This window comes from Parabacteroides distasonis, from assembly GCF_004793765.1.
GTDB classification, from domain to species: domain Bacteria; phylum Bacteroidota; class Bacteroidia; order Bacteroidales; family Tannerellaceae; genus Parabacteroides; species Parabacteroides distasonis_A.
In genome coordinates, this window is sequence record NZ_SRYM01000028.1 from 1 (window position 1) to 50,343 (window position 50,343).

A 50,343-nucleotide genomic window follows, 5' to 3' on the forward strand; every position below is an offset into this window, starting at 1 on the left:
CACGACTGAATATTAACTTTAGCCATTATGCTGCTTAATTTTGATTAGTTACTTACTAAATTAATTTTATTTATTTCGTTTGCTTGATAAAACAACCAAGAGGGGGAATCCCCCCCTTCTCGGACATAAAATAATCTTACAGGAATAAAGGGCGGGTAAAAGCGGGCCTAGTTGTTATATAATAAATTGATTTGATCATAAAATAGAATACTTTTGTTACATTTGCCTCAATCTTTTATCTAAAGTGGTATGTGTGAGCAATTGTATCTAACGGATGATCGTCTTCTTTTCGATAAGATCAGAGGGGGCAACGCAAAGGCGTTCGAATACGCTTTTCGCAAGTTCTCTCCCCGTTTAGAGGCATTTGCCCAGAAATACACCAACGATACAAACGAGGCGGAGGATATCGTACAGGATGTATTCTTGAAATTATGGGAAAGAAGGGAGTTGCTGGATAACATCTCGCTGACCTCTTTTCTTTTCATGATGGTAAGGAATAGTTGTCTAAACTATTTAAAACACCGTCAGATAGCCGATACGGTACAGCAACGGATACCGGATACCGAGACTGCCGAGCGATTATACGCGGCGGATTTCGTACCCGACCCTTCCTCCTTGCTGATCCAAAAGGAACTGTCCGACTCGATCGATCAGATTATGGAGGAACTGCCGCCCAAATGCAAGGAAGCGTTCGTTCTCAGCCGTCTGAACGGCTTGAAAAACCGGGAGATAGCGGAGCATATGGCTATTACGGAGAAAGTGGTGGAGAAACACATTACCCGTGCCTTGAAACGATTCCGGGATGGATTAAGGCGTTATGCCTTATTACTGGGAACGCTCCTTAGTCTTTGGAAATGGTAATACAGATTTAGTAAAACAGGAAAATGGAGAATAAACGATTCGAACATATAATTACACGGTATCTGAAAGGCAAGGCGACACCGGAGGAAGAAGCGGAGTTGCTTCAAGCCATCCATGCCTCCAAGGAATGGGAGGCCGCTTTCCGGAAGCGAACCGCCGAATGGAATCCTTTGGAAGAGACTGAAGCCGATCCGGAAACGGACCGGAAATGGAATCGGATCGCTTCTGTCATCACGCCCTCGGAATCTCAATGGCAAACCGAAGAGGCACCGGTTATTTCTTTGGTCTCAACTTCTTCCCGAAGAATATGGTTCTCGATAGCAGCGGTGGTCTTACTATTGCTTGTATCCGGAGTTACCGTCTATTTCTTGAATCAAGGCGGAAAAGCGGGAACAGGAAATGCCGAATGGCAAACGATTATAGCTGCACAAGAGGATCGTTCGATCCTTTTACCCGATGGTAGTTCCGTTTATTTGAGAGAGAATTCCGAGCTAAGCTATCCGGAGCTCTTCGCCTCTTCCGTACGAGAGGTCAAAATCAAAGGAGAAGCCTTTTTTGAGGTCACTCCCAATAGCGAGCAGCCTTTTATAGTTGATGCTTCCGGCTTATCGGTCAAGGTACTGGGAACCTCTTTCAGCGTACAGACCTCCGATCAAGGAAACGAGATCTCCGTGATCTTGGTAGAAGGAAAGGTGAGCCTGAATAACGCGCATGAGAAAGAATTGGTACAGTTGCATCCGAACCAAAAAGCCGATTATTTCGTGAATGACGAACATTATACGGTAACGGAAGTTGATAGTGAACGGCTTACCTCGTGGAGAAAAGGGATCATCTTTTATGATAACGCTTCCCTAGATGAAATCGTACGCTTGATCGAACAAACCTATAAGGTCTCACTCATGTACACACGTCCAGAAAACGATGATCAACGTTTCTCCGGCGCTTTTCTAAAGACACAAAAATTAGAAACCGTATTACAACAAACCAATAAACTCACGGGTACGAACTTGATTCTTATTCAATGAAGAGATACGCGCCACTGCTGTTAACCTTTCTTTTTCTCCCGCTGCTCTTCTCCTGCTTCGATCTGGAAGAAGACCTATACGACCAGCTGGAGAAAGAGGATTATTATACGGATTATGAATCCTTAATGGCCTCCGTACTCCGTCCTTATGAGCATGCGAAATGGGCGGAAACTAATTTCTCTTTCTGGCTGCAAGAGTTATCGGCGGATCAACTCGTGATCACCCAAAAACGAGAGCATTGGGAAGACGGGGGCGTATGGCGTATGATCCACCAGCATACATGGGATACGTACGAGAAAAACAGCGAGCAAATGTGGAACGCTTGCTACGGTGGTATCGGATATTGTAATAATACATTGGCGGATATCCAAGAGTTATCATATGATAACTTCGGACTCTGCGAGTCCGACAAGCGGCAGCATATCGCCGAGCTTACCGCTTTACGGGCTTATTTCCAACTTTTACTTCTGGATGCGTTCCGCATCCCCGCGATCTCCCTCACGACAGAGGAAGAGGTCGGTTCGGCTACCCCACAAGAAAATTTCCACTTTATAGAAGAGAGCTTATTAAACGCCATCCCCGATTTACCCAAGGCACCCTCTAAGAATTACGAGGGACGTATCACCCAAGGAGCGGCGGCCGTATTATTGATGAGGCTCTATTTTAACGCGTCTTGGTACATCAATATACCGATGTGGGAACAGACCGGAGCGTTTTGCGAACGGATTATCAACGGAGAGTTCGGCACTTACTCTCTCACCTCGGAATGGACCGATTTATGGAACGCAGGCAATCAAGATTGTCCGGAATTAATCTGGTCTTATACCCAGTCCCGGCAAGTAGGATATGACGGCTTTTACTATCAGTTTTTCATGCACTACCAAGCAGCCGAACGATTCGGTTGCGGCAAGGATTTGTCTATGCCAAACAATGGTTGCCACCTCAGTCCCTCTTACGATCCATCCGGCAAGCCCTACCCTTATACGTTAGGACGCACGTTTTCCAAATTTCCTGATACGGATCTCCGGAAGAAGAACTTCAAGGTACTCTCACAAGGCATTTACGAGGGATTATTCCTCTTCGGAGCCCAACAGATATACAATAGCGACCAGCTTCAGTATGGTGCCGAGGAATGGGGAAACTACCCCCTCATTTTCATAGATCAAGTAGCACGTTATTCCGACCATCTATCCGATACGGAAAAGAAAGCGCTCACAGATAAACAATTATCTTCCGATACGCCGTGGATCATACAAGATAAACGATTCACCTCCCTCGCATCCAATATCAAGACCGGCGAGGAGAATACAGGTATCCGTATCGTGAAATATCCGCTTTATCCATCCGGAGACGTGGGGCTGATGGCGAATAATCTGGTAGTGTTACGGCTGACAGAGGTTTATTATACGCTGGCGGAAGTTTCCTTCCGTCTGGGTAATCCAGCCAAGGCCGAGGCGATCTTGAACCAGATACGCAAACGGTACTATGCGCCGGAAGACTGGGAACAAGTACGCTATCCGGAAGATGGCTCCGTCCTTACCGCACAGGAATTATTGGACGAATGGGGACGTGAATTTCTAGCGGAGAAACGGAGACGTACCGATTTAAACCGGTTCGGCCTATTCACGACCGGTATCTGGTGGGATAAGCAACCCTCCGATAGTTATCGCCGGTTCTATCCGATACCTGCCCGGGCGATATCGGCCAACCCCTTATTGAAACGTTCGGAAGGATATATCTATTAACCGTTTAATTCACCCTATGCAAATCAAGATATACATATCATTCTTAATAACGGCTCTGTTTCTTTGCGTCCCGTATACACAGGCTCAAGAGATCGAGATTCCCATCACCTTGAATGAGCATGGAACTCAATTAAGGGATGTATTGCGGAAAATAGAGCAACAATCCCCTTATCTTTTCCTATACAACGAGAATCAGTTGGATATGAACCAGAAAATCAATGAGAAAATAACCTCATCGGATATCCGTAAAATACTAGACCGGTTATGCAGACCGATCGGGATACGCTATGAGATCATGGATGTACAGATCTTGTTGTTGCCTAAGATCGATACGGGGAAGCCCAAGCCCTATCCAGTCCCGGTTACGGGTTATGTCACGGATGAGAAAGGATCTCCCATGGAATTTGTCTCAGTAATCGATCTTCTTTCCGGGAAAGGAGGACTGACGAATGAGGAAGGTTATTTCCGCTTCTTTACGGATAAGGATTCGTGCCGGCTACAAATCTCCCATCTGGCCTATAAGCCGGAGCTAATGGAGGTAGGGCCCGATAACCGTCATTTACAGATCCAATTGGTACCGGCTGTCTTTAATTTGGACGAGGTAGTAGCGATCGGCTATGGAACCCTGGCACGCAAGGAGCTGACATCAGCCGTGGACTATGTATCCTCGGAACGATTTTTATCCGGAAAGGTTAATAATCCCATCCAAGGTATCAAAGGATTGATCGCCGGAATGAGCATATCGGGATCTTCCTTGTCCGATATAAACTCGATACCGGATATACAGATACGGGGCGCAGGTTCTATTTTGGCCGGAAACAATCCATTGGCCGTGGTAGACGGGGTACCCGGAGTATCCTTGAATAGTTTATCGCTAGCCGAAATCGCCTCCATATCGGTATTAAAAGACGGGTCTTCCGCCGCCATTTACGGTTCGAACGGGGCCAACGGAGTGATCTTGATAACAACCAAAAGAGGTAAAAGCTCGGATAAGTTGCAGGCTAATTATCAAACCTACCTAGCGGCCGCCCACGAATATAATAAACCTCGTATCCTTTCGCCCGAAGCCTTTGTAGCGACCGGGAGAGACACTAATCTAGGGTACCATACCATACGGATTGGCAAGCCGCTTTGATACGCTCCTGCCCCTTGGAACAAAATCATGATTTATCCGTTCAAAACGGATGGAAAAGCGGAGCGTTCCGTATCTCCATGAATTACAGGGACGGACAAGGGCTAGATATCGTATCCTCCCGCCGGGAGTACGCCTTACGTACCCATATCAGCCAAAACCTCCTCTCCGGCTATCTGGAGCTAACCGTATCGCTCGCTTACAAAAAACAACAGTTGCGCCTAGGTAACCATACGGCTTTCCAGCAGGCGATGCTAGCCAATCCTACCGCCCCGATCTATACCGATGAGGAAGAGACGGAGTATCTTTATCCATCCGGTTTCGAACGAGATAATCCCGTAGCCTCACTAAAAGAGGAAAACCGCCAACAAGAGAACCAGTTTATGACCGGCTCGCTAACCGCACGGATCAACTGGAGCAAAGCCTTTTATTCCACCATCATGCTTGCCGAAAACCGGGAAGAGATCGAGGAAAATGTTTATTGGACCTCAAGGGCCAAAGAATCCGTAGACAATAATCGGAAAGGGCGAGCGGATCGCACCTCTTCCAAATATGTAAACCGGACGCTAGACTGGACGAATCATTACGATAATACGTGGGACCAGCACACGGTCAAAGCGATGATAGGCTATTCATTCCAACGTTGGGATCATTCGGGAATGAACGCCGGAAACGCCGACTTCCCTACCGACTTCTTCACATGGAACAACATAGGCACCGGTTCTTACCTTACCGATGGAAAAGCAACCTTAAGCTCGTTCAAGAATTCCAGCAAGTTGATCAGTGTCTTTGCCCGGTTTAATTATTCTTATCGGGACTTATTGATGCTTTCCGCCTCGTTTCGCAGGGAAGGTTCCAGTAAATTCGGGGCGAATCATAAATGGGGCAACTTCCCTGCCCTTTCGGGCGGTATACGCTTGAGCGAGTTACCCGCCTTCCAAGCGGAATGGTTGGACGATCTTAAATTCAGGGTTGGTTACGGGGTATCGGGCCGCCATAATTTCTCCCCTTACCAATCGCTAGAGACATACGCCGGAGCGGGTAAAGTCATGGTAAACGGTAAATGGATTCAAGTATTCGGGCCTAGCAATAACCCCAACCCGGATTTACGCTGGGAAAAAAGCCTGCATACCAACATAGGCGCCGAGGCGATCTTACTTAACTCCCGCCTCATGCTCTCCTTGAATCTATTCAAACGCACGACTAAAGATCTCCTGTTTGTCTACAATGCGATCAAGCCTCCCATGATCCATGATAATATCACGACAAACGTAGGCACCATCGACTCCAAGGGGTTGGAATGGGAAATGAACTGGCTACCCGTGCGTACCAAAAACTTTCAATATTCGACAAGCCTCACGGGTAGCCTATTGAGCAGTACGCTGAAAAGTCTTTCCAACAATCAGTTCAAACTAGGCTATACCTATCTGTATGATCTTCCCACCCCCGGATTACCTGGCCCGGCTATCCGCTTGGAGGAAGGAAAGCCGATCGGTTCCTTTTTCGGTTGGCGCTATGCCGGAACCGACGCCGAGGGTAATATCTTGGTATGGAGCAAAGACGGGAGAAAGATCCCGACTACGGAACGAACCGAGGAAGACAAGGCTTTTATCGGAAATGGCGTACCGAGAGTACAACTCTCTTTCAACCATACGTTTACTTGGAAGAATTTCGATTTACGATTGTTTTTCACCTCTTGGCTGGGATACGATCTGTTGAATCTGAAGCAAATGTACTACGGACTACAAAACGTACCGGTTATCAATCTTTTAGAAGACGCTTATACCCGTAACGATGCCATTAAAGGAGACAAGATCTATTGCGATTACTTTCTGGAGAACGGTAATTTCTTGAAATTAGAGGAATTGACCTTGGGATATAAAATCCCTCTCCCAGACAATAAATGGATTCAATCGCTACGTTCTTATTTCTCGGTAAACAATGTATTTACGCTTACCGGATACACCGGAGGCGATCCCGCCAATATCAACGTGAATGGCGTAGAACCCAGCATCGAGACCACTTCCATCTATCCTGTAGTCCGTACCTTCACGCTGGGATTATCCGTCCAATTCTAAAGACATCCACTGCAAGCCGGGTTGCAGTACTACCGCAATGCGGATGCAGTAAGACTGCAACGCCCATGCAGCGGCACTGCAATGCGGGTTGCAGTAACACAACCCGCAAGGCTGTATCCGGGAAACCTGTAGTCAATACTTATTTTTGTACGAAAAGCAAGCGCGAAAGGAACAACCAAATCAGTTAATCCCTAACTTTGTGAGCCTAAACAGTAAATAATATGGTACAGAGATTCGATTATTTAGTGATAGGCTCGGGAATCGCCGGTATGAGTTTCGCGCTGAAAGTAGCCAATGAAGGCAAGAGCGTAGCACTTATCTGTAAAGCCGGACAAGAAGAAGCCAACACATATTTCGCACAAGGAGGTATCGCTTCCGTAACCAACTTGAAAGTAGATAATTTCGAGAAGCACATAGAAGACACGATGATCGCCGGCGACTGGATCAGTGACCGGGCAGCCGTGGAGAAAGTCGTGCGTGAGGCTCCCGCCCAGATCGAGGCGCTTATCCGATGGGGAGTTAATTTCGATAAAAAAGAAAGCGGAGAATTCGACCTGCATAAAGAAGGAGGACACTCCGAGTTTCGTATCCTGCACCATGCCGACAATACGGGAGCCGAGATACAGACGAGCCTGATAGAAACGGTAAACAACCATCCCAACATCGCCGTATTCACGAATCATTATGCGGTAGAGATTATCACCCAGCATCATATGGGTATTATCGTCACCCGCCATACCCCCGGCATCAAATGTTTCGGTGCCTATGTATTAAACGAGGAAACGGGAGAGGTACATACTTTCTTGTCGAAGATAACCGTTATGGCAACCGGAGGCTGTGAGGCTGTCTACCGGAATACGACAAACCCGCTGGTAGCTACCGGAGACGGTATCGCCATGGTCTACCGTGCGAAAGGCTCCGTAAAAGATATGGAGTTCATACAATTCCACCCAACCGCCTTGTTCCATCCAGGCGATCGTCCCTCCTTCCTTATCACGGAAGCGATGAGAGGGTATGGGGCCGTCTTGAGGAACCAGAGTGGCGAGGAATTCATGCAGAAATACGATCCCCGCCTTTCGCTGGCTCCTCGTGATATCGTAGCCCGTGCGATCGATAACGAGATGAAGCAACGGGGTGAAGACCATGTCTATTTGGACGTGACGCACAAAGATCCGGAAGAGACAAAGAAACATTTCCCCAATATCTATAAAAAATGCCTCAGCTTAGGGATCGATATCACGAAAGATTACATCCCGGTAGCCCCTGCCGCCCATTATTTATGCGGAGGTATCAAGGTAGACTTAAACGGGCAATCCAGCATCCGCCGGCTATACGCGATCGGAGAATGTTCTTGCACCGGCTTGCACGGTGGTAACCGATTGGCATCAAACTCATTGATCGAGGCAGTTGTATATGCCGACGCCGCGGCGAAACACTCATTAAGCGTCATGGATCGCTATGAGTTCAACCAGGATGTACCGGAATGGAACGATGAGGGAACGATCACCAATGAAGAGCGTGTATTGATCACCCAAAGCATGAAAGAGGTAAACCAAATCATGGAGGCGTATGTAGGTATCGTTCGTAGTAACACACGTTTGATCCGTGCATGGAACCGTCTGGATATTTTATATGAGGAGACAGAGAGCCTGTTCAAGCGTTGCAAGGCATCCCGGGAATTATGCGAGTTGCGTAATATGATCAATGTAGGTTATTTGATCACTCGTCAAGCGATGGAGCGGAAAGAGAGCCGGGGATTACATTATACGATTGATTATCCACCGGTTAAATAATGAGAATTGAGAATTGAGAATTACTAGCTATGTTAATTCCCAATTCTCAACTTTTAATTATCAATAGTTCTGTTTCATCGGTTCAAAGTAAGCTTGCGGATGAGCGCATGCCGGACAAGTAACCGGAGCCTTCTTACCCTCGAATACGAAACCACAGTTACGGCATTGCCAGAAGATAGCCTCATCTTTCTCGAATACTTTACCTTCCTCTACGTTAGCCAACAATTTACGATAACGCTTCTCGTGTTCAGCCTCTACCTTCGCGATCATCTTAAAAGCTACAGCGATAGCGGGAAAACCTTCTTCCTCTGCGATCTTAGCGAACTCAGGATACAATTCAACCCACTCCTCATTCTCACCAGCTGCTGCTGCGGCCAAGTTCTCAGCGGTTGTTCCGATTACGCCTGCGGGATAAGAAGCGGTAATCTCAACCATTCCACCTTCCAAGAACTTGAAGAAACGTTTAGCGTGTTCCTTCTCTTGCTCGGCTGTTTCCATGAAAACCCCAGCGATTTGCTCGTAACCTTCTTTTTTAGCTACGCTAGCGAAAAATGTGTAACGACTTCTTGCCTGAGATTCTCCGGCAAATGATTTCAACAAATTCTGCTCGGTACGTGTACCTTTAATACTTTTTTCCATACTGCTAATTTTATGTAGTAAATTAATGAGTCTGTTTTATATATCGTTTTTCTTATGACTGATCAAAAGTAAGAATTTGTTTCTAGACATCGATTACGCAAACATTAAATAATATCTATCTCTCAATAGACATCACTTATTTATCAAGGAACAACTTCTTCACTTTTTTATCATGAAACAACAAATCCTCCTAAATTGTTTACCCAAAACCGGAATGGGTCTTTATATTTTTTGCATATTCTTTATTTTATTAACTTTGCATCCTCAAATCAACAGGCAAAAGAAAAATGAAGAACAAATTTGATTTTCAGCCCAAACTCTTTACGGCGCTGAAAAATTATTCCAAAGAGAGGTTCATGACGGATCTCATGGCGGGTATAATTGTCGGCATAGTTGCCTTGCCACTCGCCATCGCTTTTGGTATCGCTTCCGGGGTAAGTCCGGAGAAAGGACTGATTACAGCCATTATCGGGGGATTCATCGTTTCCCTGCTGGGAGGTTGTAACGTACAAATCGGCGGACCTACGGGAGCGTTTATCGTAATCGTCTACGGCATTATCCAGAATTTCGGTATCGAGGGACTGGCAATCGCTACGGTCATAGCGGGAATCATTCTCGTATTGATGGGAGCTTTGAAACTGGGGACGGTCATTAAGTTCATCCCCTATCCGATCGTAGTAGGTTTTACGAGCGGTATCGCTGTCACGATCTTCACGACACAGATGAAAGACTTATTCGGATTGACAATGGATAAGGTTCCGGCAGATTTCATATCGAAATGGATCGCTTATTTCGGAGCGTTCGACACGGTGAACCCTTGGGCATTCGTCATCGGTATCATTAGTATCCTGATCATTACGTTAAGCCCGAGACTAACGAAAAAAATTCCGGGTTCCTTGATCGCTATCGTCATCATGACGATCGTTGTTTACATCATGCGTAATCATTTGGGTATTATAGGCATCGAGACAATTGGAGACCGATTCACGATTAACGCTTCTTTACCAGCCCCAGCTCCGATCACGTTCAATATGGAAACTATCAACTTATTGCTTCCCTCCGCCTTTACGATTGCTATCCTTGGGGCTATCGAGTCTTTATTATCCGCTACGGTAGCGGATGGTGTGACAGGCGACAAGCATAATTCGAATACGGAACTAATCGCCCAAGGCGCAGCGAATATCATCGTTCCTATTTTTGGTGGTATTCCCGTGACCGGCGCCATCGCCCGCACAATGACCAATATAAATAATGGTGGACGAACCCCGGTTGCCGGTATTATTCACGCCATCGTATTATTATTGATCTTGCTTTTCCTCGGGCCGCTTACCAAGCACATTCCAATGGCTTGTCTGGCTGGCGTATTGATCATCGTATCTTATAATATGAGTGAGTGGCGTACGTTCCGTTCCTTGATGAAAAACCCGAAAAGCGATGTATCCGTTTTATTGGTGACTTTCTTCCTGACGGTTATCTTTGATCTTACGATCGCTATCGAGATCGGCCTTCTGATCGCCATGTTATTCTTTATGCGCCGTGTAGCCGAGACCACGCATGTATCTGTTACCACGGATGAAATCGATCTTTCCGACGAGGGCGAGATTCATCATGACGAGGAAGTCCTCTCCCTGCCTAAAGGCGTAGAGGTGTACGAGATCGACGGCCCGTTCTTTTTCGGCGTGGCGAATAAATTCGATGGTATCATGAAAAGTATGGGAGATAAACCGAAAGTCCGCATCATCCGTATGCGTAAGGTTTCGTTCATAGATTCCACCGGTCTGCATAACTTGGAAAGTCTTTTCCGTCTTTCCGAGGCAGAGCATATCCATATGATCCTTTCGGGTGTCAATGAACATGTACACCGTGTATTGACAAAATCCGGATTCGACAAGAAGATCGGCGCGGAAAATATTTGCAGTAATATCAATGAGGCGGTAGAGAAAGCGAAAGCTGCCGTACAAGTCTAAGATACCATCAGATTTGTAGAGACGGGGCACGCCCCGTCTCTACAAATAGGTATTTATTCTGGCAAATAGAGCATATCATCCGGTAAAACGGATTCTTTGATTGTCCGGCTGGAAACTCCAACCTCCAAGGCCTCGCCCATATAATCCTCGAAATACAAAACACGTAATTCGTGGAAACCAGCGTCTAACGCTACCTTTCCTTTCGCTATACGAGCGTTATGAGAGCCATCATTATCAACAATAGCTTTACCGTCTATAAACAGTTTGGAACCATCATCCGAATACGTATAAAAGCGATATACACCTTTTTCAGGGATATTTATCAACGTACGGAACTCATAAGCGAAATGATCCTTGCCCGGAGCCTCCTGAATGGAGATATTTTTCATCGTACCCTCTTTCACTTTTGTCCCGGAAGCGATCTGATCCGTATGTTTAAATTTACCTTCATAATAGGTATAAGCTACCCCGTGCTTTTTAGGTTTTACCGTTTTGGCGGGTAAGAATTCCATCGTTTCCTCATCCTTAGAGGTCAGGCCAGACGGATAATAATACGTATATTCCTTTCCGGACGGGGTACGGATCCATGAATCAAACTCAAACTTGCCCTCACGCAACTCAATGATACGGCCACCCCGCTCGAAATCTCCATAAGCGTCCCATCCGGATACACGCCCGAAAGCTAGCCCCACGTTATATAACATTCCTATATAATCGTTATCATGATCGTGCCCGGCAAAAGTAGCCATCACATCCTTCATTTCCACCAAGGAAGCGAAGAAGCCCGTGTTGATCTTGGGAGAGGCGATTCCCTCTTCTTTCTGTCCTAATGTAGTCTCCGCCCCAACGATCTCATTATATTCCAGCAGAGGAATATGAAAAAAGGCCAAGGCTGGCAACGGTTTGCCGTCATTTTCCTTGGTATAGCGCGTACTTTGCTCACGATACCAATGGATCTGGTCGAAATGAATCCAATCATACGTGCCGTAATCTTTTAGCGTAGGATAATCGTTGGAGTCGATACAATACAATAAGGCCACCGGTTTCTTTCCGTCCGAACTGTAGACCGGTACCACATAGTTTCCGGCTCCATGGATATCACCCGGTCCCTTCTCGCCCATAAAATAAGGTGATTTACTAAGCATGGCATAAATCTCGTCCTTGGGGACGATCTCCGCGTCGTGATTTCCCATCATGACCGTAAACGGTATCTTGGCCTCCTCAAAGATCCCGATCACTGACTTCCATCCTTCCAAACCGGGGCTTGCTGTCACCACGTCGCCCGTCAGCATTGCCACATCCGGATTCTCCGCCTTTAATACGGATTGTATCGTAGCGACTGTCTTAGCGCATTTAGATGATTTCTGATCCCAATGAATGTCTGTAAATTGGACGATCTTGAATTTCCCATCCTTGAAAGCAAGCTGTTTTTGTGCGAATAAGCTCATCGGGGCGCAAAAGCACAACAAGGCTATCGCTAATAAAAAAGTCTTTTTCATGTTCTTCGATTTTGTAATTGGGGGCTAAGTTATAAAAAAAAGAGAGCGATGTATAAAAACAGGCTCTCTTCCTTATGTTAAATGCCACAATGAAACCCTTGCTGTCAAACAAAAGCTATATACATATCCGCAAGCCGGGTTTTCCTGTCAAAATGCGGGATCTCTTTTACTATTTTCTCACAATCCTCAAGGCTCATTCCTCCTTTAGGTTCCCCCCAGTACCAAAGTTTAGGGGTATTCTGTTTTTTACTTGTTGACTCCATAATTCTCGTTGTTTTTATCGTAAGACAGGAAACGCTCAAATACCCCTATCCTCAAAATATATAAAAGATTAAAATAATGTGAATTTATATCCAACCGACAACCCCAATTTCAAATCCCGGTCATTGACACAATTCTGGAAATAGTTCACTCCCACATAAAATTTTTTTACCTCTATACCGGCCGCCGCCGTAGCTCCCAGATTCCAATATTCACCACTACCGGTGTAAGCACCCGCATTTAATCGGAGATTCACTTTATCGCTCAACGGAATATGAAAAGAAGCATACACGGGTACAAAAAAATCAATATTCCAATCATCTCCATATGAAAACGAATTCCCTGCGGTATGCAGCAACAATCCCGTTTGTATAGAAAACAACCGTGATTGTGGAAAGTTTATATACGCCCCCGTCTGAAGCCCCCATCCATCTCCTCCTAGTATTCCGGTACGAGCTTCTATATCAGCGGCCTGCGATCGACCAAAAGATAAAAGCAATATTAACAGAACAAACAACTTCTTCATTACTTACAAGGTATTAATATTAATATTTAGATTGAATAAAAGTTCGACATATCATGATATAGAACTCCCATTCAATCTAAATATTGCTTCTATATCATTATTCGGCTCCAAGTTAGTGTATTCCGAATATAGCATCTTTTATGACGATCGAATCTTCCGAATTCTCTATATTATATAGGATGCCTTCCATCTTCCCTTCAATATAAGGGGTACCACTTCCCTCATGAAAACGAATACTATCCACTTGTATCCGAAATGAAGATTTCAGTGGATGATACACTATTTTAGCGTCATCTTTCGTGATCCTAACAGTAGATTCTATCTCTTCATTCAATAATTTACCCTTATCGATCAGATATTCTCCTTCTCTCAATGGAATCAATGAGATCCTCAGCATAGGATAAGGATAGTCAGAGATATGCACTCCTAATGGTATCTCCCAATAGAAACCGCTTAAATCGGTATTTACCTCCTGCCAAAAATTTCCATGATCAATGAAAGAATGAGAGTTCGACTGATTAGCTATAGAAATATCTTGACTATTCACCTTTCCTTCAAAGTACCCCAAATAGTAAGGAGTTTCTTCAAAAGAAGTATCCTCATCCTTGTCACAAGAAACGAATGAGAATAGTAAAAGAATGAATAAAGAAAAGATGAAACCTGCCATCATTCCTTTTTTAGCTTCATCCCAGTAAAGCATAGAGATATTCCGTTTTTCAGTTGTTGATTCCATAATGACTATTGTTTTCTTATAAGACAGGAAACCATCAAATACCCCTATCCTCAAAATATATAAAAGATTAAAATAATGTGAATTTATATCCAACCGACAAACCTAATTTCAAATCCCGGTCATTGACGCAATTCTGGAAATAGTTCACTCCCACATAAAATCTTTTTACCTCTATACCGGCCTCCGCCGTAGCTCCCAGATTCCAATATTCACCGGTACCGGTGTAAACACCCGCATTTAATCGGAGATTCACTTTATCGCTCAACGGAATATGAAAAGAAGCATACACGGGTACAAAAAAATCAATATTCCAATCATCTCCATATGAAAACGAATTCCCCGCGGTATGCAGCAACAATCCTGTTTGTATAGAAAGCAACTGTGATTGTGGAAAGTTTATATATGCCCCGGTTTGAAGTCCCCATCCATCTCCTCCTAATATACCAGTACGAGCCTCTATATCAGTTGCCTGCGATCGGCCAAAAGATAAAAGCAATATCAACAGAACAAACAACTTCTTCATTACTTACAAGGTATTAAAATTAATATTTAGATTGAATAAAAGTTCGACATATCATGATATAGAACTCCCATTCAATCTAAATATTAATTTAATCCTAATTTTCAGAATACTATCTTATCTCACAAGATATAGAAAACCTTCATATTCTGGAATAGAAATTAGTTTACCATTAAACGTACCTTCAAAAGGATCAAACAGATAAAAGGGAGTCTTAACCAACACCAAAGTATCTATCTTACTTTTTGCCTCGATATATAAGGAATCAACGCCACTATAAAGAGCAGATATGCTACTTACGAAATAAACACCCTCTCGTTCATCCACTGACACATCATAAAATTGGCGCATCATACCGTTATCTCTATATTTAATAACGACCTTATCTTCTTTTGATGTCAAGACAGAAGAACTATCGCTATTCATCAAAACAAAACTAAAAACCGTCGGAGGAGGCCAATCCTCACGCTTTGTACAAGATAGAAATAAGTGTACAAAAACCAATAACCAAAGTAAATTTCTTTTTTTCATCATTTTGGATAAATACTTATAATCATTCTATGAAAAAAATTAGTAGTATAATCAAATATAAGTTTTCCATCTTCAATATAAGACCAATTATCCAGTTGATAATAGCCATTATACTTCTCGCTATTTCCAAAATTCATATGTAGCATTGAATAAGAATACATAGTGCTATTATATATTTGTATGCCATCACATACCCAAGCATGTCCACTTCCACTAACTTGATTAACTCCACTCAGAATTACAGGTCTTCCCGAGAATATTTCACTTTTTACTTTGGCATAGTTATATTTTTCTCTAGAGGCATTATAACCATATCCTCTTAGCACATTATCCAAAACCGTATTTCTTGCAGATGATCCATTCGGAGTATAATCCATATTCAAATGATCTTTATTTCCTAATTCTGCTAAAAAACGAGCAGTAACACCTGTAGCATTATTAAAGCTCATCGCCGCCCAATTATAGCTCTTTGGATATTCCCAGAATCTCATTATTTGACCTATGGCAACAGCAGTACATCCCACAGGACAATTTGTTGGGCAATATTTGTTATAATTATTTCTTTGATTCCATGAAGTTTTTAAATACGGCCCTTTTACAATTTGCGAGGTATGATCTGGATCGTCACAATTGACCATTTTTAGTGGTTTTTCTGGACACTCAGCTGAATTCCACATACTTGTAATCATAGGATCGGGTTGAAAATTTTGATTTCTACATCGAGTAATATGTTCAGACACCCATTCTAACCAAAGAGTTACCACTTCCGGAGCATTATCCAGAGAAAACTCCCCTTCATCAGAAAAACCAAGGATAGGATAAACTCTCTTGTCTGCAGATATAATACTAAAACCTTTACTTTCGTAGTTCACAATATACAACGTAGGTAAACTACGTTCCTTTCCATAAGAAACAATATTTTTAATTTCTTTTTCTTGATGAATAGATTTTGTTGATATAAGTGTATATCTATTTAATCTTTGAGCTATTCCTACAACAAGGTTTGAATCCACACTAAAAAATTTTTCCGGCAAATTATCTGACTGGATATTTTTTATAGTTTCATTTTCAATATTTGATTGACAACCCAAAAAGAAAAGGATGATAAAAAAAGTAATTAGTAGATTTATTTTCATTTTGTTTTTATTTAATTATTAACAAATTCTCCATATATGTTATTATATCCATCTGTAATTTGTACCATACCCATACCTTGATAGTCTAAAGGTACAATCAAAAAAGTAATATCTCTCGTTTGTACCTTTTCATTATAGATCACTTCTCCCGTAGAACTAGTGACAATAACACATACATCACCAAGATCCTCGTGAAAGTTTACTATCAGTTCTCTATTAGCCTCCTCAATCGATGCATCCATTGGCAAACCTATTGGAATGGATTTTTTCTTATGTTCCCATTTACCATGTAGATCTATAGGCTTACCCCAGCATGGCATAGCCCATAATAAAGCTATTGCCGCTAATAACAATTTAAGCTGTCTCATTTCGTTTTTATTTTTTCAACGTAAAGATCAAGCCTATAGAAGAAACAAGCAAATATAACGCTAAATAATAAGCGACAAACGAAATTCATAATCAACTAATATTTAATTGATTATAAATCAACTAGCAGGACAAAGGGTAAAGCCAATATTAATAGAAGCTATTGTTTATCAATCTATTGTACACTATTAATAAGATAAGCACATAAATCAAGCTCTTTCGCTATGATTCCCAGCCTTTGGCGTACACGCTGCCGACGCTTGTTTACCGAATCCGGCTGGATATGTAACAGGATAGATTCACCTATCGAATCCAAACCCAACAAGCTCAAATAACAATAACGCAATTCGGCGGCAGATAAATTAAACGCAGCGAGTCGATCCGCTAAAAAAGGATAAACCTCATTCACTTGCGTAATAATATTTTGCCAGTCTTTTTCTGATAGTGGAGATTTGGTAGCTCCCGGTACTACTTTTTGGGATAGCTTGATTACTTTCTTGGCTATAGCGGATGATAAGAATAGATCCTTACGCCGTTCCGCTATCCGAAGGACGAGGGTTTCCTCTTCTTTTTTTATTTGTTCATATTCTTTCTCCAGTTTCTCTCTTGAATCAAGTTCATTCAGTTTTTCATTTTTTTCAGACAATTGAATAGATAAAGCCTCTAATCTATCTTGTTTGTTACGTAAATTATCCCGTAGTCTGAATAATTCATTACTCTTATTCGACAAATCGATTTCCTGCTTAAGAAGTCTTTTATTTTTTCTATCAATTCGTATTTGAAAGACCCATAATAATATTAAAAGAATAGATACAGATATTACCCAATAGATAAAATACTTTTGTTTATCCGATTTTAATCGCATATTTTCCAATGATATTTTTAAATGCTCATATTCCTTTTCTATTTTTATTATGTTTTCCCTATTTCGTATTGTCAAGATCGAATCTGAGGCACTGTTATATTCATCCAAGTAAAACCAAGCCTTTTCCCAATTACCCTCCGCTTTCTCTAACAAAGAATAACCATAAAGTACCGAAAAACGGGTCATATCATTAAAACTAGGTACACTTGCTTTCTCCAAACAAATACGGGCATTCTTAAAATCGCCTTCTTCTATATATATACCAGCCAATGTCCTGTAACTTGGTGCGTCATCAAAATCTGACATATTGATATCTTTCCACAAATACAATTTAGCTAACTCTTTATTATCTAACATATTATAAATATTCCCTATTCCATTATATATAGTCCCTATATCGGAAGAGTCACCGACTTCAACTATAATAGTATTCGCTTTCAACAAAAAAGTTAACGCTATATCTAATGAATCTGAAAATGCGTACATTCTTCCTATATCCTGCAAGGCGAAAGCTGAGCTTCTCATATTCCCCGCTTTCCGGAAATAAGATTCCGCTTCCTTATATTTGTCCTTTCCTAACAGATAATCACCCTTAAAATCATACAGATCCCCCATATAGCTACAAATATATCCGGCTTGATTATAGTCTTCACTGCGTAAAGCGATATCCAAAGCCTGCAAATAAACTTTCATAGCCTTCTCATTCTCCTTATCCTCCACATACGAACGCCCTAGGTACAAACCTATTTTCGCTTGCTCTTGCTTCGTCCCATGATCCTCATAATAGGCTTGCGCACGCCGCAATTGCTGTACGTAGGGCAGATCCGTATATAACGTGTCCGCCACTTTACCGGATAGCATACACCAACGAGCCAATAATTTATCACTCAAATTATCAGGCACGGCTATGCTATCCAATAGGATAAGGGAACTATCCGGATCGGATTTCAACAAGGATTCCGCACGATCGATTAGGTATGTGGCATCGCTCTCATCTTTACAACCGATAAAAGAGAACGTAGATAATAATGATATCAGAATAAGTAAATGCCTCATCAGTTTTTGCATTTAGATTTTATGCGCAAGATACGCACATTTTTTATCAAGTCATAAAATTGATCCATGATAAGCCGTTTTCCTGAGACCGACAAGTTGTTTTTCAGAGAAGATATACTTACTTGGCAAAGTAATATATACTGCGTTGGCAAAGTAAATATATCTTCTCCGGAAAAGTAAGTAGTATTGCTTTTTCAAATTACATATCTTCCAATGACAAACAGACAGGATTTATCTGATATTTCGATAATAACTTATTCTTCAAACGCTCTACTTTCGCGGCGAATTGCTCCGGCTTGAAATTTTTCTTCTGTCGTTTCACCTCCGCTACTAACGCCACTTTTTTCTCTAATTCCAAAGCTACGATATCAATCTCATCCTGCCCGTTCCTCGTGTCCCACCATGAGCCGATGGCACGATAGCGAAAGCTCTCGGCCAATCGCTGCTTGAAGTATTTCTCTAATAACTTACCCGAATAAGTAGGATAGTCGGCCTCTATGATAGACCGCAAGCCTACAAAATTTTTGATCTCTATCAAAGAGCGATAACGGTCAAAATAGTTGAACCAAAAACGAATAAAGTTATCTGTTATCTCGTATCGGACGGTTTGGGAACCTTCTTTCGCCAAGATAGGACGTTGCCTTACAATAATATCGTAATCCTCGATCAGTCTTTTTATTTGCCCTCCTATACTCTTGTTGCCTAGAGCGGCCTCTATCTCCGGCTGTGTATTGATTCCTCCCGAGATCGCACTTAATATGGAAAAATAGGTGGCGTAATTCTTACCGAACTCCTCTATCAACAGGTTTTTTCCCTCATCGGTAAACGGGGAGTTATCCCTAACCATGAAATCGATCATCTCATTCACGCTCAACGCATCGTTGTCACAAAAAAGCTCCACGTATTTAGGAATTCCACCGGAAAACGCATAGAGCGCCAACAGATCGTCGTTCGTATACGTGGGTCTGTGATCTCGCATAATCTCTTTGAGTGTCGATAAATCGAAAGCCGACAACTTGATTATATTATCCGACCTGCCAAACAAGGGTTCTTTCGAGTGCTGGAATATCTTCAACATCAACGAATAAATAGATCCGGAAACGACCAGGTTCATCCGGGACTTACCCCGGTATTGATCCCATATATTTTGCATGTCGCTATATACCGACTCGTTTATATTGTAAAACTCCTGAAACTCGTCTATGACCAAATTGAATGATTGTCGCATGGCTAATTCCATCAAATAACGAAATAGCGAACGAAACGTATTTATCTCGTTAGGTACATAGGTATTCAAAGATTGAGATATGATCGGAATGTATTCGGCGCAAAGAGTCGCCTCATTCTTGCGCCCGACAAATAGATAAACGGTAGGCATTCCTTCTACAGCCTTCATTACGAGACTTGTCTTACCGATACGCCGTCTTCCGGTCACGACAGTCAGCCGAGAATGGTCTTTGAAGGCCAAGTTCCCGATACGTCTCAATTCCGCTAATTCACTTTCTCGATCATAGAATCTCATTGTCTTCTTTATTTTGTTACAGCGGTAACAATTACAGCGGTAACAAAATTAGCGAAATAAATCAGATACACAAATTATTCACCAAACATCTATTTCCATTATCTTTGGATTTTCATTGGAAACTTTTTAATCTATTATCGATATGGCACAACAATCCGGAAGATTATTATCCCTCGACGTGATGAGGGGAATTACGATCGCAGGGATGATTTTAGTAAACAACCCCGGATCGTGGAAGTATGTATATACGCCTTTAAGGCACGCACATTGGGATGGCCTCACGCCTACCGATTTGGTATTTCCCTTCTTTATGTTCATCATGGGAGTCTCCATGTTCTTCTCGCTTCGGAAATATAACTTCAAGCTGTCCAAAGAAAGCGTGACAAAAGTATTGAGACGCACGGTATTGATATTCCTCGTGGGATTAGGGCTGAATCTGTTCGGGCATGTTTGCTACAATGGATTTACCGATTTCCATAATTTACGTATCCTTGGGGTGATGCAAAGGTTGGCGCTGGCCTACGGTTTCGGCTCCTTGATAGGATTAGCGATCAATCATAAGTATATTTTGCAGGTCGCCACAGGTATATTGATATTTTACTGGGCATTGCTAGGTTTCACGCATAGTATGGAAATGTCGGAGGATAGCATTATAGCAGTCGTAGACAGAGCTTTATTCGGTACGTCGCATATGTATCACGATGATACGGCGGATGGTACACGGATCGCCTTCGATCCGGAAGGGCTTTTGAGCTGCGTCGGTAGCATAGCGCATGTATTACTCGGATTCTACGTGGGAAAGGTGATACTGGATTGCAAAAAGAATAATGAGTTGATCATCCGCAATATATTCATTTTCGGTACGATTATTCTTCTCGTCGGTTTCTTATTGAGTTACGGCTGTCCGATCAATAAGAAGATATGGAGCAGTACGTTCGTATTGGTAACTTGCGGATTCGCCTCCTTATTCCTCGCCTTATTGATCTGGATCATCGACATAAACGGGAAGAAGAAATGGACGTTATTCTTTGAGTCGTTCGGTATCAACCTGCTGTATCTGTATGTACAAGGGGATCTGTTCGCCGTATTGCTGGGGATGAGCGGTATCTCCGCCTTTATGTATATGGATCTGTTCAGGCCGCTATTCGGCGATTTCGGGGGATCGCTTGCCTGGGCTATCTTCTTCGTGGTGTTAAACTGGATACCGGGGTATTTCCTGTATAAGAAGAAAATTTATATCAAGCTGTAAAAAGGAGAGTGCCCCAATTTAGGGCAGAGCAGGGAGGAGTAGGAGTAATATAATATACTTACGTTATTTGAGAGAGATCTTGAAGGTTTCCTCGGCACCGGCTGAGGTATAGAGCTTGAAGACGTACATTCCGGCGGGCGCTTCGCTGAAGTCCAGCGTGCCGCCGCTTTCCGGCAAGTAGCCCGTAGCCTTGAAGCTTCCGGAAGTCAGATCGGCCAAGACGTATCGCATGGTGGCATTTGCCGTGCTCTTACGGTTTGCCAAGGCAACTGCCACCTCGTCATCTTGCGGGATGGGAGTTACGGTCACGATACGCGAGCCAGGTTCTATGGCCAGCGAGAAGGTACCCCGGTCGGAGAAGCTGATCTGCGTGGTATAATAGCCTCCCGTGCCACAACCGTTGGTACCTCTAACGGAGACGGTGTAGGTTCCGGTACTGTAAGGCGAGCTGATGAATTTGGAAGGGGAAGTGAAAATATTGGATCCGATCGTCCATTCCGTGCGGCTGATGCCTGCGTCCCCGCCAAAAGTCTCCGCCGTCAGTGTGGATCCGTTGTAGGTGATACCGGAGATAATGGGGACACCTACCCATAATGCTTTCCTTACTAAATAACTATTTCCGGCCTTGATATTGATGTAAGCCCGACCGCTACTGTTGGCCTTGATGGCATAATTCTTCCCGGATTGGGATACGATGGATAAGTTCGGGCTTAGCTCCAGCGTTCCGCCTGAGGCGGAAATGTTGAAGCTAGCCGTTGCCCCACCGCATATCAAGTCTGGGCCAGAAATGGAGTAGAGGTCAACGTAAGAGGTAATCCAGCTGCGGTAGGTACCAATGTTGGTGTAATAGGATGGCCTTTGTGTAGGATAATTCCCATCTCCGCGAGAGACTAAACCTATCAATTCTGTTTCTGATGAAGAAATGGTCAGAGGAGAACCGCTGTCGCCATAATAAATGGTAGAGGTAGATGCTTTTGCCTCTATCTCTTCTTACTTACAAGATGCGATAGTGACATTTGCTTTACGTAATTGAGATATTCCTGTATTATGATATTGGTCTATTTGCCCCCATCCACTGACAATAGCTGTCGTTCCTAAAGAATATGTATTTTTATTAGATATATTGATAGGTTGTTTTGATGAGTCAAAACTGATAGGTGTAGACAATTTTAGTAATGCTATATCATTTTTCTTTGCAACACTATCATACTGAAAATGAACTATTTTTTGACTGATAGATTTTCGTTATGTGTCATTATTTAGATTGGTATAACCTAGACTAATAGACATTTGAGAGACTGAATACTTTTCGGCTATATGTGCAACTGTTAAAATCCATTGATTGTTAATTATGACACCGCCTCCTGTATATTTCCCATCTATAAAAATAGCTACTTGAAAAGGCCTTTGTGTGATATCAATAGCTGATCCTCCAATAATTCTTTGTTGTGCGAATAGTGTTATACTTGTGAAAAATAACGCTAAGATTATAAAGTATTTTGTTTTCATGATTAATATGTATTTAAAATGTTATTCCCGTATTCTAATATCTTTCAAATAGGCTTTATTGTACATAAGTTCTTCATATGAAAATCCCCACTCCCAATCGCATCCATCTCTATAGTCTGAGTAAGACTTTATCACGTTGGTGACAGAGGCTGATAGGTACACTTTGGAGTTAAATAGAATTTTATAAGTTTTGAGATCTTTGAGAGTAACCCCAATTCGTTTATCCACGATATCGCCCAAATTTTGGGTAACGAGTCTGTCATCCTTGAAATACTCATCCGCATAGGAAGAATAATAAATGGAGACATATCCATCTTGCTCGCATCGTACAACCGCCGGTACATACTCCAGATAAAAAACAGTTTCTTGTTCATAGGCTAATAAATTTATAGTGTTAGACAATGCCCTAAAGATAAGAATCTTATTTGGAATTAACAACGCATTCTAATATCTTTCAGATAGGGATAATGTATAGCAATACGAGGCAGGCTCTATTGTCTATATAGCATAAAAAAGCCTTCTACCTTATCTTTATGCTTCTAAATAGAAGCTAATAGTGACAATGCTTTTCTTTGAATTAGACAAACTAGAAGCCGAGAAGAGCGATAAAATACCCTTTGGGGTGGAAATATCCCCGTTTTCGGGTGCGAAAGGCGGCGAAAGCCTACACGTATAGTCGCATTTGGCTATGCCAATACTGCCGTTGGGCATTATAAACAGTCACGAATAGGGTTGTCAGTAGTCGTGAATGGGCATCGTAACCCGGTTAGAACCCAGTCGTAACCCTATCGGATAGTCCAAAGAAATCAATGGATATGAATTAAGATGAATTATTTCCGCTAGAATGAAAGGCCGTTTTTCGGTATCGCATTATCAATGAAAGGATTGCCGATTTTTTCTTGCGAATTTGGCGACGAGCCGCACTTGAGCCCAGAAAAATCGATTCTCCGGAGGTTCCGTTTACAAATTGTCAAAATGTCAAACATGAACATGTCCCGGGATATTGTACCAAGTTGTAAAGGAAGCGATAGCGGAAATAATCGTTATTGCTCCGTATATAGAGCAAAAAAGTATTATCTTTGCTCTATATATGAAGCAACGATATGGAAAAAAGGATCATAAAGGCTATTATCGCTGAACGCCAAAAGGAAATCAGCGAAATACAACTAGTAGAAAGACCTATTTCTTTCGAAGAAAGCGGGAATTACGTATTAGTAGGTATCCGTCGTGCGGGTAAATCCTATCAGATGTATCAAGATATACAGGATCGTATAAAATCGGGAAAGACAACTATCGAAGATTGTCTCTATATCAATTTTGAGGACGAACGTATATCTTCAATCAAGGCCTCCGAATTAGGCATTCTATTGGAATGTTATGCCGAGATGTATGATAACCGTAAACCACTTGTATATCTTGATGAGATACAAAACATAGATGGATGGGAAAAATTCGCCCGCCGTCTGGCCGACTCCAAATACAGGGTATTTATCACTGGAAGCAACGCCAAAATGCTCAGTAAGGAAATTGCCACTACTTTGGGGGGACGGTACATCATACGTGAGGTATTTCCTTTCTCTTTCGCTGAATGTTTAATGTATCATTCCATCGAATTAAAGAAGAATTGGGAATTTGATCCTGATTTACGACTGAAAGTCGTTAAATTGTTCGATAGCTATTTCCATTTCGGAGGATTCGCGGAGACCTTTTCTTTAAGCGATAAACGGGAATGGATCAATTCGCTCTATCAAAAGATCCTTTTAGGAGATATTATAGCTCGCAACGAGATCCGTAATAGCAATGCCATCCGACTGCTCGCGAAAAAAATAGCGGAAAGTGTCATGCAGCCTACCACCCAAACCCGATTATTAAATATCATAAAGTCTTCGGGAAGTAGCGTAGGACGTAACACCTTAGCCGATTATTTAAGCTATATGAATGAAGTCTATCTGACATTCAATATCCCTAATTTCACGGACTCCTTGACTGAGCGAACGAATAGCTGCAAACGATATTATTACGACAATGGATTGCTCAATAACTTCCTGTTAGACGCAGAAACCAAGCTACTGGAGAATATCGTAGCGATAAACCTTATCAGACAATATAGAACAGGAGAAGAAGATGGGGTATTTTTTTACAATAAAGGGATTGAGGTAGATTTCTACATTCCTGATATAAAGACGGCCATACAAGTATCTTATAGCATTGACGATCCGGTTACCCGTGAACGTGAGGTCAAGGCTTTGCGTAAAATATCGGAAGCGTTTCCTGTTGAGAAAGCCTTTATCATCACTCGCGATGAGGAAAAGACCCTATCGGAAGAAGGATTGACAATCGAAGTGATTCCTATCTGGAAATGGTTGTTAAAGTACAATTAAATAACCCATCATCATTCCGAAAATAAGAAAGCGGCCTGCCAAATCCACGTACAGATATTGGCAAGGCCGCTTTTCATATCAGGTATCAGCCCCTAGCTGACTAGTTCACGTTATAACCGGAGATAACCACCTTCGGGGTCTCGCCTCTTGTATCGACATCTTTCCAATGAATGTTGATCTCTTTCTTCTCGCCCGGAAGCAAGGAGAAATAGTTGTCGCTATAGAACATCGGGAGGAATTGCTCGCCATCCTTCTCGCCCACTACATTCACACGGATCATCAGAGCCGGGGTGGATGAAGTGTTCTCCAAGGTAGCAGTAGCGGTCCAAGTACCGTCATTACCCTTATTGGTTGCCACGTTGGATCGTAAAGTAACCTTTGGCAGCTCACGCAAAGCTTGGTAGTTGCCTTCCTCTACGCCACGCAGATAGAAGTTATCCGATACGATCTTGCCGTTCTCGGTCAATGTAAGCTTCACGAAATGAGTATTAGACACACTAGCGGGAAAATCTAATTTCATACATCTATTTGTCGTATCCTCCTTGCTGTCCACGGATACCTCGTTTTCCCACGAGATAGAACCGTCCATATTGATGATTTGAGCCTTCGCCGTCAAGCCATCACGTACGCCGGCGCTATAGTTCACTACCTCGATCTCGTCCGTCACCGGATTCCATTGGATATGCAAAGGCTCGGAAGCTTTCTTACAGCCAAAATAAGCGGCGGTAGGCTCGAAATAATAGTCATAGGTCTGCCATACCATAGAAGGCCATGCCGGATGCGTCATCCACAGCAATAATCCCTTACGGTTCAAGCTTCTCGATTCGAACATACCCCGGTAACCATCATAGTTTACCCACTGAGCCAGATCAGCGAATTCCTTGGCGTTGTTCGGCTTGCCGAAGCCCTTTTCGATGATAGCGTTGAAAGAAGCGCAAGACTGGGCGCCTTCCATCGTATAATCGTGCTGTCCCCATTGAGCGTTTTGCGGCCAAAAGGCATCCGGAGAGAAGGTACGAACCAAGCTCTCGTAATTCATCACGTTAGGCATACCCCGCTCGCTATGGAACTTATCGCTACCACTCTTCAAGCTAAAGTATTCCTTAACCGGAAGCGCACGGTACGGGCCATGGCCACTTACCACCTCATCCGCCGAGCTGGAGATATAATGTAAGCCCGGATGATCCTCTTTCACGATACGGCGTAAAGCCTTGTCGATCTGCTCCGGCGGGAAGCCCTCGTTGCGCCCGCAATAAATACCGATAGAGGCATGGTTGCGAAAACGTTTCACGTAATCCTCCGCGTTGGCGATAAACATCTCCGGGTCATAAGGATCAGGTCCGTCGGAAGGATTCGCCAACCAGAAATCTTGCCAGATCATGATACCATGACGGTCGCAAGCCTCATACAACTCCTTGTCGCCGATCTGCCCTACCCAGTTACGCATAATCGTAAAGTTCATATCGGCATGGTAAGCCACGGCGATGTCGTACTCACGACCCCGGTAATTCAGATTAGACTCACCGAATCCCCAGTTACCGCCACGTCCGATAAAACGACGGCCGTTGATAAAGAGACTCAAGATGCTATTATTCTCGTTGAAAGTCATTTGTCGGATACCTACCTTGAAATCCTCAGAGTCGGATACCTTATCGCCTACCTTAAAGGTGAAATTAGCGTCGTATAAATAAGGAGAACCGTATCCTTTAGGCCACCACAGACGCGGGTTCTGGACCTTCAATTGACTGAAGCTATTTGGGTTGAAAGTAACTGTCTTCTCCTCGCCTGCGGCCAATTCTACCGGTTGCTCGAAAGTGATATCGCCGATCTTTCCTGTCAATACACCCTTTACAGGAGCGGCATCATGGTTCTTCACGATCACTTCCGGAGTCAAGGTAGCGGAAGTCGTATCCGGCAACGGCAATACAACCTGTACGAACGGGTCTTGAATCGTTACCTTGCCTGTAGAAGTCAAGTACACGTCATTCCAGATACCGATATTACGACCACGGATCGTCGAGATCCAGTCCCAACCGATCGTAGCATGGAAGGTCGGGTTATCAGCGCCTAAGATACCACCGTTGAAATCCGTATTCTTCTCACATTTCTCCTTGATAGCGCCGATATGCTCATTCTTGATGATCTCCACCGCAACAACATTCTTACCCGGTACGACCACATCTGTCACGTCGAATACACCCCGGATAAACGCTCCCTTGATACGGCCGATCTTTTTACCGTTCACAAATACATTGGCCTTCCAGTTGATGCCATCGAAATTCAAGAACAAACGGTCTTGCTTGAATCCTTCGGGTACCTCAAACTCATCCCTATACCAGAAATTAGAGTTGAAGAATGACTCGGATATCTGCATCAGGTTATCCGCATAATTCGGATTCGGGATAGCTCCGATATTCTTATAACTGCTCAATACCGTTCCCGGCACGGTCGCCACGATCCAATTTTCCGGAGAGAAAGAAGGTTTCGATATTTCCTCGCCGGAAGCGGTTACTTCGGAAGCTCGTTGTACTTTCCAGTTTCCGCCCGATAAACGGATCTCGTCTTTTGTAGCAGCCGGAGCAGCGGCTGGTTGGGCAAGCAAGCCACCTTTACCCATCACCTCTATCTCGCTTAAGATATAGCGTACGTCATTAGCCGGTTGCTCCATCCATACCCGTACGTAGCGGCCTTTTCCTTTTAGCTTGATCTCATCCAAATTGGCTTCCCCGCCCGGAAGATTAGCTATATCAACCCACTGTTTCGCATCATCGGAAACTTGAATCTTACCCTTGATCGCTTTATTGATCCAATGTAATTTTACTTTGTCGAATTCGGATTGGCTACCCAAGTCCACATAGACCCACTCCTCTCCTGTCGTGGCGCTCATCCAAGCGCTATTAAAGAATTTGGAAGGAAGCAAATCTATCAATTTATCTTGGTTATAGAAATTCATCTCGAAGAATGCCCAATAAGCGGCACCTTCCATTTTCAATCGCATCCGATAATAAGCGTACTCACCCGGTTGATCGAACGTCAATGTCTCATTCAACATCCGAGTGGGCAACGTACCCGGATCCCAGCTATTCTTGTTCGGGTCCGAATGGGCTTTATATTTGCTGGCCTTACCCGGCATACCTTTACCCTTTAAGGCTGCCAATTCCGTCCAAGTATTCCCATCATTCGATCCCTCGCAAATAATCTCATACCCGTCCTTGACCTTATTCTCGTCATAAGCCACGCTACCGCGGAATTGCACCTTGTCGGCTTTCTCTTTCCAGTTATTTAGCGTGAACAGGAAATAGGCATCCTCGCCTGTAACTGCGTTGCGAGAATAAGGACCTTGATCGATCATCCACTCACGCTCACGACGAGCGATATCCCCATTTTGCGTGGAGAGATCGAGATACTGAGGTTGTTTATCGCTAATAACACCATCCGTCACCAGTTGAGCCGTTAGATTGTAATCATAACTGGAGGAGTTGTAAGCGCTACGCAAAAGAGCTATGTTACGATACGTGGAATAATCCGGACGTAATGAAGGGGAGAAGTCCTCTCCCGGATCTCCCGGATATGAACCGATACCTCTAGTATAATAATCCGACCGATCGAAAGATTCTATCGGAACACCACTCTGCCCACATCCTCCTAGCAATGCGGAGATTACTATCGCTCCACAGAGCGTCAAAAGTCGAGGCAATTTTTTCTTTTTACTCAATGTTCTCATACTACTTATTGTGTTTCTCTAAATTAGTTAGTTTAATAAGATACCGTCACGTTAAAACCCTCTTTCCGGGCCCTCTCCGCAATCGCATCTAATTCTTCTTTGGTAGCTTTTTTCAAAGCTTTAACCGGGGTCTCCCTATCTATCGTATAAATCATGACTTGTTTCGGACGGATTTGTTTTAAGGCGGAAATCCAGCCTGCTATCTCCTCTTCCGTCATGTTATTAACCGATTCCCCGTTTACTTCCCCTTTCAAGAACATGGTCTGTATAATCAAATTCCCGTTAAAACGGCATAATTGCTTTAATAAAAACTCGAAATTAAACACTGGGGAATTAGGTGCGTCTATCTGCCGGATACGACTGTCTAATACAGAATCCAGTTTCAATATGTTATCCTCTATTTTATTCAAGGCTTGAAAGACTTCCTCTTTATGGAGCATCGTAGAGTTAGAAAGTACGGCGATTTTAGCGTCAGGGAAAAACCGATCCCGGATAACGATCGTATCATCAATGATTCCACCGAATTCCGGATGTATCGTAGGCTCTCCGTTTCCGGCGAACGTAATTACATCCGGAGCGATCCCTTCCGCTTTCATAGAACTTAGTTTTTGCTCCAAGGCTTCCCTCACTTCCGTACGAGTAGGCAGTTTACTATGAATCCTATGATTCTCATTCAATCCGCATTCGCAATAAATGCAATTAAAAGAGCATAATTTCCCGTCTGTAGGAAGTAAATTCATCCCTAAAGAGACACCTAGACGCCGACTATGTATCGGGCCAAATACGATTTTATCAAAAAGAATTGTAGACATAGCGCTGTTTGTTTTTACCCACGCAAATCTACTCTAAAATTTCCAGCGAAGCAAAGCATAAAGATCTGTTTTATCAGAACCGCTTATCTCCTCCGTATCAGTACCTATCAAATCCCTGTCCCAATAATGGGTGTGAGCTAGTTTAGCGGATAAAGATAAACGTTTCCAAATATCCAAACGAAAGGTGAAAGCGAACCGTATCCCATTGCCATAAAAAGAAGGCATATTAAAGGCATACAATATATTCTTCTCATACGAACTGATCCGGCTATTGTAACCATCCGTATGAAACCACGCTAGATAACCATCCAGTTGAAGAGGTAGGGTAGTGGGTTTCCAACCTATACTTTGGGAGATCATCACCCCTTTATTAAGTTCCTTGGTAGGCTCATCGAATAGAATACCATCTAAGGAAGTCTTAAAAATAAAAGGAGAAGAAAAGTTATAAACCTGTTGAAAACGAATACGATGTTGTCTATACGGATTGATTATCAACAAATTATCATTTTCAAATATTCCATTCTTTTCTTTTTGCCGGTATTTATAACGAAGATAAGTTGAATAGTTTCTACTAGGGGTATAATCTATCTGAGCCATATATTCCTGTCCTCCAGAAGGAGCGTCTATCCCGTATTTCAACCAAGGGAAACGGAATAAGTCCGCATAAACGGATAATTTCCAGCGGGCAATCGGGGTTAATTGCAATCCCATATAAACCCCTTGCTCGTTCTGAATCGTAGAGCCTTGCGAGAAAGCGTTCCCAAATAAAGCTTGATAACGGCGATCGTAATAGCGGTATAATACCAAGAAAGATATGTAGGAGGCAGGTATTAATTGCAAGGCATTCAAGGTAGAAACAGCTCCGTTTTTCGAAAGAGCGGTCTCGCCATAAAACTTGATACGATTCGTTTTCAACATATAGTCAACACCCATGTTGAAATTATTGTAACCTCTGAAATAGAACAGGTTATAAGGTTTTGGATCGGGATCCATCTTAAACTTACCGAACGAATAAGAGAGAGTCGTTAAACCGATATGAAAATGAGGCGTAGCATAACGGATATTTCCTCCATATACTTGCATCGTTATCGTTTTCTTCTTTTCCCAATCCCGTTGCAAGCGGTGAAGTCCGTCTGTTTTCAATGAGGTGAATGTCAAGCTATCTACGGCCGCATCCATTTTCCGGTACGAATAGAAAACACTTATATCCAAGTTTCTAATCGTAATTGTGCCGGCTACTCCTCGGAAGAAATCCTGCTCATTGGTGGAAAAGTGCCTACGGAAGCCGTTTGTCCTTCGCTCCGCTTGAGCGACTACTGCCGTACGGCTAGGGGAAAAGTCATTGCTAATCACCAAACCTTGTCCGAAAGACATCTTGTAATCCCCTATAGCCAAGCTTTTTAACCAGTTGATATCTTTTAGGAATAGATGTGCGGAATAAAAGTCATATCCTTTATGATATGCGTTCCAAAAAGGTTCGCCCGCATCTTTCTCGGCTACGAAGCCTGCTTGTAAACGATCCTCGAAAGTATAGGAATAACGTAAGGAGTGATAGAAAGGTTCTCCTCTATATTTACGATTCGGATATAACGAAAGTATGCTGTCCGTTTGTTCACCATATCCCTTTTTCTGTTGAAAACATTGATCATACCTGATTTGTAATTCATTACGACCATATTTCAACAGGTTCTTAACCGTAAGCAACCGTTTTTCAACATGATTATCACCTATATAAACAAATGGAAGGAGAAGAGATATCGTCTGAAAATCGATATCCTCTATATTCTTCAACTCATAGATGCTAACCATATTTCCGTATCGTTTCCGATAGGAGAGGAGCTGCTCAATTTGGCGATCGGATAGAAAAGGTAATCGCTTCAGTTGCTCTTCCGTCACGGCATTCAAATCAAAAGGATGCTCAGTTAAATAAGATAAATCGGCATACAAACTTTCGATACGTTCCGTATCCTCGGTTTCCAAGGCTAGTTCCTCTACATACTCCATCCACTTATCAACAGAATATTCTATTTGAGAATTAGCGTAATAACTATTTATCAACAGGATTATCGACAAGATTATAAACAATCGTTTCATAGCTAAGTATCATTTAAAAAGAGAATGATAAACCAAGACCGGTACTCATCCCTAAAATCGGATGGTAAATAGAGGCTACATCTATCGTAAAGCAAGAAAAGTTATAACCAATTCCTAAAGAGGGTAGGAGAGGAGCAGTCTGTATTCCGGCACGAATAAAAAAAGAATCGAAAGCGGTGTATTCAAGACCCAAGTTCCCAACAACTAGGTTTTCATTTTCCGTTCCTACACTTCCTATAATTAACAGACTGTTTATAATCTCCCATTGAAAACTTATTTGAATTAAGTAATAATTAAAATCTTCTATTTCAATATCTTTATCTCCTATAGAAACAGATGGTAAATTCATTATTAACATTCCTATTAACAACTTATCAATAGGAGAGAAAGTGATTCCAATGTCTGTTGACAGTCTGGATCTTGTATTTTCCGATAGATCAGTTTGCAAGAAACTATAGTGAACTCCAAGCCCTAACGCCCATTGATCCCCCAAGCGTTTTCCTCCCAGCACACGAACCATCATTTCTCTATATCCGTCAAACCCGAAAACAGAGATATCAACACCTGCGGATAATAGTTGATTCGGATAATAAAAACTACCGGACATCGTACCCAGTTCTTTCAACGTATACCGATTAAAATACTCTAAATGAATAGATTTTTTCTCTTTATCGACAATAAGAGCCGGATTGAATAAAACAGATTGTGTCGCTACATTCCCTCCCATCCCCGCGCTGCGAACATCCGGTAAACGTAAGTTATCAACACCATGTACATACAATGAAAATAGCCCTGTGAACAAGGATAACAATAGATATTTCATAGTTAAGATTTTGTATGGTTTCTACTCCTGCATCCGGTACGCTTCTTTGGCTTTCACCACTACATTATTGATAAAATTATTCCCTTTGGCATATCCTAATAGGGGTTGTAACTCTCTGGTACTCCAGCATTCTATGCCTTCTACCTCACATGAAATGGATTCGAATTTTCCGAATAAGGCGGTAATATCTTCTTTCTTCATAGTTAATATATGCTTAAGTTGTTGTCAATTGCGCAAATGTAATGTTTTATATTCATTTAGCAAGTTATTAACAGATAAATGATGCTGAGAATCACGTAGTATTTATATTTTCGCGGTATATGATACGAAAAGGGATATATTGTGTTTTGGCTCTACTCGCTTTCTCTAGCTTTAAAGGGAGGGCGCAGACGGTAAAGACAAATATTGTTCCGGAAGGTTATCAGAAAGCTCAGCTGTATGAAGGTGATACAATGGCTGTCGTCAACCTTCGGGAAGTTTTCATATATCCTCAAGTTAAGTTTAAGAATAAGCGTGAACAAGCGAAGTACAATAAGTTGGTACGAGACGTAAAGCGTACTTTGCCCTATGCCAAGATGGTGTATGATACATTGATAGAGACCTACGAATACATGGAAACCTTACCGAATGACAAGGCTCGCCAAGCCCACTTGAAACGGATGGAGAAAGAGTTGTTCGCCCAATATAAACCGGAACTAAAAAAATTATCCTTCTCGCAAGGTAAGCTACTTATCAAACTGATCGATAGGGAATGTAATCAATCCAGTTACAATTTACTGAAAGCCTACCTGGGAAGTTTCCGTGCGGGCTTTTGGAATTTCTTCGCCGGCATGTTCGGAGCCAGCCTCAAATCGGAATACGACCCGAAAGGTAAAGATGCCATGACCGAACGGGTCGTCGTATTGGTTGAGAATGGTTTAATCTGATAGCTGCTTGAAGAAATCCCAGATTACGATACCGGTAGTAACCGATACGTTCAAGGAATGCTTTGTACCATATTGAGGTATTTCAATACATATATCACAGTTATCAACCACATTTTGTTGAACTCCTTTTACCTCGTTACCCATGACGATAGCGTATTTCTTTGTCTTGTCTAACTGCAAGTTATCTAACATGACACTACCTTCCGCTTGCTCTACGGCACATACCGTATACCCCTCTCGACGCAATTTATCAACAGCCTCCGGGGTATCTTTGAAATATTCCCAATCTACGGTTTCTTCCGCTCCTAAGGCAGTCTTATGGATCTCCGCATTCGGAGGACAAGCCGTAATGCCACAAAGATAAATAGCCTCTACCCGGAAAGCATCGGAGGTACGGAATACGGAACCCACGTTGTTAAGACTTCTAATATGGTCTAAGACAACGATTAAAGGTATCTTCTTACTTTCCTTAAAAGCCTCGGGAGTCAGGCGGTTCAATTCGGTTACTTTTAATTTTCGCATAACAAATATCTTTGACCGCAAAAGTAGCGAATATCCGTGGATATGCCGTTGAAAAGCTATTAATAAGTAGTGGACATAAAATGAAAAATAGTTCTTGCTTTATTCAAATACTTGTCCATACCCCCCTCTTTCTCAAATTAGCAAATGAATAAGCTACTTATTTATTACGCACTATCAACAGCCCTTATACACCTATTGACAACCTCGCAGGAGGATCTATTTTTTCACAATCAAGGTTGTCAACAATAAACAGCTAGATATTCATAAAGTCTATAACTATAAGAATTACAATCTATAAATAGACATCCATACTGTTGGTATCCTTTTGATAAGCCGTTCACAAACCTTAATAAGTCAATAACCAAAGATTGTAACAAAAATGTATTAACCATTTCAACAGCCTATCATATCCATCATATTTATTTTTAAAATTAAAGATTAATAAGAATATAATATAATGATTGTGGATAACTCCTGAGGGTTCATGGTAGCTCATCCATCGATGGCAAAGATAAGAATCTTTCTTGTTATTTCTATAAATGAAGAAAGTTTATACCTTTGTGCTTTGTGAACAATAGGTTAATAAACTAGATAAAATAAAGATTATCAGTAATACTTTCTGTGGATAATATTGTTTATATATAGTGAAAGCCCTATTGGGAGCAGTAGAAACAGGAATCATTAATATATAAGGCTATGTTGACAAACCAATCAATCGGGTACATGGATGCGCCCGTTCCTAAGGATTTAGACCTTAAGGAAGCGATCGACAAGTTACGTAAGGAGAAGAATGCGGTTATATTGGCGCATTACTATCAAACTGGCGATATACAGGATATAGCGGACTATGTGGGAGACAGTCTGGCCTTGGCGCAATGGGCGGCTAAGACGAAGGCGGATATCATCGTGCTTTGCGGGGTTCACTTTATGGGAGAGACAGCGAAGATCCTTTGTCCGGATAAGAAAGTGCTGGTACCGGACTTGAATGCCGGTTGCTCCTTGGCGGATAGTTGTCCGGCTCCGGAGTTCGCCGAGTTCGTCAAGCAACATCCCGGTCATACGGTAATCTCTTACGTGAATACGACTGCCGCCGTGAAAGCGGTCACGGATGTGGTAGTTACTTCCACGAACGCCCGTCAGATCGTGGAGAGCTTCCCGGAAGGTACACCGATAATTTTCGGCCCGGATCGTAACTTGGGTAATTATATCAATAGCATCACGGGACGTAATATGTTGCTTTGGGATGGCGCTTGCCATGTGCATGAGCAATTCTCGTTGGAGAAGATCTTATTTTTGAAGAAGAAGTACCCGAACGCGGAAGTGATCACCCATCCGGAATGCAAGCAGCCGGTTATACAGGTCTCAGATTTTGTAGGATCGACCGCGGCCTTGCTGAAGCATACCATTAAGTCCGACGCGAAACAATTCATTGTAGCGACGGAAAGTGGCGTTATTCACGAGATGCGTAAGCAGAGTCCGGATAAGGAGTTCATCCCGGCTCCTCCGAACGACAGCACTTGCGCTTGCAACGAATGTAATTTCATGCGCTTGAACACGATGGAGAAGCTATATAATTGCTTGAAGTTCGAGATGCCGGAGATATTCGTGGACGAGGAGGTACAGAAGAAAGCGATCAAACCGATCAAGAAGATGCTGGAGATCTCTGAGAAGCTGGGACTCTGATTCATACAAATGCGGTATCGATCTCAATGGATAGACCGGACTTGGGTGATATAAAATCTAAGCCCGGTCTATCATATATAAATAATCAAAATTATCTACAATATCTACAACTATCCTTATAATCATTTGAATCTAAAATATTTATCCTATTGTTGTAGATAGGAAAACATCTACAATAGTAAGTCTTTATCTACCATCATTTTCCGTTTTTAGTAAGTGTCTTTGCCATGCCGTCGAAGGAATTTTCTACACTCTACGTATGTAATCAGTCCGTTTTTCTTCCTTTCTTTATATAGATAAAATGTTAATATATAAGTATTTGTGGTTTTTTATGGTATAAAACAAAAGTTTTCCCCATATAAAACTTTTGTTTTCATAGAAGGAAACTTCTGTTTTCTATAGGGGAAACTTTTGTTTCCCTAGGGAGAAACCATTTGCTTCGCTACCCGAACCTGAGCGATCCCGGGAAAGAATATATCAAGAATGATCGCTATTAATTACCGTAACATGCTGAATTTAGTTACTTTTGCGTAGAAATCTAATTGTAATTCTCAATATCATGAAAAAGATAGGACTAATGTTGGCCTTATTATGGGTGATTTGCGCTCTCTCATGGGCTTCTTCTTCGGATGCCCGTATTAAGGGGCAGTTAATAGATGCCTCTACGAATCAAGTAATTAATTATGCGGATATCTTTCTGTTTACGATGGGAAGTGAGAAACCTTTGCAACAGACTTTTCCGGACGATCAAGGACGTTTCTCCTTTACTAAGATAGCCCCGGGTAGTTATGTGGTCATGGTTCGTTTGATGGGATATGATGTGTTGACAAGGAATGATATAACCTTGAATGCCTCGGCTCCGGTGGATTTAGGTAAGTTGATGATGAATCCCTTGGAGGTAGGCATCGCTGAGGTGGAGGTAGTGGCCGAGAAACGCCAATTGGTTTATAAGCTGGATAAGAAAGTGGTCGAGGCTTCCTCCAATATGATGGGAGGAGGCGGTTCCGCCGTGGACATATTGGAGAATACGCCTTCCATACGGGTAGATGCGGAAGGCGATGTCACTTTCCGTGGAAGCAGCGGCTTTTTGGTTTACATAGATGGTAAGCCGAGTGTCTTCTCGGGTACACAGGCTTTGGAGCAAGTCCCGGCCGGGCATATAGAGAATATAGAGATTATCACGACGCCCTCCGCCAAGCACGATACGGAAGGCGACGTGGGTATCATTAATATTATCACGAAGAAGCATTCCCAGCGGGGATTGAGCGGGATGGTGAATCTTTCGGGAAGTACATGGCTTTCCCGTCATGTCGATTTCTTGTTGGCACAGCAACATCAGCGTTCCCGTTGGTACGTCGGTGGACAATGGACGGATCGTATGCGCAAGAGTGATTTCGACCAAGAGAAGAAGACGGTCGTCGGCGATCAAACAACGACTTCGCATTCCGTCGGGCCTCGTACGGGAGACAGTTACCATTATACGCTGAAAGGCGGTTGGAGCTTGAATCTTCCCAAGACAACCATCGCGTTGGATCTGGAAGGGGGCTATGGCGGAAATAAGCGTAAGGGAGAGATGACTTATAAGGAAACCCGCTCGACGGCGGGCCGCTCTCCGGTGACGGAAGATTATCGAAGCATAGATGATTATGATAATGATGAGAATATAGGCTTGGGAAGTCTGGCGGTACAGCATAAGTTCAACGATAAGGGACACGAGCTTTCCGGTAGCACCTATTACAAATATGGCGGTCATGCCTTGGAATATTTCTTTAATGACTTGATGTCCTTGGAAGGACAACGCCAACAGGGGCACCGTGCTTATGAGGCCGAGCACCGGGAAACGATGCGTATCAATCTGGATTACGCCTTGCCTTTCGGGAAGGGAGGCAAGCTAGAGGCGGGTTACCAATATTATTCCTATCTGGAAGACGGCGATTACAATATGGAATGGTGGGACCCCGAGGGGCAGACGTTCTTTTGGCGTGACGATATCTACAATACGTTTTATTTTCAGGAAGGGGTGAATTCTATCTATACGATTCTTTCGCATACGTGGAAGAATTTAGAGGCGCAAGCGGGCGTTAGGGGAGAGCATACGCATACGGTCTTGCGAAGTTCCGTGGAGGGAGCGGACCGTACGAAGAACCGCTTTGAGTTTTTCCCATCGGTGCATTTGGGCTATACGTTCCCGAATGAGCATCGATTGTTGGCTTCCTATTCCCGTCGTACCACACGTCCGCAGCTTTTCTATATGGAGCCTTATATCACGTATCGCGACTTTTATACGGCCGAGATCGGTAATCCGGATATACGTCCGGAGTACATCAACTCCTTTGAAGTGAACTACCGGAAGAATTTCGGGGAAAATACGGTATCCGCCACCGCCTTTCATCGGTATCGGAAAGATAAGATCGAGCGATTGCGAGTTCCTTATTCAGCCGGTGTAACCTTGGATTCGATGGCGAACGTAGGACATGATTACTCGACGGGTATCGAGCTAAGCGTCAGCCTGCATCCGGTGCGCTGGTGGAATACCACGGTCAACGGAAACGTTTATCACTATAAGGTAAAGAACGAACAGGCCGCCGGTGGAAATACGACCTCAAGCACCAATTACGATATCCTATGGAACAACCTGTTTAATCTGGGAAAATACACTCGTATCCAGCTGGATGGTAGTTTTGTAGGCCCTTCCGTAACGACGCAAGGCCGCACGGACGCTTATTGGTACGCGAACGTAGCCGTCCGCCAGCAACTATGTAACCGAAAACTAACCGCCACCTTAGCTTTCCGGGATATTTTCCGTTCCGCCAAATATATCAGCGATATTCAAACGGCAGATTTACGCTCCTTGACACGTATTAAACCCAAATATCCACAAATCACATTGACATTGAGTTGGACATTTAATAGTTTCAAGGCTAAATCTACCCAAGCGAAAGAAGATCGCTCGGAGATGTTCGAGGGTATAAAGCATTAATTATATAAGGGAGTGTGTCTTAAAATCCATATCTACAAATCGTTTCGATATTTCCAGACACACTCCCTTGTTTTTATTTAATAACCATAATCTTGGTTACCACACTTTCTTTCGCTTCAGGTGTGGAAGAAAGCACCAGATAAACGCCACTAGCTACACGGTTGCCGTTTATGTTCCGGCAATTCCATGTAAGTTGTCCACCGGAAGACTTCGCTTGAAAGATAATGTTGCCATTCAAATCCGTTATTTTAACGTTGGAGTCCGTCATCAATCCCGTGATCGTGACTTGATCCGCATACTCCGGGCGTACAGGATTTGGATAAGCGTAGACTTCTGAATAATCGTCCTTGCCTTCACTAGCGTCCGACATATAAGAAATGATACCATTTTCCGTTCCGAAAAAAACTTCCCCGGTTTGATCGTTAATAGCGATACTGTTTATCTTATTGGAAAGTAGAGGAGAATTTTCGGTCGTGAAATTCTCTATGGTCTCACTTCCATCCTCATTTACTAAAAATACTCCGTTTCCTTCCGTACCTAACCATTTGCGATTACCTCCATCTACGGCGATGGCTGTTACTTTAGCGTTATCTAGGAAATAAGTAGGGATATCATCTTGAATGGATCGGATGATTCGGGTACAATACACATTTTCCGGGTCGTTTACCGCTTTATCCGGCACCGGACAAATTATAGGGCCTCTATTGGTTCCTATCCATATGGTACCGTTCTTATCCTCAACCATGCAGAAATAGCCACTGACAGAGATCGCTTCTCCTGTTGGCTTGTTCAGATTGAAACTTGTAATTTTATTTACTACATCATCAGAGGTATCATCTATAGTACCTTTATCATCGAAAACGATGATGCTTACATCTTCTCGCGGTATATTTATCCACTTATGGCCTTTGGAGGTAATCAATATTTTATCTACTAGAGACTGATTGTTAAGTATGTTATACTGATTGGCTTTTAATACGCTCCATGTACCATCATTTTTCAATATGTTGATGCAACTAGCTATGGCCGTATTTGTCATCCACAGATTACCCTTCTTATCATAGCACAGTCCTTCCACACGTGTATAATTTAAAGATGCGTCACTAGTAGCGGAGGCTAATGTGCTGTTCGTCCTATTATGCAGTTTCACGTACTCATTGTCTTTGAACTCATAAACCCCTTCTCCCCATGTAGACGCGAAGTAATGTGTCGGGTCGTTAGGATCAACGGCAATCGATGTGATGTCGGAGAAGCGGACTTTGCTCTTTTGTGCTATTTTCGTTTCATCGAAGTTGGTCCATTTCCCGTTTTCGTAAACCATCAATGTGCCGGGGCGTTCTTTTCTGTTCGTCCATCGTCCACCACCGGCTACCAATAACTTGCCTTGTTGAAAAGTCATGAAGTCGCAATAATTACGTTTCGGACTATCTTCTAAAGAAATCAACTGAGAGGCAAATACTTCCATTTGGTTTCCTTTCAGCTTCATACCTACTAGTCCATCCGATCCGGAAGCGACCCAATAGGTATTGGATGTATTTTGGCAGGATATGTCATTTGTCGTACCCGTAGCTACTTGTGTTTTTTGCGATAGTGAAGAACATATGTAGGTATTGGTATTTGTATATGCGAGAAGCTTATCTCTTTGAACCGTTATGTTGTTTATATCACTATCTATACATAAGTTTTGAATCGCGTTATTTGAATCTTGGTAATAAACTCCTTTTTTCTTTACGAAAAAGCAAAGCGTATTTTGAAACAACCCGATCTTCGCAATATCGTCCTCATTAAATTTATCCGTGTTAAGTGAGATCTTTTTCCAATTATTCGCGTCTAATAAATTATCATTCGTAGAAGCGGATAATAATCCCTCTGATGTAGCGGCATGGATAGAATTACCTTTGATACATACGGATCTTACTATTTTATTAAGTCTGTAAGTATCCGTAATCTCATTTTTACGCATATTGACTACGACAATACCAAAATTCATGGATAAATAAGCGTACTCTTTGTAAAAATAGATCGAATTAACCGTTTGATCTTGTATGTTTGTGCTGGTTTGTATATAAGGGATATTATAAATACCAACATCGCTCAATAAATCGATATTACCACTACTATAAATGATTAACAAGGTCTTGGTCTCTTGGTTATAATCTATATGGGTAATGCCGTTATCGCTTAATCCATTTTGACGGGAATAAAATTTTAAACTCTGGTCTTCCTTACCGTAGCTATATAAGGAACCATTTGCTACGGCGAAAACAGTGTTGTTAGCTTCCGTCACGTTTGTCGTACTGTAGTAAGACAGGTACGGAGTCCAAGTTCCGACACCTTGTGCTTGGATAATTTGTGTCAAAGCACATAATAGTAAGTATATGGATAAGATACGTTTCATATTTATCAAGATAAGGAAGATAAAAATTCAGCCAATTTATGTACGGCAAGAGCACGATGGCTGATCGTGTTCTTTATATCATCGCCAAGCTCGGCAAATGTTTGTGTATAACCATCCGGCATAAAGATAGGATCGTATCCAAAACCGGATTCACCTTTTTTCTCAGCGGTGATAACACCATTAATGATTCCATCGAACAAATATTCCTTACCATCCAGAATCAAGGCTATTACAGTACGGAAACGAGCCTTTCGATTTTCTTTTCCTTCCATCTCGCAAAGCAATTTCCGCATATTGGCCTGTGCGTCATGTCCTGGTCCGGCGTAACGTGCGGAATATACACCCGGAGCGTTATTTAATGCTTCTACCTCAAGTCCGGTATCATCGGCAAAACAATCGAAGCCGTAGTGTTCTTTTATATATCGAGCTTTAAGCAAGGCGTTTCCTTCCAAAGTATCAGCTGTTTCAGGAATATCCTCCTGACAATTAATATCATGTAAATTAACTAATTCAAGGTTATCTCCAAGGATCTTCGAGACTTCTTGTAGTTTATGTGAGTTGTTTGTTGCGAAAACAAGTTTCTTTTTCATCTTTTACTTATTTTATTAAAAGTGAGTATCTTTGCATCGTACAAAGTAAATAAAAATATATGAACTCTCGTATTACTATCCAGCGGTTTGTAGCTGGTTGCCTATTTATAACGATAAATACCTTATTTTATTTTAAATACTTGTATAGAGTATCTTTAACTACAGGTTTAGTAGCGATGGGAGGATATATAACGTTTATATGTTTGTTATTTTTTTTGTATAAAAAGCAGAAACTTGTCATCCCTATATGGGCATGGATCGGATGTATGGGATTGCTCACCATTAGTAGCGGGTTTATATTTCATTTTATTCCAAAAGAAAGTTTGAGTGTAGATCGTTGGGAGATGATCCAATTATTTTGGGATTCGGTTTCTAATGGGATTTATCCATACGGGGTTCATAGTCCGGGTGGTAATTATCCGGGGCCTATGCCTTTTTATTTTATAATGGCCTATCCTTTTTATAAAGTGGGAGAGGTTGGATGGTTGACTATTGGCGGATTATGGCTGACTTTATGGTATTTTCAGAAAAGGCTTGATCGTAATAGCTTGGGATTATTAATGGTATTGCTTTTATCTTCCTTAGCTATCTATTGGGAGGTATTTTCCCGCAGTACGATTTATATTAACTCCTTATTATTTGGCTTATATTTATTTTGTTTGAAAGATTTACCCAAGCGTTCCGGCTTAAGTTTTTATGGATGGGCATTTATAGGCGGCATATTATTTTCTATGCGTATTGTGTTCGCTTTGCCCCTTATTATATGGGGTATGTATATTTGTTTGCGAAAAGAGATCGATATTGTGCGATTATTTAAATGGGGACTTTGTTTTATCGTCGCCTTTGTGTTAACTTTCCTTCCCTTTTATTGTATGGATCCATATACTTTTATACGATTAAATCCGTTTGTAACGCAGGGAGACGTATTATTGCCTTTCTCATATGTAGTTTGCTTTTTAGGGATAGCTTTTGTCTTACCCTTCTTTTGTAAGAAGTATTCGGACATATGTTTTTATAGTGGTTTGCTATTATTTATGACTATTTCGGGACATGTTGTATATGGATTGTATGATAATGGAATAAAGTCTTTTTTGACAAACGGAGCTGATATCTCTTATTACCTGTTTTGTTTTCCTTTTTTATTAGAAACTATTGTAAATAAAGACGAAGAATGATTGAAAATAAAGTGGTTACTGTCGTAATGCCTGCTTATAACGCCGAAAAGACGTTAGAACAAACTTATCAAGAGATTCCTTTTGATATAGTAGATCATGTGATTTTGGTGGATGACAAAAGCAATGATGAAACAGTAAAAAAAGCACGTGAGTTAGGTATTAAACATATTATTTCTCATGAGATAAATAAGGGATACGGGGGAAACCAAAAAACTTGCTATGATAAGGCACTTGAGTTGAAATCGGATATTGTGATTATGCTTCATCCAGATTATCAATATACACCTAAATTGATACATGCTATGACTTATGTGATTGCGGATGATGTCTATCAAGTAGTCTTTGGTTCGCGGATTTTAGGAAAAGGGGCTTTAAGAGGTGGAATGCCTATTTATAAATATATAAGTAATCGTGTACTTACATTGATACAAAATATATTAATGAATAATAAGTTATCTGAGTATCATACGGGATATAGGGCTTTTTCGTCTGAGGTCTTAAAATCCATTGATTATAAGAAATGTTCGGATAATTTTGTTTTTGATAATCAAGTAATCGCTCAGATATGTGATAAAGGTTATGAAATAGCCGAGGTTACTTGTCCTACAAAATATTTTCCTGAAGCTTCTTCTATTAAGTTATACAATAGTATGGTGTACGGATTGGGAGTATTAGGTGTAGCTTTTCAGTATTTTTTACATAAGGTGAGAATAAAAAAATATAGAATTTTGAAGTAGTATTTATATCACAAAAAAGAGCTGTTTTCTATTCAAAGCAGCTCTTTTTTGCATGAAACATTTAAGTCTTTATCTGATCGAACCCCTCACCGTATACTCCTCGGACGATACTTTGGGAGATGAACGCTTGGTGGTCTATCCGCTTCACGATCCGGAAGATGGAGACGGATTCGGATTTCTTGGCGAGTAGTACGACTACCTTGACGGGTTTGCGGGAATAACCGCCCTCGCCGTCCAGTATCGTGCAGCCGCGGCCTAACTCATGGATGATACGATCCGCTATCTCGTCGTACTTCTGGGAGAAGATAAGGAATTGTACGGATTGGCGGTTACCGTTCAATACCATGTCGAGTACGTAATTACTTATGACCATCTCTACAAAACCGAAAACAATCTTGTCCACGTTATGGAACAGGAAGAAAGAGGAACTAATGATGAAGAAATCGCAAAACAGAAGGATACGTCCGATCGATATATTCTTATATTTATTGATTACCGCACCAATAATATCCGTACCTCCGGTACTACCGTTTGCCGAGAATACCAATCCTAGTCCGGCACCGCACATGAACGCTCCTATTATGATACCCATAAACGGTTGGTCTTGCAGTATGGGTTGTCCTTTCAGCAACCATTCAAAGAAGGAGAGGGAAGCGGATAGTGAGAAAACTCCGAAAATAGTTTTTATCAAGAATTTTAGACCAAGGATCTTTAAGGCTACCACCAACAAGGCTACGTTGATGACAAAATAAGATACGGATACCGGGATCAATCCATTGGAAGCAAAGAAGATCAATGCGCAGATACCACTTACCCCACCTGTTACGATCTCGTTAGAGAGGATAAAGGCGTTGAATCCGAATCCGTATAATAAAGTTCCGAACAGGATCATTAGATAATCCTGTACGGAAAAATAGATTTTTGTGAATTTTAAGTTCATCCCACTACGATATTAACGATTTTGCCGGGAACGACAATTACCTTCTTAACAGTCTTGCCTTCCATCCATTTCGCTGAGTTCTCATGATTCAAAGCCGCTTTCTCGGCGTCCTCCTTAGAAATATCTGCCGGTAGCTCTAGGTTGTAGCGAGCTTTACCATTGAATGAGATCGCGTAAACAACGGATTTCTCCTTGAGATATTCTTCGTTGTGTTCCGGCCACTGAGCATCGCAGATGGTCGTATCATGTCCTAATTGATGCCATAGCTCTTCCGCTATATGAGGAGCGAACGGAGCCAATAAGGTGATCAGCGGCTCCAAGATGGCGCGCTTGCTGCATTTTAAGCTCGTTAACTCGTTCACGCAAATCATGAAGGCGCTAATGGACGTGTTGTATGAGAAATGCTCGATGTCGAACGTTACTTTCTTGATCAGCTTATGCAAGGATTTCAATTCGTCGGCCGTAGGCTCGGCATCGGTAACTTGTAGGGTATCCGTATTGCCGAAGAACAAACCCCAAAGCTTCTTTAAGAAACGGTGTACGCCGTCGATACCGTTCGTATCCCAAGGCTTGGATTGCTCCAGCGGGCCTAGGAACATCTCGTACAAACGTAGGGTATCGGCACCATATTTCTCAACGATCATATCCGGGTTCACTACGTTGAACATGGATTTGGACATCTTCTCGACTGCCCATCCGCAGATATATTTACCATCTTCCAATACGAACTCCGCATCGTTGTATTCCGGACGCCAGTTCTTGAAAACCTCTATATCTAACAGGTCGTTAGATACGATATTTACGTCTACGTGGATAGGGGTGACCTCGTATTGGTCTTTCAAGTTCAAGGAAACGAATTTATTGGTTCCGTTGATGCGGTACACGAAGTTCGACCGTCCTTGGATCATACCTTGGTTGATCAATTTCTTGAACGGCTCTTCCTCGCAAACGATACCCAAGTCGAATAAGAACTTATTCCAGAAACGGCTGTAGATCAAGTGGCCGGTAGCGTGTTCCGTACCACCGATATATAAATCCACGTTTCTCCAATATTCATCCACGTCTTTAGCGACCAAGGCTTTATCATTACGCGGGTCCATATAGCGCAAATAATAAGCGGAAGAACCGGCGAAGCCCGGCATCGTACAAAGTTCCAGCGGGAAGATCGTCTGGTTATCGATCTTTAATACCTCGGTGACTTTTTGGTTTACCGTGTCCCAAGCCCATTTAACGGCGTGTCCTAATGGAGGCTCGCCCGTCTCGGTAGGCAAGAATTTATCTACTTCCGGCAGTAACAGGGGCAGACATTCTTCCGGCAACATCTGAGGCATGCCATCGGCGTCGTAATATACCGGGAACGGTTCGCCCCAATAACGCTGGCGGCTGAAGATAGCGTCGCGCAAGCGGTAGTTTATCTTCACACGTCCCAGATCGTGATCTTTTACGTATTTCTTGGTAGCGGCTATCGCTTCCTTGATCGTCAGTCCGTTCAAGGAAAGATCGCAATAAGGAGTAATGTCGGCTCTCGGAGAATTGCATACGATACCTTCCTTGGCATCGAAACTTTCCTCGCTTACGTCGCAACCTTCCACCAACGGACGGATTTCCAGTCCGAAATGCTTCGCGAAAGCGTAGTCGCGGCTATCGTGCGCCGGAACCGCCATGATCGCTCCCGTACCGTAGCCGGCCAATACATAGTCGCTGATCCAGATGGGAACCGCCTCGCCCGTAAACGGGTTAATAGCGTAGGAACCACTGAATACACCGGTTACCTGACGGTCGGCGATGCGCTCGCGCTCGGTACGTTTCTTGGTGCGATCTAGGTAAGCGTCTACTTCCGCTTTTTGGTCTGCCGTAGTTAATTGTTGAACCAATTCGCTTTCCGGAGCTAATACCATGAAGGTAACACCAAACATCGTATCGGCACGGGTCGTAAAGATCGTGAATTCCCTGTCGCTGTCTTTTACCTTGAAGCGAACCTCGGCACCTTCGCTGCGTCCGATCCAGTTCTTTTGGGTCTCTTTCAAGGAATCCGTCCAGTCGATCGTATCCAATCCGTCCAACAGGCGTTGCGCGTAAGCGGATACACGTAAGCACCATTGGCGCATGATCTTTTGTTCCACCGGATAGCCTCCACGCTCGGAAACACCGTTCACGACCTCATCATTCGCTAATACGGTACCCAAGGCGGCACACCAGTTTACCATGGTCTCGCCACGATAAGCGATCCGGTAGTTGAGTAATATCTCTTGTTTTTCTTTATCGCTCTTGGCTTTCCATTCCTCGGCGGTGAAACTAAGTTCCTCTCCGCAAGCTACGTTCAGACCTTCCGTACCACTTGTCTCGAAGGCTTGTATCAACTCGCTGATCGGGCGGGCTTGCTTCTCGTCGTTGCAGTAGTAGCTGTTGAACATCCGGATGAAGGCCCATTGCGTCCATTTGTAATATTCGGGATCACAGGTACGGATCTCACGGCTCCAATCGTAGCAGAAACCGATCTTTTCCAATTGCTCCCGATAACGGGCTATATTATTTTTTGTCGTGATCTCCGGATGTTGTCCGGTCTGGATGGCGTATTGCTCTGCGGGCAATCCGTAAGCGTCGTAACCCATCGGGTGCAATACGTTAAAACCTTGCAAACGTTTGAAACGCGAATAAATATCAGAAGCTATATAACCGAGCGGGTGGCCAACGTGCAATCCCGCACCGGAAGGATAGGGGAACATGTCCAATACATAGTATTTAGGCTTATTCGTGTCTTTTTCGACTTTATAAACCTTTTCGGCAATCCAGTAGTCGTGCCACTTCTTCTCAATCTCTCTGAAATTGTACTCCATGATCGTTTATCGTTTTTGTATCGTTTTCTATTTAAGGCCACAAAGTTAGTGAATTTATTTATTTTATATGAGTTATTTACATGAACTGTTTATTTCACGTAACCAATCCGGGGGCGAGATTGATTCTCGGTTCTTTTCGCTTGTAACTCAGCGAGTGACAGATTGATTAGCTCAAGTTGCGTACGGGTATCTTCGTGTTTAAGATACTGCTGAGCATCGCTACTCCTAATTCTGTAAATGCGTAAGGATTACGTCTTAGTCCCATTTTTATAGAATTGGACATCACAATTTGTGATTTCCAATTATCTACTTCCTCATTTGTTAGTTGAAACATGAAATCATCGGGAGCACACTACTAAGCATAGCCACCCCTAATTCCGTGAAAGCAAAAGGTTTATATTTGAAATTACTACCTCTTCCTTTATTCAAGATACCAAATTGGCATCTTGAAAGTTCCTCCTTGGTTAACTCAAACATGAAATCATCTCCTTCAAAGCGTTCTATATTACGTCTGACCGCACGTTTCAATTGGGCTGTTTCCGTTCCATACATTTCCGCCAGATCAAAATCCAGCATGACTTTCATACCTCTGATCTCGTGAATCTTGTTTTGTATCGTTTGTAATTCCATAGTGAAGATTTTAGTTTAATATTATGGTCGCAAAGGTTTGTAAAATAATTGAGATAAGCAATAAGCTAGTTGGATATTTATGATTGGTTGCATTTGTAAGTTGTACAATGAATTATTGCTGATCCGGCTTATTGTCTATTTTTTATGTGTTCTTATTTTCCTTATAAGATTTCCGGGAAAAACACGTACGTGATTTATGAAAAACACGTACGACTTTTCGGAAAAACATGTACGTGTTTTACGGAAAACATGATGATGTTTTTATATCACTGATATTCATGTATATATAACTTGATACCTTTGCATGGACTTATTGTGTGTTTTTTCTTCTTGTATTTGTTATTTTGTTGTTCTATCGTTTGTTTATGAATTAAAAATATTTAATTTTGCTTATCTATAATAAAGGATGAAGTCATTTATATATATACTATTAACTTCCTTGACTTTCCTTGTGGTAGGATGCCAAAATGAATCTGAGGAAATCCGTTTGATCAATCAGGCGGAACGCCTGTTTGATGCCTATCCGGATAGCGTAATCACTACATTGGATTCCATTCCGCTCCCGGAAGAGATGAGTCCCCGTCTGGTAGCCCGTTGGTGTATGTTATACGCACGTGCCGCCGATAAAATAGAGGACGAGATGCCTTATACGAACCAGCTTGAGATCGCCTTGAAATACTATCAAAAGAAAAAGATGCGGGAAGAGGAGGCTGAGATCGGCCTTTATCTGGGGCGTTCGTATGTGGAGGATAAGGAGTACGAGAAGGCAATGAGGGCTTACTCCGATGCGCTGAAAGTAGCGTTGGCGATTAAGAACTATAATCGTGCCGGGTATATTTGTAGTTATATGGGGGATTTGTATGAGGTAGATGAGCGTTTTATGTTATCCGCTAAAAGGTATCAGGAAAGTGGTGGATATTTTCGGTTAGCAAATAATATCAAAAGTTATATACGTGCATTTGTAAATGAGGGAAATATCTATATGATCGCTGATTCAAGCCATTTAGCTCTGACACCATTGAAACAAGCTGAAGCGATAATGGATTCTTTAAATATGAATGAGGTTAAGGAGTATGTGTACAATGGTTTAGCTAATACATATAGTGCTTTAGAAAATTATGACTTGGCTGAATACTATGTATTACAATGTATAGAGATAGACTCGGAAAATGTAGCCTCATATTATTTGTTATTGGTTGATATTGAGGAAAAGCGAGGCAATTTAGATAAGGCGGAATATTACCTTCATAAGGTTCGTAATATATCTACTCATAATAGATTCATACCAGCTTCTATAGCTTATTATTCTTATATGATAAAAAGAGGACAAGGTGATTTGCAAAGTGCTTTGAATGATTATGAAAAATATGTTGAAGTAGAAGATTCTCTTATAAATGTAAGTAAATCTGTAGATATATATGATGCAGAGCAAAAATATGAGCGTTTGAAATTGCACAATGAAAATATAGAATTGGTTTTAAAGAATCAAAAGAGCTACCTGTTTATATTGCTTTTATTATTTGCTATTGCTTTACTTGTCATTTTCTATTTAATGGCATTGAGACGAAAAAATAGATCACTATTGAAACAACAAGAGGAAATAAATGATTTAAATCAAAATATATATCATTTGTCTATAGAATTGCGTGAGAAAGAAGAGCAATTGAAGTTGCAAGAAAATTCATTACATCTAGCAAAGGAGGAATTAGTATCCTATGAAAATATAAAAAAAGAAGTAGAGGATTTGAGACATAGATTAATCAATTTAAGAGAAATAAAGATTTTAAACTCTAGCTTAGCTCAAAAAATAAAGAGGATGTCTCAAACGGTTTGGTCGAAAGCTTCACAAGCGGTAATCGATGAGAAGATGTGGATTGATATAGAAGTGTTGATGGTGGAGGTATATCCTGATATTGTAAAGGCATTGAGAGACGCGGACCTATCTTTTTCGGAAATGCACCTTTGTTTTCTTACCTTATTCAAATTAGATACGAAAGCCATGTCCATACTTTTGAATATCAAGCCAACTTCCGTAGACAAAACACGCTTGCGGGTACGGAAAAAGTTACATTGGGAAG

36 protein-coding genes and 2 pseudogenes are annotated in these 50,343 nt (G+C 42.2%); 15 read left to right on the forward strand and 23 right to left on the reverse strand.

Features of this window, described 5'->3' with window-relative positions; genetic code table 11:
* Nucleotides 1-249: 249 nt before the first annotated feature.
* From E5342_RS10750 to nadB, 6 genes are all read left to right on the forward strand, one after another.
* Nucleotides 250-861, forward strand: a complete 612-nt coding sequence (locus tag E5342_RS10750) for an RNA polymerase sigma-70 factor (RefSeq protein WP_008773174.1) — start codon at nucleotides 250-252, stop codon at nucleotides 859-861.
* Between the two features lie 23 nt (nucleotides 862-884).
* The gene (locus E5342_RS10755; RefSeq protein ID WP_135959361.1) at nucleotides 885-1,886 is read left to right on the forward strand and encodes a FecR family protein; all 1,002 of its coding nucleotides are present in this window, start codon (nucleotides 885-887) and stop codon (nucleotides 1,884-1,886) included.
* Nucleotides 1,883-3,631, forward strand: coding sequence for a RagB/SusD family nutrient uptake outer membrane protein (locus E5342_RS10760; protein WP_135959362.1), 1,749 nt, complete (start codon nucleotides 1,883-1,885; stop codon nucleotides 3,629-3,631). Before E5342_RS10755 ends, E5342_RS10760 begins: the two co-directional genes overlap by 4 nt.
* A 16-nt stretch (nucleotides 3,632-3,647) precedes the next feature.
* Nucleotides 3,648-4,766, forward strand: a complete 1,119-nt coding sequence (locus E5342_RS19720; RefSeq protein ID WP_246867096.1) for a TonB-dependent receptor plug domain-containing protein — start codon at nucleotides 3,648-3,650, stop codon at nucleotides 4,764-4,766.
* 14 nt (nucleotides 4,767-4,780) lie between these two features.
* The gene (locus E5342_RS10765; RefSeq protein ID WP_246867097.1) at nucleotides 4,781-6,841 is read left to right on the forward strand and encodes a TonB-dependent receptor domain-containing protein; all 2,061 of its coding nucleotides are present in this window, start codon (nucleotides 4,781-4,783) and stop codon (nucleotides 6,839-6,841) included.
* Between the two features lie 221 nt (nucleotides 6,842-7,062).
* The gene (gene nadB / locus E5342_RS10770; RefSeq protein ID WP_121737108.1) at nucleotides 7,063-8,634 is read left to right on the forward strand and encodes an L-aspartate oxidase; all 1,572 of its coding nucleotides are present in this window, start codon (nucleotides 7,063-7,065) and stop codon (nucleotides 8,632-8,634) included.
* A 60-nt stretch (nucleotides 8,635-8,694) separates the two neighbouring features.
* Here the strand turns inward: nadB and rbr are convergent, their stop codons facing one another.
* On the reverse strand, nucleotides 8,695-9,273 hold the full coding sequence (gene rbr, locus E5342_RS10775) for a rubrerythrin (protein ID WP_121737109.1): 579 nt from the start codon (nucleotides 9,271-9,273) through the stop codon (nucleotides 8,695-8,697).
* Nucleotides 9,274-9,560: 287 nt separating this feature from the next.
* Between rbr and E5342_RS10780 the strand changes: the two genes are divergently transcribed.
* The gene (locus E5342_RS10780) at nucleotides 9,561-11,240 is read left to right on the forward strand and encodes a SulP family inorganic anion transporter (RefSeq protein ID WP_121737110.1); all 1,680 of its coding nucleotides are present in this window, start codon (nucleotides 9,561-9,563) and stop codon (nucleotides 11,238-11,240) included.
* 53 nt (nucleotides 11,241-11,293) lie between these two features.
* Here E5342_RS10780 and E5342_RS10785 read toward each other — a convergent pair whose 3' ends face one another.
* The 10 genes from E5342_RS10785 to E5342_RS10825 all read right to left on the reverse strand — a co-directional run bounded on the left by E5342_RS10785 (nucleotide 11,294) and on the right by E5342_RS10825 (nucleotide 20,255).
* Nucleotides 11,294-12,739, reverse strand: coding sequence for a PA14 domain-containing protein (locus E5342_RS10785; protein WP_121737111.1), 1,446 nt, complete (start codon nucleotides 12,737-12,739; stop codon nucleotides 11,294-11,296).
* 104 nt (nucleotides 12,740-12,843) lie between these two features.
* Nucleotides 12,844-13,002: a hypothetical protein gene (locus tag E5342_RS19360; RefSeq protein WP_005860331.1), complete on the reverse strand. Its 159-nt coding sequence runs from the start codon at nucleotides 13,000-13,002 to the stop codon at nucleotides 12,844-12,846.
* A gap of 68 nt (nucleotides 13,003-13,070) precedes the next feature.
* Nucleotides 13,071-13,526, reverse strand: coding sequence for a hypothetical protein (locus tag E5342_RS10790; protein WP_135959363.1), 456 nt, complete (start codon nucleotides 13,524-13,526; stop codon nucleotides 13,071-13,073).
* Nucleotides 13,527-13,638: 112 nt separating this feature from the next.
* Nucleotides 13,639-14,226: a DUF5025 domain-containing protein gene (locus E5342_RS10795; protein WP_005860336.1), complete on the reverse strand. Its 588-nt coding sequence runs from the start codon at nucleotides 14,224-14,226 to the stop codon at nucleotides 13,639-13,641.
* Nucleotides 14,227-14,326: 100 nt separating this feature from the next.
* On the reverse strand, nucleotides 14,327-14,782 hold the full coding sequence (locus E5342_RS10800; RefSeq protein WP_121737113.1) for a hypothetical protein: 456 nt from the start codon (nucleotides 14,780-14,782) through the stop codon (nucleotides 14,327-14,329).
* 114 nt (nucleotides 14,783-14,896) lie between these two features.
* Nucleotides 14,897-15,313: a hypothetical protein gene (locus tag E5342_RS10805; RefSeq protein ID WP_036616417.1), complete on the reverse strand. Its 417-nt coding sequence runs from the start codon at nucleotides 15,311-15,313 to the stop codon at nucleotides 14,897-14,899.
* Entirely contained in the window at nucleotides 15,310-16,446 is a 1,137-nt protein-coding gene (locus E5342_RS10810) for a C10 family peptidase (protein WP_135959364.1), read from the reverse strand. The genes E5342_RS10805 and E5342_RS10810 overlap by 4 nt, the downstream gene beginning before the upstream one ends.
* Nucleotides 16,447-16,457: 11 nt before the next feature.
* A complete protein-coding gene (locus tag E5342_RS10815; RefSeq protein WP_135959365.1) occupies nucleotides 16,458-16,814 on the reverse strand; it encodes a DUF3244 domain-containing protein in 357 nt (118 codons plus the stop codon).
* Nucleotides 16,815-16,987: 173 nt separating this feature from the next.
* On the reverse strand, nucleotides 16,988-18,733 hold the full coding sequence (locus E5342_RS10820) for a hypothetical protein (RefSeq protein ID WP_135959366.1): 1,746 nt from the start codon (nucleotides 18,731-18,733) through the stop codon (nucleotides 16,988-16,990).
* Nucleotides 18,734-18,932: 199 nt separating this feature from the next.
* The gene (locus E5342_RS10825; protein ID WP_121736968.1) at nucleotides 18,933-20,255 is read right to left on the reverse strand and encodes an ATP-binding protein; all 1,323 of its coding nucleotides are present in this window, start codon (nucleotides 20,253-20,255) and stop codon (nucleotides 18,933-18,935) included.
* A gap of 142 nt (nucleotides 20,256-20,397) precedes the next feature.
* Between E5342_RS10825 and E5342_RS10830 the strand changes: the two genes are divergently transcribed.
* A complete protein-coding gene (locus tag E5342_RS10830; protein ID WP_135959367.1) occupies nucleotides 20,398-21,504 on the forward strand; it encodes an acyltransferase family protein in 1,107 nt (368 codons plus the stop codon).
* A gap of 63 nt (nucleotides 21,505-21,567) precedes the next feature.
* On the opposite strand, the pseudogene E5342_RS19725 reads toward E5342_RS10830, so the two are convergent.
* Nucleotides 21,568-23,013 (reverse strand): annotated as a pseudogene (locus E5342_RS19725) (S1 family serine peptidase).
* Between the two features lie 1,103 nt (nucleotides 23,014-24,116).
* On the opposite strand from E5342_RS19725, the gene E5342_RS10850 reads away from it, so the two are divergent.
* Nucleotides 24,117-25,394, forward strand: coding sequence for an ATP-binding protein (locus tag E5342_RS10850; protein ID WP_121736974.1), 1,278 nt, complete (start codon nucleotides 24,117-24,119; stop codon nucleotides 25,392-25,394).
* A 100-nt stretch (nucleotides 25,395-25,494) separates the two neighbouring features.
* Here E5342_RS10850 and E5342_RS10855 read toward each other — a convergent pair whose 3' ends face one another.
* From E5342_RS10855 to E5342_RS10875, 5 genes are read right to left on the reverse strand one after another with little or no spacing between them, the layout of a single operon-like run.
* Nucleotides 25,495-29,118, reverse strand: a complete 3,624-nt coding sequence (locus tag E5342_RS10855) for a glycosyl hydrolase 2 galactose-binding domain-containing protein (RefSeq protein WP_135959369.1) — start codon at nucleotides 29,116-29,118, stop codon at nucleotides 25,495-25,497.
* Nucleotides 29,119-29,150: 32 nt separating this feature from the next.
* Nucleotides 29,151-29,930, reverse strand: a complete 780-nt coding sequence (locus tag E5342_RS10860; protein ID WP_121736976.1) for a radical SAM protein — start codon at nucleotides 29,928-29,930, stop codon at nucleotides 29,151-29,153.
* Nucleotides 29,931-29,963: 33 nt separating this feature from the next.
* Nucleotides 29,964-32,024 carry a ComEA family DNA-binding protein gene (locus E5342_RS10865; RefSeq protein WP_121736977.1) on the reverse strand — a complete coding sequence of 687 codons (2,061 nt, stop codon included), beginning with the start codon at nucleotides 32,022-32,024 and terminating at the stop codon, nucleotides 29,964-29,966.
* 13 nt (nucleotides 32,025-32,037) lie between these two features.
* Nucleotides 32,038-32,847: a hypothetical protein gene (locus E5342_RS10870; RefSeq protein WP_121736978.1), complete on the reverse strand. Its 810-nt coding sequence runs from the start codon at nucleotides 32,845-32,847 to the stop codon at nucleotides 32,038-32,040.
* Between the two features lie 21 nt (nucleotides 32,848-32,868).
* Nucleotides 32,869-33,048 carry a hypothetical protein gene (locus E5342_RS10875; protein ID WP_121736979.1) on the reverse strand — a complete coding sequence of 60 codons (180 nt, stop codon included), beginning with the start codon at nucleotides 33,046-33,048 and terminating at the stop codon, nucleotides 32,869-32,871.
* 119 nt (nucleotides 33,049-33,167) lie between these two features.
* Between E5342_RS10875 and E5342_RS10880 the strand changes: the two genes are divergently transcribed.
* Nucleotides 33,168-33,773: a DUF4294 domain-containing protein gene (locus tag E5342_RS10880; protein WP_121736980.1), complete on the forward strand. Its 606-nt coding sequence runs from the start codon at nucleotides 33,168-33,170 to the stop codon at nucleotides 33,771-33,773.
* Here E5342_RS10880 and E5342_RS10885 read toward each other — a convergent pair.
* Complete coding sequence (locus E5342_RS10885; protein WP_121736981.1) at nucleotides 33,765-34,295, reverse strand: RNA methyltransferase; 531 nt, start codon at nucleotides 34,293-34,295, stop codon at nucleotides 33,765-33,767. The two genes, E5342_RS10880 and E5342_RS10885, sit on opposite strands and share 9 nt — an antisense overlap.
* A 696-nt stretch (nucleotides 34,296-34,991) precedes the next feature.
* Here E5342_RS10885 and nadA point away from each other — a divergent pair.
* Together nadA and E5342_RS10895 are read left to right on the forward strand one after the other, a co-directional pair.
* Nucleotides 34,992-35,978 (forward strand): quinolinate synthase NadA, encoded by a 987-nt coding sequence (gene nadA, locus E5342_RS10890; RefSeq protein ID WP_121736982.1) that lies wholly within the window; start codon nucleotides 34,992-34,994, stop codon nucleotides 35,976-35,978.
* 559 nt (nucleotides 35,979-36,537) lie between these two features.
* Nucleotides 36,538-38,958, forward strand: a complete 2,421-nt coding sequence (locus E5342_RS10895) for a TonB-dependent receptor (RefSeq protein WP_121736983.1) — start codon at nucleotides 36,538-36,540, stop codon at nucleotides 38,956-38,958.
* A 73-nt stretch (nucleotides 38,959-39,031) separates the two neighbouring features.
* Here the strand turns inward: E5342_RS10895 and E5342_RS10900 are convergent, their stop codons facing one another.
* Both E5342_RS10900 and E5342_RS10905 read right to left on the reverse strand, forming a co-directional pair.
* Nucleotides 39,032-41,356, reverse strand: coding sequence for a two-component regulator propeller domain-containing protein (locus E5342_RS10900; RefSeq protein ID WP_135959370.1), 2,325 nt, complete (start codon nucleotides 41,354-41,356; stop codon nucleotides 39,032-39,034).
* 5 nt (nucleotides 41,357-41,361) lie between these two features.
* Entirely contained in the window at nucleotides 41,362-41,946 is a 585-nt protein-coding gene (locus tag E5342_RS10905) for a non-canonical purine NTP diphosphatase (RefSeq protein WP_121736985.1), read from the reverse strand.
* A 59-nt stretch (nucleotides 41,947-42,005) separates the two neighbouring features.
* On the opposite strand from E5342_RS10905, the gene E5342_RS10910 reads away from it, so the two are divergent.
* Together E5342_RS10910 and E5342_RS10915 are read left to right on the forward strand one after the other, a co-directional pair.
* A complete protein-coding gene (locus E5342_RS10910; RefSeq protein WP_135959371.1) occupies nucleotides 42,006-43,121 on the forward strand; it encodes a hypothetical protein in 1,116 nt (371 codons plus the stop codon).
* Entirely contained in the window at nucleotides 43,118-43,858 is a 741-nt protein-coding gene (locus tag E5342_RS10915) for a glycosyltransferase family 2 protein (RefSeq protein ID WP_121736987.1), read from the forward strand. The genes E5342_RS10910 and E5342_RS10915 overlap by 4 nt, the downstream gene beginning before the upstream one ends.
* 61 nt (nucleotides 43,859-43,919) lie before the next feature.
* Here E5342_RS10915 and E5342_RS10920 read toward each other — a convergent pair whose 3' ends face one another.
* The 3 genes and pseudogenes from E5342_RS10920 to E5342_RS20345 form a co-directional block, all read right to left on the reverse strand.
* The gene (locus E5342_RS10920; RefSeq protein WP_121736988.1) at nucleotides 43,920-44,798 is read right to left on the reverse strand and encodes a YitT family protein; all 879 of its coding nucleotides are present in this window, start codon (nucleotides 44,796-44,798) and stop codon (nucleotides 43,920-43,922) included.
* Nucleotides 44,795-47,635, reverse strand: a complete 2,841-nt coding sequence (leuS, locus tag E5342_RS10925) for a leucine--tRNA ligase (protein ID WP_135959372.1) — start codon at nucleotides 47,633-47,635, stop codon at nucleotides 44,795-44,797. Before leuS ends, E5342_RS10920 begins: the two co-directional genes overlap by 4 nt.
* An 89-nt stretch (nucleotides 47,636-47,724) precedes the next feature.
* Nucleotides 47,725-48,265: pseudogene (locus E5342_RS20345) on the reverse strand (ORF6N domain-containing protein).
* A gap of 640 nt (nucleotides 48,266-48,905) precedes the next feature.
* Here E5342_RS20345 and E5342_RS10945 point away from each other — a divergent pair.
* Nucleotides 48,906-50,343, forward strand: a 1,438-nt coding sequence (locus E5342_RS10945; protein ID WP_246867098.1) for a hypothetical protein, incomplete at its 3' end; no start/stop codon positions are given.

Bases quoted from the DNA above. Each gene is read 5' to 3' on its own strand.
- E5342_RS10920 (WP_121736988.1), bottom strand. From the start codon at position 44,798: ATGAACTTAAAATTCACAAAAATCTATTTTTCCGTACAGGATTATCTA.
- E5342_RS10800 (WP_121737113.1), bottom strand. From the start codon at position 14,782: ATGAAGAAGTTGTTTGTTCTGTTGATATTGCTTTTATCTTTTGGCCGA.
- rbr (WP_121737109.1), bottom strand. From the start codon at position 9,273: ATGGAAAAAAGTATTAAAGGTACACGTACCGAGCAGAATTTGTTGAAA.
- E5342_RS10810 (WP_135959364.1), bottom strand. From the start codon at position 16,446: ATGAAAATAAATCTACTAATTACTTTTTTTATCATCCTTTTCTTTTTG.
- E5342_RS10860 (WP_121736976.1), bottom strand. From the start codon at position 29,930: ATGTCTACAATTCTTTTTGATAAAATCGTATTTGGCCCGATACATAGT.
- E5342_RS10820 (WP_135959366.1), bottom strand. From the start codon at position 18,733: ATGAGGCATTTACTTATTCTGATATCATTATTATCTACGTTCTCTTTT.
- E5342_RS10850 (WP_121736974.1), top strand. From the start codon at position 24,117: ATGGAAAAAAGGATCATAAAGGCTATTATCGCTGAACGCCAAAAGGAA.
- E5342_RS10790 (WP_135959363.1), bottom strand. From the start codon at position 13,526: ATGAAGAAGTTGTTTGTTCTGTTAATATTGCTTTTATCTTTTGGTCGA.
- E5342_RS10875 (WP_121736979.1), bottom strand. From the start codon at position 33,048: ATGAAGAAAGAAGATATTACCGCCTTATTCGGAAAATTCGAATCCATT.
- E5342_RS10915 (WP_121736987.1), top strand. From the start codon at position 43,118: ATGATTGAAAATAAAGTGGTTACTGTCGTAATGCCTGCTTATAACGCC.
- E5342_RS19720 (WP_246867096.1), top strand. From the start codon at position 3,648: ATGCAAATCAAGATATACATATCATTCTTAATAACGGCTCTGTTTCTT.
- E5342_RS10905 (WP_121736985.1), bottom strand. From the start codon at position 41,946: ATGAAAAAGAAACTTGTTTTCGCAACAAACAACTCACATAAACTACAA.
- E5342_RS10805 (WP_036616417.1), bottom strand. From the start codon at position 15,313: ATGATGAAAAAAAGAAATTTACTTTGGTTATTGGTTTTTGTACACTTA.
- E5342_RS10855 (WP_135959369.1), bottom strand. From the start codon at position 29,118: ATGAGAACATTGAGTAAAAAGAAAAAATTGCCTCGACTTTTGACGCTC.
- E5342_RS10760 (WP_135959362.1), top strand. From the start codon at position 1,883: ATGAAGAGATACGCGCCACTGCTGTTAACCTTTCTTTTTCTCCCGCTG.
- E5342_RS10825 (WP_121736968.1), bottom strand. From the start codon at position 20,255: ATGAGATTCTATGATCGAGAAAGTGAATTAGCGGAATTGAGACGTATC.
- E5342_RS10780 (WP_121737110.1), top strand. From the start codon at position 9,561: ATGAAGAACAAATTTGATTTTCAGCCCAAACTCTTTACGGCGCTGAAA.
- E5342_RS10910 (WP_135959371.1), top strand. From the start codon at position 42,006: ATGAACTCTCGTATTACTATCCAGCGGTTTGTAGCTGGTTGCCTATTT.
- E5342_RS10865 (WP_121736977.1), bottom strand. From the start codon at position 32,024: ATGAAACGATTGTTTATAATCTTGTCGATAATCCTGTTGATAAATAGT.
- E5342_RS10755 (WP_135959361.1), top strand. From the start codon at position 885: ATGGAGAATAAACGATTCGAACATATAATTACACGGTATCTGAAAGGC.
- nadB (WP_121737108.1), top strand. From the start codon at position 7,063: ATGGTACAGAGATTCGATTATTTAGTGATAGGCTCGGGAATCGCCGGT.
- E5342_RS10870 (WP_121736978.1), bottom strand. From the start codon at position 32,847: ATGAAATATCTATTGTTATCCTTGTTCACAGGGCTATTTTCATTGTAT.
- E5342_RS10750 (WP_008773174.1), top strand. From the start codon at position 250: ATGTGTGAGCAATTGTATCTAACGGATGATCGTCTTCTTTTCGATAAG.
- E5342_RS10880 (WP_121736980.1), top strand. From the start codon at position 33,168: ATGATACGAAAAGGGATATATTGTGTTTTGGCTCTACTCGCTTTCTCT.
- E5342_RS10895 (WP_121736983.1), top strand. From the start codon at position 36,538: ATGAAAAAGATAGGACTAATGTTGGCCTTATTATGGGTGATTTGCGCT.
- nadA (WP_121736982.1), top strand. From the start codon at position 34,992: ATGTTGACAAACCAATCAATCGGGTACATGGATGCGCCCGTTCCTAAG.
- leuS (WP_135959372.1), bottom strand. From the start codon at position 47,635: ATGGAGTACAATTTCAGAGAGATTGAGAAGAAGTGGCACGACTACTGG.
- E5342_RS19360 (WP_005860331.1), bottom strand. From the start codon at position 13,002: ATGGAGTCAACAAGTAAAAAACAGAATACCCCTAAACTTTGGTACTGG.
- E5342_RS10815 (WP_135959365.1), bottom strand. From the start codon at position 16,814: ATGAGACAGCTTAAATTGTTATTAGCGGCAATAGCTTTATTATGGGCT.
- E5342_RS10795 (WP_005860336.1), bottom strand. From the start codon at position 14,226: ATGCTTTACTGGGATGAAGCTAAAAAAGGAATGATGGCAGGTTTCATC.
- E5342_RS10885 (WP_121736981.1), bottom strand. From the start codon at position 34,295: ATGCGAAAATTAAAAGTAACCGAATTGAACCGCCTGACTCCCGAGGCT.
- E5342_RS10785 (WP_121737111.1), bottom strand. From the start codon at position 12,739: ATGAAAAAGACTTTTTTATTAGCGATAGCCTTGTTGTGCTTTTGCGCC.
- E5342_RS10830 (WP_135959367.1), top strand. From the start codon at position 20,398: ATGGCACAACAATCCGGAAGATTATTATCCCTCGACGTGATGAGGGGA.
- E5342_RS10900 (WP_135959370.1), bottom strand. From the start codon at position 41,356: ATGAAACGTATCTTATCCATATACTTACTATTATGTGCTTTGACACAA.